General features: G+C 64.5%; 50 protein-coding genes, 2 tRNA genes and 1 pseudogene (1 of these 53 running past the window's edge). 16 read left to right on the top strand and 37 right to left on the bottom strand.

The genetic code is table 11. The features are described from left to right. From ACWKV7_RS22085 to ACWKV7_RS22050, 8 genes are all read right to left on the bottom strand, one after another. Positions 1-1,451, bottom strand: the 5' portion of a protein-coding gene (locus ACWKV7_RS22085; RefSeq protein WP_483859860.1) for a sodium:solute symporter family protein. Its footprint begins 496 nt before the window's first position; 1,451 of the gene's 1,947 nt are visible here — the first part of the coding sequence; the start codon lies at positions 1,449-1,451; its stop codon lies off the left edge, out of view. Positions 1,452-1,534: 83 nt separating this feature from the next. Next, complete coding sequence (locus tag ACWKV7_RS22080) at positions 1,535-1,975, bottom strand: YqaA family protein (RefSeq protein WP_483859859.1); 441 nt, start codon at positions 1,973-1,975, stop codon at positions 1,535-1,537. 10 nt (positions 1,976-1,985) lie between these two features. Then, complete coding sequence (locus ACWKV7_RS22075; RefSeq protein ID WP_483859858.1) at positions 1,986-2,321, bottom strand: copper-binding protein; 336 nt, start codon at positions 2,319-2,321, stop codon at positions 1,986-1,988. 41 nt (positions 2,322-2,362) lie between these two features. After that, the gene (locus ACWKV7_RS22070) at positions 2,363-2,896 is read right to left on the bottom strand and encodes a cupredoxin domain-containing protein (protein WP_483859857.1); all 534 of its coding nucleotides are present in this window, start codon (positions 2,894-2,896) and stop codon (positions 2,363-2,365) included. A 20-nt stretch (positions 2,897-2,916) separates the two neighbouring features. Then, entirely contained in the window at positions 2,917-4,326 is a 1,410-nt protein-coding gene (locus tag ACWKV7_RS22065; protein WP_483859856.1) for a multicopper oxidase family protein, read from the bottom strand. A 16-nt stretch (positions 4,327-4,342) separates the two neighbouring features. After that, positions 4,343-5,746, bottom strand: coding sequence for a TolC family protein (locus ACWKV7_RS22060; RefSeq protein WP_483859855.1), 1,404 nt, complete (start codon positions 5,744-5,746; stop codon positions 4,343-4,345). Between the two features lie 9 nt (positions 5,747-5,755). Beyond that, positions 5,756-6,043, bottom strand: coding sequence for a hypothetical protein (locus tag ACWKV7_RS22055; RefSeq protein WP_483859854.1), 288 nt, complete (start codon positions 6,041-6,043; stop codon positions 5,756-5,758). Positions 6,044-6,128: 85 nt separating this feature from the next. After that, entirely contained in the window at positions 6,129-6,554 is a 426-nt protein-coding gene (locus ACWKV7_RS22050) for a hypothetical protein (RefSeq protein WP_483859853.1), read from the bottom strand. A 185-nt stretch (positions 6,555-6,739) separates the two neighbouring features. Between ACWKV7_RS22050 and ACWKV7_RS22045 the strand changes: the two genes are divergently transcribed. The 4 genes from ACWKV7_RS22045 (at position 6,740) to ACWKV7_RS22030 (ending at position 12,957) form a co-directional block, all read left to right on the top strand. After that, positions 6,740-7,069 carry a hypothetical protein gene (locus ACWKV7_RS22045; RefSeq protein ID WP_483859852.1) on the top strand — a complete coding sequence of 110 codons (330 nt, stop codon included), beginning with the start codon at positions 6,740-6,742 and terminating at the stop codon, positions 7,067-7,069. An 88-nt stretch (positions 7,070-7,157) separates the two neighbouring features. Beyond that, entirely contained in the window at positions 7,158-8,396 is a 1,239-nt protein-coding gene (locus ACWKV7_RS22040) for a TolC family protein (protein ID WP_483859851.1), read from the top strand. Continuing rightward, the gene (locus tag ACWKV7_RS22035) at positions 8,393-9,829 is read left to right on the top strand and encodes an efflux RND transporter periplasmic adaptor subunit (protein WP_483859850.1); all 1,437 of its coding nucleotides are present in this window, start codon (positions 8,393-8,395) and stop codon (positions 9,827-9,829) included. Before ACWKV7_RS22040 ends, ACWKV7_RS22035 begins: the two co-directional genes overlap by 4 nt. Further along, complete coding sequence (locus ACWKV7_RS22030) at positions 9,826-12,957, top strand: efflux RND transporter permease subunit (protein ID WP_483859849.1); 3,132 nt, start codon at positions 9,826-9,828, stop codon at positions 12,955-12,957. Before ACWKV7_RS22035 ends, ACWKV7_RS22030 begins: the two co-directional genes overlap by 4 nt. A 986-nt stretch (positions 12,958-13,943) precedes the next feature. Here the strand turns inward: ACWKV7_RS22030 and pnp are convergent. The 15 genes from pnp to rlmE all read right to left on the bottom strand — a co-directional run bounded on the left by pnp (position 13,944) and on the right by rlmE (position 29,130). Beyond that, positions 13,944-16,049 (bottom strand): polyribonucleotide nucleotidyltransferase, encoded by a 2,106-nt coding sequence (pnp, locus tag ACWKV7_RS22025; protein WP_483859848.1) that lies wholly within the window; start codon positions 16,047-16,049, stop codon positions 13,944-13,946. Positions 16,050-16,216: 167 nt separating this feature from the next. Then, on the bottom strand, positions 16,217-16,486 hold the full coding sequence (gene rpsO / locus ACWKV7_RS22020; protein ID WP_483859847.1) for a 30S ribosomal protein S15: 270 nt from the start codon (positions 16,484-16,486) through the stop codon (positions 16,217-16,219). Between the two features lie 125 nt (positions 16,487-16,611). Next, on the bottom strand, positions 16,612-17,529 hold the full coding sequence (truB, locus tag ACWKV7_RS22015; protein ID WP_483859846.1) for a tRNA pseudouridine(55) synthase TruB: 918 nt from the start codon (positions 17,527-17,529) through the stop codon (positions 16,612-16,614). 2 nt (positions 17,530-17,531) lie between these two features. After that, positions 17,532-17,909: a 30S ribosome-binding factor RbfA gene (gene rbfA / locus ACWKV7_RS22010; protein ID WP_483859845.1), complete on the bottom strand. Its 378-nt coding sequence runs from the start codon at positions 17,907-17,909 to the stop codon at positions 17,532-17,534. A gap of 99 nt (positions 17,910-18,008) precedes the next feature. Then, the gene (gene infB, locus ACWKV7_RS22005; protein ID WP_483859844.1) at positions 18,009-20,507 is read right to left on the bottom strand and encodes a translation initiation factor IF-2; all 2,499 of its coding nucleotides are present in this window, start codon (positions 20,505-20,507) and stop codon (positions 18,009-18,011) included. A gap of 27 nt (positions 20,508-20,534) precedes the next feature. Continuing rightward, positions 20,535-22,016 (bottom strand): transcription termination factor NusA, encoded by a 1,482-nt coding sequence (gene nusA, locus ACWKV7_RS22000; protein ID WP_483859843.1) that lies wholly within the window; start codon positions 22,014-22,016, stop codon positions 20,535-20,537. 47 nt (positions 22,017-22,063) lie between these two features. Next, positions 22,064-22,522, bottom strand: coding sequence for a ribosome maturation factor RimP (gene rimP, locus ACWKV7_RS21995; protein ID WP_483859842.1), 459 nt, complete (start codon positions 22,520-22,522; stop codon positions 22,064-22,066). Between the two features lie 129 nt (positions 22,523-22,651). Next, positions 22,652-22,728: transfer RNA gene (locus tag ACWKV7_RS21990), tRNA-Met, on the bottom strand. Positions 22,729-22,827: 99 nt separating this feature from the next. After that, positions 22,828-22,913 (bottom strand) — tRNA-Leu (locus ACWKV7_RS21985). Between the two features lie 10 nt (positions 22,914-22,923). Next, the gene (gene secG, locus ACWKV7_RS21980) at positions 22,924-23,307 is read right to left on the bottom strand and encodes a preprotein translocase subunit SecG (RefSeq protein WP_483859841.1); all 384 of its coding nucleotides are present in this window, start codon (positions 23,305-23,307) and stop codon (positions 22,924-22,926) included. 4 nt (positions 23,308-23,311) lie between these two features. Further along, positions 23,312-24,067, bottom strand: a complete 756-nt coding sequence (tpiA, locus tag ACWKV7_RS21975) for a triose-phosphate isomerase (RefSeq protein ID WP_483859840.1) — start codon at positions 24,065-24,067, stop codon at positions 23,312-23,314. 146 nt (positions 24,068-24,213) lie between these two features. Beyond that, entirely contained in the window at positions 24,214-25,551 is a 1,338-nt protein-coding gene (glmM, locus tag ACWKV7_RS21970; RefSeq protein WP_483859839.1) for a phosphoglucosamine mutase, read from the bottom strand. A gap of 17 nt (positions 25,552-25,568) precedes the next feature. Beyond that, complete coding sequence (folP, locus tag ACWKV7_RS21965) at positions 25,569-26,420, bottom strand: dihydropteroate synthase (protein ID WP_483859838.1); 852 nt, start codon at positions 26,418-26,420, stop codon at positions 25,569-25,571. 9 nt (positions 26,421-26,429) lie between these two features. Then, positions 26,430-28,346: an ATP-dependent zinc metalloprotease FtsH gene (ftsH, locus tag ACWKV7_RS21960; RefSeq protein WP_483859837.1), complete on the bottom strand. Its 1,917-nt coding sequence runs from the start codon at positions 28,344-28,346 to the stop codon at positions 26,430-26,432. A gap of 160 nt (positions 28,347-28,506) precedes the next feature. Beyond that, positions 28,507-29,130 carry a 23S rRNA (uridine(2552)-2'-O)-methyltransferase RlmE gene (gene rlmE / locus ACWKV7_RS21955; RefSeq protein WP_483859836.1) on the bottom strand — a complete coding sequence of 208 codons (624 nt, stop codon included), beginning with the start codon at positions 29,128-29,130 and terminating at the stop codon, positions 28,507-28,509. Between the two features lie 60 nt (positions 29,131-29,190). On the opposite strand from rlmE, the gene yhbY reads away from it, so the two are divergent. Then, positions 29,191-29,502 (top strand): ribosome assembly RNA-binding protein YhbY, encoded by a 312-nt coding sequence (gene yhbY, locus ACWKV7_RS21950; RefSeq protein WP_483859835.1) that lies wholly within the window; start codon positions 29,191-29,193, stop codon positions 29,500-29,502. 33 nt (positions 29,503-29,535) lie between these two features. Here the strand turns inward: yhbY and ACWKV7_RS21945 are convergent, their stop codons facing one another. The 8 genes from ACWKV7_RS21945 to grpE form a co-directional block, all read right to left on the bottom strand. Continuing rightward, positions 29,536-29,973, bottom strand: coding sequence for a DUF4149 domain-containing protein (locus ACWKV7_RS21945; RefSeq protein WP_483859834.1), 438 nt, complete (start codon positions 29,971-29,973; stop codon positions 29,536-29,538). Next, a complete protein-coding gene (greA, locus tag ACWKV7_RS21940; protein WP_483859833.1) occupies positions 29,951-30,427 on the bottom strand; it encodes a transcription elongation factor GreA in 477 nt (158 codons plus the stop codon). The genes ACWKV7_RS21945 and greA overlap by 23 nt, the downstream gene beginning before the upstream one ends. After that, a complete protein-coding gene (gene carB, locus ACWKV7_RS21935) occupies positions 30,424-33,645 on the bottom strand; it encodes a carbamoyl-phosphate synthase large subunit (protein ID WP_483859832.1) in 3,222 nt (1,073 codons plus the stop codon). Before carB ends, greA begins: the two co-directional genes overlap by 4 nt. Positions 33,646-33,681: 36 nt before the next feature. Continuing rightward, a complete protein-coding gene (carA, locus tag ACWKV7_RS21930) occupies positions 33,682-34,818 on the bottom strand; it encodes a glutamine-hydrolyzing carbamoyl-phosphate synthase small subunit (RefSeq protein ID WP_483859831.1) in 1,137 nt (378 codons plus the stop codon). Between the two features lie 191 nt (positions 34,819-35,009). Continuing rightward, on the bottom strand, positions 35,010-35,813 hold the full coding sequence (gene dapB, locus ACWKV7_RS21925; RefSeq protein ID WP_483859830.1) for a 4-hydroxy-tetrahydrodipicolinate reductase: 804 nt from the start codon (positions 35,811-35,813) through the stop codon (positions 35,010-35,012). A 68-nt stretch (positions 35,814-35,881) separates the two neighbouring features. Beyond that, positions 35,882-37,006: a molecular chaperone DnaJ gene (gene dnaJ, locus ACWKV7_RS21920; protein WP_483859829.1), complete on the bottom strand. Its 1,125-nt coding sequence runs from the start codon at positions 37,004-37,006 to the stop codon at positions 35,882-35,884. 117 nt (positions 37,007-37,123) lie between these two features. Further along, the gene (dnaK, locus tag ACWKV7_RS21915; protein ID WP_483859828.1) at positions 37,124-39,040 is read right to left on the bottom strand and encodes a molecular chaperone DnaK; all 1,917 of its coding nucleotides are present in this window, start codon (positions 39,038-39,040) and stop codon (positions 37,124-37,126) included. A gap of 100 nt (positions 39,041-39,140) precedes the next feature. Beyond that, positions 39,141-39,707 carry a nucleotide exchange factor GrpE gene (gene grpE, locus ACWKV7_RS21910; RefSeq protein ID WP_483859827.1) on the bottom strand — a complete coding sequence of 189 codons (567 nt, stop codon included), beginning with the start codon at positions 39,705-39,707 and terminating at the stop codon, positions 39,141-39,143. Between the two features lie 194 nt (positions 39,708-39,901). Between grpE and recN the strand changes: the two genes are divergently transcribed. Then, complete coding sequence (gene recN / locus ACWKV7_RS21905) at positions 39,902-41,575, top strand: DNA repair protein RecN (protein ID WP_483859826.1); 1,674 nt, start codon at positions 39,902-39,904, stop codon at positions 41,573-41,575. Positions 41,576-41,644: 69 nt separating this feature from the next. Here the strand turns inward: recN and fur are convergent, their stop codons facing one another. Further along, positions 41,645-42,049 carry a ferric iron uptake transcriptional regulator gene (gene fur, locus ACWKV7_RS21900; protein ID WP_483859825.1) on the bottom strand — a complete coding sequence of 135 codons (405 nt, stop codon included), beginning with the start codon at positions 42,047-42,049 and terminating at the stop codon, positions 41,645-41,647. Between the two features lie 98 nt (positions 42,050-42,147). Between fur and ACWKV7_RS21895 the strand changes: the two genes are divergently transcribed. Next, a complete protein-coding gene (locus tag ACWKV7_RS21895) occupies positions 42,148-42,663 on the top strand; it encodes an outer membrane protein assembly factor BamE (protein ID WP_483859824.1) in 516 nt (171 codons plus the stop codon). 55 nt (positions 42,664-42,718) lie between these two features. On the opposite strand, the gene ACWKV7_RS21890 is transcribed toward ACWKV7_RS21895, so the two are convergent. From ACWKV7_RS21890 to ACWKV7_RS21880, 3 genes are read right to left on the bottom strand one after another with little or no spacing between them, the layout of a single operon-like run. Then, positions 42,719-43,039, bottom strand: coding sequence for an RnfH family protein (locus ACWKV7_RS21890; RefSeq protein WP_483859823.1), 321 nt, complete (start codon positions 43,037-43,039; stop codon positions 42,719-42,721). After that, entirely contained in the window at positions 43,032-43,466 is a 435-nt protein-coding gene (locus ACWKV7_RS21885; RefSeq protein ID WP_483859822.1) for a type II toxin-antitoxin system RatA family toxin, read from the bottom strand. Before ACWKV7_RS21885 ends, ACWKV7_RS21890 begins: the two co-directional genes overlap by 8 nt. A 15-nt stretch (positions 43,467-43,481) precedes the next feature. Next, the gene (locus ACWKV7_RS21880; RefSeq protein ID WP_483859821.1) at positions 43,482-44,885 is read right to left on the bottom strand and encodes a sodium-dependent transporter; all 1,404 of its coding nucleotides are present in this window, start codon (positions 44,883-44,885) and stop codon (positions 43,482-43,484) included. Between the two features lie 134 nt (positions 44,886-45,019). On the opposite strand from ACWKV7_RS21880, the gene smpB reads away from it, so the two are divergent. Beyond that, the gene (gene smpB / locus ACWKV7_RS21875) at positions 45,020-45,502 is read left to right on the top strand and encodes an SsrA-binding protein SmpB (protein ID WP_483859820.1); all 483 of its coding nucleotides are present in this window, start codon (positions 45,020-45,022) and stop codon (positions 45,500-45,502) included. Positions 45,503-45,658: 156 nt separating this feature from the next. Here the strand turns inward: smpB and ACWKV7_RS21870 are convergent, their stop codons facing one another. Further along, entirely contained in the window at positions 45,659-46,426 is a 768-nt protein-coding gene (locus tag ACWKV7_RS21870) for an FCD domain-containing protein (protein WP_483859819.1), read from the bottom strand. 300 nt (positions 46,427-46,726) lie between these two features. Here ACWKV7_RS21870 and ACWKV7_RS21865 point away from each other — a divergent pair, with 300 nt between their 5' ends. The 8 genes from ACWKV7_RS21865 to ACWKV7_RS21830 all read left to right on the top strand — a co-directional run bounded on the left by ACWKV7_RS21865 (position 46,727) and on the right by ACWKV7_RS21830 (position 55,538). After that, on the top strand, positions 46,727-48,424 hold the full coding sequence (locus ACWKV7_RS21865) for an L-lactate permease (protein ID WP_483859818.1): 1,698 nt from the start codon (positions 46,727-46,729) through the stop codon (positions 48,422-48,424). A gap of 72 nt (positions 48,425-48,496) precedes the next feature. Then, a complete protein-coding gene (locus tag ACWKV7_RS21860; protein WP_483859817.1) occupies positions 48,497-49,321 on the top strand; it encodes a (Fe-S)-binding protein in 825 nt (274 codons plus the stop codon). After that, entirely contained in the window at positions 49,318-50,760 is a 1,443-nt protein-coding gene (locus ACWKV7_RS21855) for a LutB/LldF family L-lactate oxidation iron-sulfur protein (protein ID WP_483859816.1), read from the top strand. Before ACWKV7_RS21860 ends, ACWKV7_RS21855 begins: the two co-directional genes overlap by 4 nt. An 85-nt stretch (positions 50,761-50,845) precedes the next feature. Continuing rightward, positions 50,846-51,517: a LutC/YkgG family protein gene (locus tag ACWKV7_RS21850; protein ID WP_483859815.1), complete on the top strand. Its 672-nt coding sequence runs from the start codon at positions 50,846-50,848 to the stop codon at positions 51,515-51,517. Then, entirely contained in the window at positions 51,514-54,357 is a 2,844-nt protein-coding gene (locus tag ACWKV7_RS21845; RefSeq protein ID WP_483859814.1) for an FAD-binding and (Fe-S)-binding domain-containing protein, read from the top strand. Before ACWKV7_RS21850 ends, ACWKV7_RS21845 begins: the two co-directional genes overlap by 4 nt. A 233-nt stretch (positions 54,358-54,590) precedes the next feature. Further along, on the top strand, positions 54,591-54,866 hold the full coding sequence (locus ACWKV7_RS21840) for a hypothetical protein (RefSeq protein WP_483859813.1): 276 nt from the start codon (positions 54,591-54,593) through the stop codon (positions 54,864-54,866). A 64-nt stretch (positions 54,867-54,930) separates the two neighbouring features. Then, positions 54,931-55,209 (top strand): hypothetical protein, encoded by a 279-nt coding sequence (locus ACWKV7_RS21835; RefSeq protein ID WP_483859812.1) that lies wholly within the window; start codon positions 54,931-54,933, stop codon positions 55,207-55,209. A gap of 83 nt (positions 55,210-55,292) precedes the next feature. Beyond that, on the top strand, positions 55,293-55,538 hold the full coding sequence (locus ACWKV7_RS21830; RefSeq protein WP_483859811.1) for a hypothetical protein: 246 nt from the start codon (positions 55,293-55,295) through the stop codon (positions 55,536-55,538). Between the two features lies 1 nt (position 55,539). On the opposite strand, the pseudogene ACWKV7_RS21825 reads toward ACWKV7_RS21830, so the two are convergent. After that, positions 55,540-57,597 (bottom strand): annotated as a pseudogene (locus ACWKV7_RS21825) (hybrid sensor histidine kinase/response regulator); the annotation flags it as partial. Positions 57,598-57,671: the final 74 nt, after the last annotated feature.

The raw sequence follows: 57,671 nt of genomic DNA, 5'->3' as shown, positions 1-57,671 counted from the left end.
ATGGCCGCCAGCTCAGACCACAGGTTGATGCGCTCCCACAGCCAGCGCAGCACCAGCACCGACCCCATGCCGGCGCCGAACAGCAGGGAGATGAACCAGGCGGTCTGGATCGAACCGAGGTTGGCCATGATGGCCATGGCGATCAGCAGGATCAGCACGTTGGACAGCCGCGCCACCAGCACCAGCTCGCGCCCCTTGGGCGTGCGCTTGAGCAGGTGCCGGCAGACCACGCCGTCGTAGACATCGTTGCTCCAGTAGGACGCGCCCCAGTTGAGGTGGGTGTCGACGGTAGAGGCCAGCGCCGCCAGCAGGCCCACCAGCATCAGCCCGCGAATGCCCGGTGGCAGCAGGTCGTCGATGCCCTGGACGAACAGGATTTCGCGGCTGGCGGCAAAGCCGGCGCCGCTCGCCTGCTCCGGCGTGAACGGATAGAGCACCAGCAGGCCGATGGCGATGGCCAGCCAGAACAGGCTGCGGAAGAAAATCTGCAGCCAGGCGAAAACCACGCCAGCGGTGCGCGCATCGCGGTCGTTGCGACAGGCCATCGAACGCTGCGCCAGGTAGCCGGTGCCGTCTGAGTTCATCTGGAAGAACCACTGCAGGCCGATGATCACCAGAAACGGCATCAGCACCTCGCCGGCCGTATCGGGCGGACTGAAGGACAGCATGCGCCCGGCCTGCTCCGCACCGTACAAGTCGACGATGCGCTCGGTCAGCCCGCCCAGGCCACCGGCGGCATCGATCACGAACCAGGCATAGGCGATGGTCCCCAGCATGGCCAGGGCAAATTGCAGCACGTCGGTCTGGATCACCGCGCGCAGGCCACCAGTGATCGAATAGGTGGCGGTGAAGAGCAAGATCAGCAGAATCGAGATCAGGTTGTTCGCCGTCATCACCGCCGCATCCAACCCGGTGACGCTCTCGCCCAGTTGCAGGCCGGTGGCGGTGACGAAGCCGAGAACCGGCTGGTACAGCGCATCCGGTAGCCAGGTGTGCCAGGGCAGGAACACTTCGGCGATGCGGATCGCCGCCACCAGCACCATCGCCAGCACCACGCAATTGATCACCGTGCCGTAGTAGATCGCCTTGAGCAGGCGCAGCGGCACGACCCCGGGCCCGCTGTAGCGCACCTTGGTCAGCTCGGCATCGGTGAGCACGCCGGCACGGCGCCAGCCGGCGGCGAAGACGAACGCCATGAGCAGGAAGGCCAGCCCGTAGATCCACAGGCGCCAGAGGGCGAAGACCCCGGCGGTGGCGACCAGGCCGGTGACCAGCAGCGGTGTGTCGGCGGCGAACTGGGTGGCCGCCATCGAGGTGCCGGCCTGCCAACCCTTGATACTGCGACCGGCGAGGAAGTACTGCTGCAAGCTCTGCGAGGCCTTGTTGCGGGCCCGCAAGCCGGCGAAGAGGCCATAGGCCACGAAGGCGAGCACGATCAGTAAGTCCAACATCCGTAGGTTCCTTATGGGGTTGGAGATCCTGATTCTGTGAGCGCAGCGCGCCGGAATAGTGCGCGAAAGATGACGAGCGGCTGCTAGCCCAGCCAGCCCAGGGTCAAGCCGGTCAGCAGCAGATAGCGCAAGCTCTTGGCCAGCGCGACGATCAGCAGAAAGCTCCACCAGGGTTCGCGCATCACCCCGGCGATCAGCGTCAGCGGGTCGCCGACCACCGGCAGCCAGCTGAGCAGCAGCGACCAGCGGCCGTAGCGGTGATACCACGCCTGGGCCCGTTCCAGGCGCTGCGGCGTGGCGGGGAACCAGCGCCGCTCGCGGAAGTGCTCGATGTAGCGACCGAGCAGCCAGTTGAGTGCCGAGCCCAGGGTGTTGCCGACGGAAGCCACCGCCAGCAATGCCCACGGGGGATAGCTGCCACTGAGTAGAAGCCCCACCAGCGCCGCCTCCGACTGCAACGGCAGCAGGCTGGCGGCGCCGAATGCCAGCAGGAACAGCCCGGCGTAGGCGGCGAGTTCCGCCATCAACACCGCGTCACTGCGGCTGGATGTCGGTGACGACGATGGCGCCGCCCTGCTGCTCGGCCTGGAACAGCACTTTGTCGCCCGGCTTGAGGTCTTTCAGCCGTGCGCTGTCGTCGACCCTGAACACCATGGTCATCGGTGGCATGCCGAGGTTCTCGATCGGGCCATGGCGCAGGGTGACCTTGCCGTTCTGCAGGTCGATCTTGCGCACTTCGCCCTGGGTCATGGCCGCCGTGCCCTGGGCCACCGGATGGTGGGCGTCGTGGCTTGCGGCGTTGTCTTCCTGGGCAAGGGCAGGCAGGGCCAGACCACTGGCAAGCAAAGCAACGATCAGCAGTTTTTTCATCGGTCAATCTCCTCAAGGGTGAAATATCAGTAACGCCTGGTTCATTGCTGGGCGCTGGGCAGTACCTTGATCTTGCCGACCATGCCCGCCTGGTAATGCCCGGGGATCAGGCAGGCGAAATCGAATTCGCCCACGCGGTTGAAGGTCCAGACGATCTCCTCGCGCTTGCCCGGCGCCACATGGGCCATATAGGGCTCGTCGTGCTCCATGCCGGGAAACTTCGTCATCAAGGCCGCATGTTCATCGAGCTCCTGCTTGGTGCCCAAGACGAATTCGTGCAGCACCTTGCCGTCGTTGTGGTGCACGAAGCGAATGGTCTCGCCTGCGCGCACTTCGATGTGTTCGGGAGTGAAACGCATGGCATCGCTCATGCGCACCTCGATGGTTCGGTCCACCTCCGCGGCATCGCCGGCGATGCCCCAGGGCTTTTGCTCCTTGAGCACCGCCGCCTCGGCAGGGGCGCCGTGCATCTTTTCGCTATGGGCAACGGCCTGATTCACGACGCCGAAACCAAACAGCACCAGCACGCCCATGGCATATCCGAACGCTCGCTGTTTTCCGCTTTTCGCTTGCATGTTTACCGTCCTCTCATGAATCAATGCCCGGCATGACCGCCGGGTTTGCGTACCTGTACTTCGACCTCGGGCACCTGCTGAACTCGCGGCATGCTCTGCCCGCCGGCATCGCCGCTACGCGGCGGCTCGGCCAGGGCACCGCGCCATTCGGAAGCCACAGTGCCGGGCGGATGCTTGAACCAGCCCGGGTCGCGGTAATCGCCGGGCTTCTGCTCAGCGCGCACTTTGAGCACGGTGAACATGCCGCCCATTTCCACCGAGCCGAACGGGCCGTCGCCGGTCATCATCGGCGCGGTGTTGTCCGGCAGCGGCATCTCCATCTCGGCCATGTCCGCCATGCCGCGCTCGCCCATCACCATGTAGTCGGGCACCAGCCCGGCGATCTTGCGGGTCAGGCCGCTGTGGTCGACGCCGATCAGGGTCGGCACGTCGTGTCCCATGGCGTTCATGGTGTGGTGGCTTTTGTGGCAGTGCAGCGCCCAGTCCCCCGGCTCGTCGGCGAGGAACTCGATCTGGCGCATCTGCCCCACCGCCACGTCGGTGGTCACTTCCGGCCAGCGCGCGCCCTTGGGCGTCGGCCCGCCATCGGTGCCGGTGACCTCGAATTCATGGCCGTGCAGGTGGATCGGGTGGTTGGTCATGGTCAGGTTGCCGACGCGCAGCCGCACCCGGTCGTTCTGCCGCACCACCAGCGGGTCGATGCCGGGAAAGATGCGGCTGTTGAAGGTCCACAGGTTGAAATCGAGCATGGTCATGATCTTCGGCGTGTAGCTGCCCGGCTCGATGTCGTAGGCGCTGAGCAGGAAGCAGAAATCGCGGTCGACCTCCTCGATCAACGGGTGCGGCTCCTTCGGATGGGTGACCCAGAAGCCCATCATGCCCATGGCCATCTGGGTCATCTCGTCGGCATGCGGGTGGTACATGAAAGTACCGGGACGGCGCGCAACGAACTCGTAGGCGAAGGTCTTGCCCACCGGAATCGCCTTCTGGGTCAGCCCGGCGACGCCGTCCATGCCATTCGGCAGGCGCTGCCCGTGCCAATGGATGCTGGTGTGCTCGGGCAGCTTGTTGGTGACGAAGATGCGTACCCGGTCGCCTTCCACCACCTCGATGGTCGGCCCCGGTGACTGGCCGTTATAGCCCCACAGGTGGGCCTTGAAACCGGGTGCCATCTCCCGCACCACCGGCTCGGCCACCAGGTGGAACTCCTTGACCCCGTCGTTCATTCGCCACGGCAGGGTCCAGCCGTTGAGCGTCACCACCGGGCGATAGGGCCTGCCATCGCTCGGCTCCAGCGGCGGCTGGGTATCTGCGCTGGATTGCATGACCGGCTCGGGCAGCCCAGCCAGGGAAACCCGGCTCACCGAGGAGGCGGCCACTGCCGCGGTAATGGCGCCGGCGCCGAGGAAGAAATCGCGTCGAGAAACCATGGTCGGTATTCCTCAGTTAGTGGCCGCCGCCGGCGGCTTCAGCCGGGCCAGCGATCTGCGGGGCGGAGGACAGGCTGGGAGTGCCGACCATGGCCATATCCAGGTCGGCGCGGGCCAGCCAGAAATCCCGCTGCGCCTCGATGGCGGCATTGACGGTGGTTACCTGCGCGCGGGCATCGGCGAGCAACTCGAACACGCCGATCAACATGCCGTTGTAACGCAGCAGGTTTTCCTCGGCGATGCGCTGGCGCAGCGGCAGGATGTGCTCGCGATAATGACGGGCGATGTCATAGGCGGCACGGTAGCCGAGGTAGGCTTCGCGCACCTCGGAGCGGGCGTTCACGGCAGTTTCGGCGGTGCGCAGCAGCGCCTGCCGATAGAGTGCCTCGGCCTTGGCCACGCGGGCGCCGCCCCAGTCGAACAGCGGCAGTTCCAGGCTGATCTCGTAGCCACGCTGGGTCGGCTCCTCATTGGAGGAATTGCGCATCACGCCCAGCTCCAGCACGTTGATCAGCCCGGTGGTCTTGCTCAGCCCGAGGTTTCTGGCCAGGCGCTCGGTGCCCTGGCGCGCGGCCTGGATGTCCAGACGCTGGGCCATGGCCGTGCGCTCCACGTCCGGCTGCTCCTCGACCTGCTCGGGCAGATCAGGCAAGCGCTCGGGCAGCTGGAAGGCGGTCTGCCCGCCCCACAGGCCGAGTAGACGGGTCAGCTGCTCGCGAGCCTGCACCCGCGCCTGTTCGGCACGCGCCCGGTTGAGCGCGGCGTCGGCATAGAAGCCCTGTTCGCGGGCCAGTTGCAGGCGGTTGAAGTTGCCGGCTGCTGCCATGCGCCGGGCCAACTCGGCACCGGATTCCGCCGCCTCCATGACTTGCCCCATGTAGCGCACGGTCTCCTCGGCGGCGACCGCTCGGTAATACGCCTTGCGGGTCGCGCTGGCCAGCTCGAACAGCGCCAGGCTGGCCTCCTGCTGTATCTGCTGCAAGCGTGCGGACTCCATGCGCCGGGTCAGCGGCATGGCGATCAGCCGGGCCAGGTTGAGGTGCACGCCGCGCTCGTATTCCACTTCCTCGCCACGGGTCAGGCGGCCGAAGGAGAACCCCGGGTTGGCCAGGCGCCCGGCCTGCACCAGATCGGCCTCGGCGATGCCAAGTTCATAGAACGAGGCCTGCAGGCCCGGATTGTTCAATAGCGCGACCTGCACTGCGTCTTCGACGGACAGCGGCTTGCTCAGCAATTCGCCGACGCGTTGCCCGATCAGCTCACGCTCGGCGTCCGAGCGCGCCCAAACCACCTCTTTGTCGAGCCGTTCGGTGGCTTGCTGCGCCACCGGGGTGAAGCCTCCATCCTCTGAAAAGCTCGCGCAGCCGGACAGCAAGGCGGCGCCCAAAGCCAGTGCGAACAGCGATTGCACGGTGTTCATGCGCGCACCTCAATGCATGTGTTGGTGGGATTGCCCGTCTTGCGGCTCGACCGGGGACTCTTCCCAGGCCTCACGGGCGTAGGTCCGCCAGCCGCCGATGCGGCCGACCCTGTCGTTGGCGTCGCGCCAGGACTCGACGGCTTGCTCTGCGGCACCGGGGTAGTCCGCCAACGGCGAGCGGTAGTCGAGTGGAGGCACGGTGGCGCTCGGGTCGGCCGGATCGGGCTCGGCCCAGGTCAGCCCGGCAGCGGCCAACAGGCCCAGGCAGGCAAGCGCCCGCAAAAGATGACAAGGCATGGCATTTTCTCTCGCTTGGGCCAGTGGATACCGGGAGGCATCCGCGGCCGGTTTCGGATTGCGCCACAAACGGGCGCGCTCGAATTCAGGCGAAAGAGTCGCGCGGTGGACGTTCGGGAGTGTCGGCGATGAAACCGTCGAAGCAGTAGGAACGGGACTGCAAGGGAACAACGCTGGGCGCCGGGCTCAGGGCCACCACACCGCCGACCAACGCGGCCGCGCCGCAGCAGGCCAGACAGGCACTACAGCGACCCTCGTCCATTGCGGCATTGCTATTGTGCTGGTGGTCGTGCTCTGCGCTGGCCTGGGCGTGATCGTGTTGCGCAGCAACCAACTCGATAGCCGGCGCAGCCTTCCCGTGATGGGCCGCTCCGCAGAAGGGCATCAGTACGCCGGCGATGGTCTGCAGTGGCAACGCCAGCATCAATGCCAGCATTAGCGCCAGACGCACTCTCCCCAGCAGTCGAGCGCGAAGGGCACGCTGAGCGGTAGGCGAGAAGGCAGGCGACATGCAGCTCGATTCCTTGATGCAGACCCACAGACGGGCACGCGGCGCAGTATGCAGCCTTCGCGATGGGCATGGAGGCAGCTGACAAAAATGTAATCTGCCGGAAACCCGCACCAGCCCTGGAGCGCGACGAACAGCCGCAGCGGGCCGATTGCCCCGCCCCCGCTGCCGCGACTAGACTCCGGCGCATGAACCCATTCCTGCGTCGCTGCCTGCTCCTGCTGCTCTGCCTGACGCTGCCCGTTAGCGGCATGGCGAGCCTGCAGCTGCCGGCGCAACCCTGCCCGATGCAAGCCGCCGGCATGCCGATGGCCGAGGACTGCTGCGAGGATGCGGACCAGCGATCCCTGGCCGGCAAGCCCTGCAAGAGCGGCCAGGAATGCAAGAGCGGGAACCTGTTGCAAGCCTCCCTGGGCAAGCCGACGCTGAGCCTGCCCCATCTGCCCAGCCTCACGCTCTATAGCGACATCCTACCCAACGGCGCCCCCGCCGACGTCTGGCGCCCTCCCCGCGCCTGATTCCTGTTTCGCCTTGAGTGCCGCCCCCTGTCGGGGCATGGCGTTTGCGCGTCCCTGAGGACGCGCGATTCATACAGGAATCCGCAACATGAGCGTTACCCGTTACCGGGCGATCCTCGCTGCGTGGCTGCTGGCCCTACCCGGCCTGGCGGCGGCGCTGACCCTTGACGAAGCCTTGCGCCTGGCCGAACACGAAGCTCCCTCCCTGGCTGCCCAATCGGCCAATCTGGAGGCGGCCCGCCATGAGGCCATTCCCGCCGGCGAACTGCCGGACCCGAAACTCGCCCTGGGCCTGCAGAACGTGCCGATCGAAGGCGCCGACCGCTGGCGACTGGACCGCGAGCCAATGACCATGCAGATGGTCGGCCTGATGCAGGAAGTGCCCAACCGCGCCAAGCGCCGTGCCCGGGTCGAGGTCGCCGCCGCCGCGGTGGATAGCGCCGGCGCGCAGCAGCAGGTCGAACGCCTGCGCGTGCGCCGGGAGACTGCCCAGGCGTGGATCGCCGCACTGGCCATCGAACGCAAGCTGCAAGCATTCCAGGCCCTCTACGACGAGAACCGTCTGCTGGACAAAGCCGTGCAAGCGCGACTGGCCGGTGGCCTCGGCCAGTCCGCCGACAGCCTGGTACCGAAGCAGGAAGCGGCGCTGCTCGCCGAGCAGGAAGACCTGCTGCTAAGCACCCGCAGGCAGACCCGCGCCGCGCTGCGCCGCTGGGTCGGCGCGGCGGCGGACGAGCCGGTCAACGGCAACTGGCCGAACTGGCCGGTGGATGAACAGCGCTACCGGCAGAGCCTGCACCATCACCCCGAACTCAGCAGCTTCGCCCCCATGACCCGCGAGGCACAGGCCCGGGTCAGCCTCGCCGAGGCCGACAAGCGTCCGGACTGGAGTTGGGAGCTCGCCTACCAACGGCGCGACCCGGCCTTCGGCGACATGGTCTCCGTACAGTTCAGCTTCGACCTGCCGCTGTTCGCCGGCAGCCGCCAGGACCCGAAGATCGCCGCGCGCCGCGCCGAGGTGTTGCGCCTGGAGGCCGAGCGCGAAGCGCTGACCCGCGAACACAACCAGCAACTGGAAGACGACCTGGCCGAGTACCAGCGGCTCGACCGGGCCGTGCAACGCAGCCGGGAAACGCTGGTGCCCTTGGCCGAAAAGCGGGTACGCCTGGCGCTGGCCGACTATCGCGCCGGCAGCGGCGAGCTGGGCAGCGTGATCGACGCCCGCCGCGCATTGATCGAAGCCCGTCTGAACCAGATCGACCTGGCCGAGCAGCGTGCGCTGGCCAGCGCACGCCTGCATTTCGCCTATGGGGAGAATGCGCAATGAGCCAGCGACGCAACACAACCACCCTGCTGATCGGCCCGCCGCTGCTGGCGCTGCTCATCACCCTCGGCTGGAGCGCTGCCCATGCCGAACCAAAAGCGGAACGCGAAGTGCTCTACTGGTACGACCCGATGTACCCGCAGCAGCGCTTCGACAAGCCCGGCAAGTCGCCCTTCATGGACATGGATCTGGTACCGCGTTATGCCGATGGAGGTGGCGACGGTGCCGCGGTCAGCATCGATGCCAGCATCGCCCAGAACCTCGGCGTGCGGCTGGCCAAGGTCAGCCGCGAAGCGCTGCATGGCGAGCTTGACGTCGTCGGCACCCTGCAGTTCAACGCCCGCGACGTGGCGGTGGTGCAGGCCCGTCGCGGCGGCTTCGTCGAGCGGGTCTACCCGCACGCACCGGAGGATCTGATCGATGCCGGCGCGCCGCTGGCCGACCTGCTGGTGCCCGAGTGGGCCGCGGCGCAGGAAGAGTTTCTCGCCCTGCGCGCCATCGGCGACGCCGATTTGGTCGCCGCCGCGCGGCAGCGTCTGCGCCTGGCCGGGATGCCGACCGATCTCATCGCCCGCATCGAGCGCAGCGGCAAGGCCCAGCCGGTATGGACGGTGGTCAGCCCCATCGCTGGCGTGATCACCGAACTCGACGTGCGCGAAGGCATGACCCTGGATGCCGGCGAGTCGCTGGCCACGATCAACGGCCTGGACAGCGTCTGGCTGGAAGTGGCGGTACCCGAGGCCGAAACCGCTGGCGTGCGCCTCGGCCAGACCGTCGAGGCCCGACTATCGGCCTTCCCTGGCGAAGTGCTGAGCGGCAGCGTCGACGCCTTTCTACCGCAAGCCAACCTGGATAGCCGAACCGTTCGCCTGCGGGCCGAGCTACCCAACCCGAACGGCCGCCTGCGACCGGGCATGAGCGCCCAGGTACGGCTGCATCGCGACAACGGGCAGACGGCATTGTTCGTACCCAACGAGGCGGTGATCCGCACTGGCCGCCGAGCACTGGTCATGCTCGCCGAAGCCGAGGGCCGCTACCGGCCGATCGAGGTCCGTCTGGGCCGGGAAACCCTGGACAAGGTGGAAGTGCTGGACGGCCTCGCCGAAGGCCAGCAAATAGTCGCCTCCGGACAGTTCCTGCTGGATTCCGAAGCCAGCCTGCGTGGCGTACTCGCCCAGGGGCTCGATCAGGCACAAGCGGAGCCGGCCCTGCATGATGCCGAAGGGCGCATCGACGAGGTCGAGGACAATGCCTTGACCCTCAGCCACGGTCCATTCAAGACCCTGGGCATGCCCGGCATGACCATGAGCTTCGAGTTGGCCGACCCGGCACTGGGCAAGGGATTGAAGGTGGGCGATCGCGTGCGCTTCGGTGTGCGTGAGACCGACGACGGTCTGCTGATAGAGCGCATCGAGAAGCTGGGGGTGCAGCCATGATCGCGGCCCTGATCCGCTGGTCGGTAGCCAACCGCTTCCTGGTGCTGCTCGCCACCCTGTTCGCCAGCGCCTGGGGTGTCTGGTCGATGCAGAGCACGGCGATCGACGCCCTGCCGGACCTCTCCGACGTGCAGGTGATCATCCGCACGCCCTTCCCCGGCCAGGCGCCACAGATCGTCGAGAACCAGGTCACCTACCCGCTGACCACTACCATGCTCTCGGTGCCGGGGGCGAAGACCGTGCGCGGCTATTCGTTCTTCGGTGACAGCTTCGTCTACGTGCTGTTCGAGGACGGCACCGACCTTTACTGGGCCCGCTCGCGGGTGCTGGAGTACCTCAGTCAGATCCAGAGCCGTCTGCCGGCCAGCGCCAAGCCGGCGCTGGGGCCGGACGCCACCGGGGTCGGCTGGATCTACCAGTACGCCCTGGTCGACCGCAGCGGCCGCCACGACCTGGCGCAACTGCGCGCCCTGCAGGACTGGTTCCTCAAGTTCGAGCTGAAGACCCTGGCCAACGTCGCCGAGGTAGCCACCATCGGCGGCATGGTCAAGCAGTACCAGGTACTGCTCGACCCGCTCAAGCTGGCCAGCCTCGGCATCACCCAAAGCGAAGTGCGCGAGGCCGTCGGCAGGGCCAACCAGGAGACCGGCGGCGCCGTGGTGGAACTGGCCGAAACCGAGTTCATAGTGCGCGCCTCCGGCTACCTGGCCAGCCTGGCGGATTTCCGTAGCATCCCGCTGCGCCTGGATGCCGGCGGCGTTCCGGTCACCCTTGGCGACGTGGCGCACATCCAGCTCGGTCCGGAGATGCGCCGGGGCATCGCCGAGCTGGATGGCGAAGGCGAAGTGGTCGGCGGCGTGGTGATCCTGCGCAGCGGCAAGAATGCCCGCGAGACCATCGGCGCACTGAAGAGCAAATTGGAGGCGCTGCAGAAGGGCCTGCCGGATGGGGTGGAAATCGTCACCACCTACGACCGCAGCAAGCTGATCGACCGCGCGGTACGCAACCTCAGCCACAAGCTGCTGGAAGAGTTCGTGGTGGTTGCGCTGGTCTGCCTGGTGTTCCTCTGGCACCTGCGCTCCTCGCTGGTGGCGATCATTTCGCTGCCTATCGGCATCCTGCTGGCCTTCATCGTCATGCGCCAGCAGGGTATCAACGCCAACATCATGTCCCTCGGAGGCATCGCCATCGCCATCGGCGCGATGATCGATGCCGCGGTGGTGATGATCGAGAACGCCCACAAGCGCATAGAGCACTGGCGCGAGCAGCACCCGGACGGCGAACTCAAGGGCGTCGAGCACTGGCGGGTAATCACCGCGGCAGCGGTGGAGGTCGGCCCGGCGCTGTTCTTCAGTCTGCTGATCATCACCCTGTCGTTCATCCCAGTGTTCACCCTGGAGGCCCAGGAAGGCCGGCTGTTCGGCCCGCTGGCCTTCACCAAGACCTACGCCATGGCCGCGGCCGCCGGTTTGTCGGTGACCCTGGTGCCGGTATTGATGGGCTATTGGATTCGCGGACGCATCCCGGATGAGCGGCGTAACCCGCTCAACCGCGGGTTGATTCGCCTCTACCAGCCGGCGCTGGAATGGGTGCTGCGCTGGCCGAAGGTCACTCTTGCGCTAGCGCTGCTGGTGTTCCTCACCACCCTCTGGCCGCTGTCGCGGCTCGGTGGGGAGTTCCTGCCGCCGCTGGACGAGGGCGACCTGCTGTACATGCCCACAGCCCTGCCGGGCCTGTCGGCGCAGAAGGCCGCGCAGCTGCTGCAGCAGACCGACCGCCTGATCAAGACCGTGCCCGAGGTCGCCCATGTGTTCGGCAAGGCCGGCCGCGCCGAGACGGCCACCGACCCGGCGCCGCTGGAGATGTTCGAGACCACCATCCAGTTCAAGCCGCGCGATCAGTGGCGCCCCGGCATGACCCCGGAGAAGCTGGTGGAAGAGCTGGATCGGGTAGTTCAGGTACCGGGCCTGGCCAACCTGTGGATTCCGCCGATCCGCAACCGCATCGATATGCTCGCCACCGGCATCAAGAGCCCCATCGGCGTGAAGGTGGCCGGCGTCGATCTGGCACAGATCGACGCCGTCACCCAGGCGGTGGAGCGGGTAGCGAAGACGGTGCCGGGGGTCAGTTCCGCCCTGGCCGAACGCCTGACCGGCGGGCGCTACATCGATGTCGACATCGACCGCCGCGCCGCCGCGCGCTACGGGTTGAACGTGGCCGACGTGCAGGCGATCGTCGCCGGCGCCATCGGCGGGGAGAACATCGGCGAAACCATCGAGGGGCTGGCACGCTTCCCCATCAGCCTGCGCTATCCACGGGAGTGGCGCGACTCGCTGGCGGGCCTGGCGCAACTGCCGATCTATACCCCGCAGGGTAGCCAGATCACCCTCGGCACCGTGGCCAGGATCAAGATCAGCGATGGGCCGCCCATGCTCAAGAGCGAGAATGCGCGGCCATCCGGCTGGGTCTACATCGATGTGCGCGGTCGCGACCTGGCCTCGGTGGTGGGCGACCTGCGCCAGGCCATCGCCGAGCAGGTCCAGTTGCAGCCGGGCATGAGCCTGAGCTACTCGGGCCAGTTCGAGTTTCTCGAGCGGGCCAACGCGCGGCTCAAGCTGGTGGTGCCGGCCACCCTGCTGATCATCTTCGTGCTGCTCTACCTGTGCTTCAGCCGCTTCGACGAGGCGCTGCTGATCATGGCCACGCTGCCTTTCGCCCTCACGGGTGGGGTGTGGTTCCTCTACTGGATGGACTTCAACCTGTCGGTGGCCACCGGCGTCGGCTTCATCGCCCTGGCCGGCGTGGCCGCCGAGTTCGGCGTGATCATGCTGCTGTACCTGAAAAACGCCTGGCAGGAGCGCCGCGACGAGGGTGACGAATCACCGCTGGGATTGTTGGAGAGCATTCGCGAAGGTGCGGTGCAACGCGTGCGGCCCAAGGCGATGACGGTGGCGGTGATCATCGCCGGCCTGCTGCCAATCCTCTGGGGCGGCGGCACCGGCAGCGAAGTGATGAGCCGCATCGCCGCGCCCATGGTCGGCGGCATGCTCAGCGCGCCGTTGCTGTCGTTGTTCGTGGTACCGGCGGCCTACCTACTGATGCGCCGACGGCAGTGCCGCACGCTTTGAGCCACGCGCGGGGAGCCTGGAAAGGCACAGGCTCTTCGCGCTTTCTCGGCAGATGCCGGGCGGCGCGACGAGGGAGGTCTACCGCCAGCGCAGCGGCTAACCGACCACGGCATCCCGTGCGCTCGCTATAGCCTTTGCCTGAACCAATACGCCTTTTCGGGAAAGGCGGCCTTGATACCGGACTGGCAAGGTTGTGTGGTTGTGCCGGCTGGTCAGTGCGCTGGCTGCTTATCGCGTTCTGCCGACACCTCTTGTTGCGCCTCCCGGCGCCTCACTTCTTCTTTGAAATGCGCAAAGAAAAGTAAGCAAAAGAAAGCGCACCCCGGCATCCGGGTCTCGCTGCGCTCGACTCCCCTCCTTCCGGCACTGCTCCGGGGGCCGGCGTACAAGGGCCATCCATGGCCCATTACGCGGGGCCGCCATCGGTATCTCGCGGCATCCTGCCGCTCGTCCCCCTGCGCAGCGCCTCCACTCGGCCTCCTGACGGGGACTTCTCTGGGCCTGACAGTTCTGCGGCAAAAGCCCAAAAGCCCAAAAGCTGAAAAGCTGAAAGCCAACTCGAGCCTGTTTGCTTCTGCGCAAGAGGCTGGGCCGGGACTCGGGTCCCTCAGGAGGCCGAGCGGAATCGTTGTGGAAGGGGTTGAGCGACATGGATGTCGCGAGAGCTGCGATGCAGCGAGGGAACCCCGGCGCAGCCGGGCGGGGAAGCCTAGTTCGGATGTGGGGTGCGCTTTCTTCTTGGTTACTTCTTCTTTGCGCCGGGCGGCGATCCGCACTTCAAAGAAGAAGTGACTCGCCGGGAGGCGAAACCAGATGCATCGCCAATACACAGAAATCGGCTGACGCACAGACCAATAGCCCAACAGGCTGCGACAACCTTGCCAGTCCAGTGCCAAGAAACCTGTCCCCCGGAATTATGCGGAGAACCATAAAAAAGCCCGTGCAGAGCACGGGCTTTTCCATGACGCGAGGGTCGTACCGACGTATTACACGCCAGACGCCTCGGCAGCCGGCACGTCCTTGATGGACAGCTTGATGCGGCCGCGGTTGTCCACGTCCAGTACCAGCACCTTCACTTCCTGGCCTTCCTTGAGCACGTCGGTGACCTTCTCCACGCGCTGATCGCTCAGCATCGAGATGTGCACCAGACCGTCCTTGCCCGGCAGGATGTTGACGAAGGCGCCGAAGTCGACGATGCGCTCGACCTTGCCGACATAGACCTTGCCGATCTCCGCTTCGGCGGTGATCGCCAGCACGCGCTGCTTGGCAGCCTCGGCGGCTTCCTTGGTCTCGCCGAAGATCTTGATCGAGCCGTCGTCTTCGATGTCGATGGAGGCCTTGGTCTCTTCGCAGATGCTGCGAATGGTGGCGCCGCCCTTGCCGATCACGTCGCGGATCTTGTCCTGGTCGATCTTCATCGCCAGCATGGTCGGGGCATTGGCCGACAGCTCGCTGCGCGACTGGGCAATGACCTGGTTCATCTGACCGAGGATGTTCTGGCGCGCTTCCAGGGCCTGGCCCAGGGCGATTTCCATGATCTCTTCGGTGATGCCCTTGATCTTGATGTCCATCTGCAGCGCGGTCACACCCTTGGTCGTACCGGCCACTTTGAAGTCCATATCGCCCAGGTGGTCTTCGTCACCGAGGATGTCGGTCAGCACGGCGAACTTCTCGCCTTCCTTGACCAGGCCCATGGCGATACCGGCCACCGGCGCCTTCATCGGCACACCGGCATCCATCAGCGCCAGGGACGCGCCGCAGACCGATGCCATGGAGCTGGAACCGTTGGACTCGGTGATCTCCGACACCACGCGAATGGTGTAGGGGAACTCGTCGTCCTTCGGCAGCATGGCAGCGACACCGCGACGGGCCAGGCGGCCGTGGCCGATCTCGCGACGACCGGCGCCGCCCATGCGGCCACACTCGCCGACCGAGAACGGCGGGAAGTTGTAGTGCAGCATGAAGGGATCTTTCTTCTCGCCTTCCAGGGTGTCCAGCAACTGGGCATCGCGGGCGGTGCCGAGGGTGGCGACCACCAGGGCCTGGGTTTCGCCACGGGTGAACAGGGCCGAGCCGTGGGTCTTCGGCAGCACGCCGACTTCGATCTTCAGCGGACGCACGGTGCGGGTGTCGCGACCGTCGATACGCGGCTGGCCGTTGACGATGTTCTCGCGCACGGTGCGGTATTCGATCTCGCCGAAGGCATCCTTCACTTCACTGGCGGAAGGCTGGCCTTCCTCGCCGGAGAACTTGGCCACCACCTGGTCGCGCAGCTCGCCGAGACGGTTGTAGCGATCCTGCTTGATGGTGATGGTGTAGGCCTTGGAGATCTCCGCGCCGAACTCGGCACGAATGGCGTCCAGCAGGGCCACGTTCTTGGCCGGCGGCTGCCAGTCCCAAGTCGGCTTGCCGGCTTCGGCGGCCAGTTCCTTGACCGCCTTGATCACGGCCTGGAATTCGTCGTGGGCGAACAGCACCGCGCCCAGCATCTGGTCTTCGGTCAGTTCCTTGGCTTCCGACTCGACCATCAGCACCGCGTCTTCGGTACCGGCCACGACCATGTCCAGGCTGGAGGCCTTGAGCTGTTCGTAGGTCGGGTTCAGCAGGTAGCCGGTGCTTTCATGGAAGGCCACGCGAGCGGCGCCGATCGGGCCGTCGAACGGAATGCCGGAAATGGCCAGAGCGGCCGAGGTGCCGATCATCGCTGCGATGTCCGGATCGGTCTTCTTGCTGGTGGACACCACGGTGCAGACGACCTGCACTTCGTTCATGAAGCCTTCCGGGAACAGCGGGCGGATCGGCCGGTCGATCAGGCGCGAGGTCAGGGTTTCCTTCTCGGAAGGACGGCCTTCGCGCTTGAAGAAGCCGCCGGGGATCTTGCCGGCTGCGTAGGTCTTTTCCTGGTAGTGCACGGACAGCGGGAAGAAGCCTTTGCTCGGGTCGGCGGTCTTGGCGCCGACCACGGTCACCAGCACGGTCACGTCGTCGTCGACGGTGACCAGCACGGCGCCGGAGGCCTGACGGGCGATGCGGCCAGTCTCGAGGGTGACGGTCGATTGACCGAACTGGAATTTCTTGATTACCGGGTTCACGGTGTTTTCCTTCTCTTTGTTGCCTTTGGGGGAAATCGGAATTCGTGGACAGCGCCGGGGAGTCGGCCCCGTACCTGCCCAAAACGCAGGAAGCTGAATGACAAAAAGCTGGAAGCAGGGACGCGCCCCACTTCCAGCTTCGACAATCAGCTTCGCGCAAGCATCGCTTAGCGACGCAGACCCAGGCGACCGATCAGGTTGCTGTAACGAGTGGTGTCCTTGGCCTTCAGGTAGTCCAGCAGCTTGCGACGCTGGTTAACCATGCGGATCAGACCACGACGGGAGTGGTGATCTTTACCGTTGGCCTTGAAGTGACCTTGCAGCTTGTTGATGTTGGCGGACAGCAGTGCAACCTGCACTTCCGGGGAACCGGTGTCGCCTTCAGCTTGCTTGTACTCGTTAACGATCTGGGCTTTTTCTTCAACGCTCAGTGCCATGATGGGCTCCTTGAGTGAACAGGCCGGGACGAATCCCGTGTTTTAAAAAGAGGCATGACCGTGCCTGCTGACAGCCACCCTCGTATGCGAGCCGCCACAACCGAAGCCGTTGGCGGCGCGCTCGGTCATTCAGACCGAATCAGTCGACGCGGCGCTATACGCCCGTCGTCGCTCACTTCACCGATACCGATGAAGCGACCATTGTGATCCTGCACCCGCACCATGCCGAATTTCGGCGCTTCCGGTGCGCGAACCGGCTGCCCATGCAGCCAATAGAAGGCGCTGTGCTCGGAAAACTGCAACAGCGGCCAATGCTCCAGGCCACTGTCGACTGGCAGCAGGAAGCGGTCCAGCGCCTCGGCGCCGCCTTGGGCATGGGCCTGTTCCAGCGTCTCCAGGCTTATTGCCTGTTGCAGCGAGAACGGTCCGGCCTGGGTCCGCCGCAGTTCGGCGACATGTGCGCCGCACCCCAGCAACTGGCCAAGATCCTCGACCAGCGTGCGAATATAGGTGCCCTTGCTGCAGGCCACGGACAATCGCAGGTGCGATTCTTCCAGGCCGAGCAAATCCAAGCGCGCAATAGTAACAGAACGCGCCTCGCGCTCCACTACTTCGCCGGCGCGGGCCAGTTTGTACAGCGGCTGACCATCCTTCTTCAGCGCCGAGTACATCGGCGGAACCTGCTGGATTTCGCCACGGAAACGCGGCAGCAGCGCCTCGATATCGGCCTGACCAACGGTCACCTCGCGACGTTCCAGCACCTCCCCCTCGGCATCGCCGGTGGTGGTGGTGACGCCCAGCTGGGCTGCGGTCTCATAGCCCTTGTCGGCGTCCAGCAGGTACTGGGAAAACTTGGTCGCCTCGCCGAAGCACAGCGGCAGCACACCAGTGGCCAGCGGGTCGAGACTGCCGGTATGGCCGGCCTTCTCCGCATTCAGCAACCAGCGGACTTTCTGCAATGCAGCGTTGGAGGACAAACCGCGGGGCTTGTCGAGAATCAGAACACCGCTGACAGCGCGGCGGATACGTTTGACTTGGGCCACGCCTACTCCTCGCCCTGCTTGCGATCTTCCGCCACCGCACGCTCGATCAGCGCCGATAGCTCGGCGCCACGACGAATGCTGGCGTCGTAGTGGAAGTGCAACTGCGGCACGCTGCGCAGCTTCATCGACTTGCCGAGCTGCATGCGCAGGAAGCCGGCCGCGCTTTTCAGCGCCTCCAGGTTCTCGGCGATGTCCTCCGGTGTGTCCTTGCCCATCACGGTGACGAACACCTTGGCGTGGGACAGGTCGCGACTCACGTCGACGGCGGTTACGGTCACCAGGCCGAGGCGTGGGTCCTTGACCTCGCGCTGGATCAGCTGCGACAGCTCGCGCTGCATCTGATCGCCGATGCGCTGGGTACGGCTATATTCTTTGGCCATCAATTCCTACCTCACCCGCCGTGCTATCCGGGGGCTCAAAAGCGGCAAACGCCCGGCCGCGCTGAAGCGGGGCCGGGCGTGCTGTCCTGCGTGGCGTCCTTACAGGGTACGAGCCACCTGGACCTTCTCGAACACTTCGATCTTGTCGCCGACCTTGACGTCGTTGTAGCTCTTCACGCCGATACCGCACTCCATGCCGGCACGCACCTCGGACATGTCGTCCTTGAAGCGGCGCAGGGATTCCAGTTCGCCTTCGAAGATCACCACGTCGTCACGCAGTACGCGGATCGGACGGTTACGGTAGACGACGCCCTCGAGCACCATGCAACCGGCGATGGCGCCGAACTTCGGCGAACGGAACACGTCGCGAACTTCGGCGATACCGAGGATGTTCTCGCGAACGTCGCTGCCGAGCATGCCGGAGAGCGCCTTCTTGACGTCTTCGATGATGTCGTAGATGACGTTGTAGTAGCGCAGGTCCAGGCCTTCCTGCTCGACGATCTTGCGCGCACCGGCATCGGCACGCACGTTGAAGCCGAACAGTACGGCGTTGGAAGCCAGCGCCAGGTTGGCGTCGCTCTCGGTGATACCACCGACACCGCCACCGACCACGCGAACCTGCACCTCCTCGTTGCCGAGGTCGGACAGCGCGCCCTGCAGAGCTTCCAGAGAACCGCGTACATCGGACTTGAGCACGATGTTGAGCGTCTTCTTCTCGTCCTGGCCCATGTTCTCGAAGATGTTCTCCAGCTTGCCGGCATGGGCACGAGCCAGTTTGACTTCGCGGAACTTGCCTTGACGGAACAGGGCCACTTCACGGGCCTTCTTCTCGTCGGAAACCACGGTCAGCTCGTCACCCGCATCCGGGGTGCCGTCGAGGCCGAGGATTTCCACCGGAATCGACGGACCAGCTTCCTTCACCGGCTTGCCGTTCTCGTCGAGCATGGCGCGCACGCGGCCATAGTTGACGCCGACCAGCACCATGTCGCCCTGACGCAAGGTACCGTCCTGAACCAGCACGGTAGCCACCGGGCCACGGCCCTTGTCCAGTCGCGACTCGACGACCACACCACGCCCCGGGGCGCTCGGCACAGCCTTGAGTTCGAGAACCTCAGCCTGCAGCAGCACGGCTTCCAGCAACTCGTCCACCCCGGTACCGACCTTCGCCGACACGGGCACGAACTGGGTATCGCCGCCCCACTCTTCCGGAATGACGTCCAGCGCGGCCAGGCCGTTCTTGATGTTGTCCGGATTGGCCTCAGGCTTGTCGATCTTGTTCACCGCGACCACGATCGGCACGCCAGCCGCCTTGGCGTGCTGCACGGCTTCCTGGGTCTGCGGCATCACGCCGTCGTCCGCCGCCACCACCAGGATGACGATGTCGGTCGCCTTGGCACCGCGTGCACGCATGGCGGTAAACGCCGCGTGGCCCGGGGTGTCGAGGAAGGTGACCATGCCGCGGTCGGTTTCCACGTGGTAGGCACCGATGTGCTGGGTGATGCCACCGGCTTCGCCGGCCGCGACCTTGGCGCGGCGAATGTAGTCGAGCAGCGAGGTCTTGCCGTGGTCGACGTGACCCATGACGGTCACCACCGGCGCACGGTGAATCGCCTCACCTTCGAATTTCAGCGAGGCGGCGAGTTGCTCTTCCAAGGCGTTCTCGCTGACCAGCTTGACCTTGTGGCCGAGCTCTTCGGCGACCAGCTGTGCGGTCTCCTGGTCGAGCACCTGGTTGATGGTCACCGGCGTGCCCATCTTGAACATGAACTTGACGACTTCTGCGCCCTTGACTGCCATCTGCGCGGCCAGTTCGGCCACGGTGATGGTTTCACCAATGCTTACTTCGCGCACAATGGGTCCTGTTGGGCTCTGGAACCCATGCTGGTTACGCTTCTTCAGCTTGGCCTTGCCACCACGTCCACCGCGGCGGAAACCATCGCTTTCGTCATCGGTCGTGCGCGGAGCGACGCGCGGTGCCGGAACCTTTTCCTTCTCCTTGAGGGAAGGACGGTGCTGGGCATGCTTGCGATCACGACGCTCGTCCTCGTCGCCACGAACCTTGTCCGGACGGCGCGGCTCTTCCTTCTTGCGCTCCTCGACCTTGCGTTCCTCGACCACCGGAGCGACCACCGGCTCGGCGACCACCTCGCCTTCCGGCGCGACCGCAGCCTTGGCACGGGCGTCAGCCTCGCGGCGCGCCTCTTCGGCGGCCTGGCGCTTGGCCTCTTCCTCGGCCTTCAGACGCGCAGCCTCTTCGACCGCGCGGCGCTCTTCCAGCTCGCGCTGCTTCTCGGCCTCGATCTCTGCCGGGCTGCGCTTGACGAAGGTCTTCTTCTTGCGAACCTCGACACTGATGGTCTTGCTGCCGGCAACCTTCAGGGTGCTGGTGGTCTTGCGCTGCAAGGTAATCTTGCGCGGCTCCTCCAGCTTCTCGCCGTGGCTGCTCTTGAGATGGGCCAACAGGGCCTGCTTCTCACTATCGGTCACTACCTGCTCGGCGCTGGTGTGCGCCAGACCGGCTTCACGCATCTGCAGTAGCAGGCGCTCGACCGGTGTATCGACCACCTTGGCCAGTTCTTTCACCGTGACTTGCGTCATGCATCTCTCTCCTCAGGCCGCGACTGCTTACTCGAACCAATGGGCTCGGGCGGCCATGATCAGCTTGCCGGCACGCTCTTCGTCGATGCCGTCGATGTCGAGCAGGTCGTCAATCGACTGCTCGGCCAGGTCTTCGCGGGTAACCACGCCGCGCACCGCCAGTTCCACCGCCAGCTCCTTGTCCATGCCCTCGAGGGAAAGCAGGTCTTCGGCCGGCTGGGCATCGGCCAGCTTCTCTTCGGTGGCGATTGCCTTGGTCAGCAGGCGATCTTTGGCGCGGGCACGCAGCTCGTTGACGATTTCCTCGTCGAAGCCGTCGATGCTGAGCATTTCCTCCATCGGAACGTAGGCAATTTCTTCCAGGCTGGTGAAGCCCTCCTCCACCAGCACCTGGGCCAACTCCTCGTCGACTTCCAACTCGTCGATGAAGCTCTGCATGATGTCGCCGGTTTCCGCCTGCTGCTTGGCCTGTATATCAGCCTCGGTCATGACGTTCAGGGTCCAGCCGGTCAGTTGGCTGGCCAGGCGCACGTTCTGCCCGCCACGGCCGATGGCCTGGGCCAGATTGTCTTCGGCAACCGCGATGTCCATGGCATGGGCGTCTTCGTCGACGATGATCGCCGCCACCTCGGCCGGGGACATGGCGTTGATCACGAACTGCGCCGCGTTGTCGTCCCACAACACGATATCCACCCGCTCGCCGCCCAGCTCACCGGATACCGCCTGCACGCGCGACCCGCGCATGCCGATACAGGCACCCTGCGGGTCGATGCGCTTGTCTTTGGAGCGCACGGCGATCTTGGCGCGCGAACCCGGATCGCGGGAAGCAGCCATCACCTCGATCAGCTCCTCGGCGATTTCCGGCACTTCGATGCGGAACAGCTCGATCAGCATCTGCGGGGCCGTGCGCGACAAGATCAGCTGCGGGCCGCGGTTCTCGGTGCGAATTTCCTTCAGCAAGGCACGCACGCGGGCACCGACGCGGAAGGTCTCGCGGGGAATGATGTCCTCGCGAGCCAGCAGCGCCTCGGCATTGTTGCCCAGGTCGACGATGACGCTGTCGCGGGTGACTTTCTTGACGGTGCCGGAAATGATCTCGCCGAGACGCTCGCGATACGCTTCCACCACCTGGGCGCGCTCGGCTTCGCGCACCTTCTGCACGATAACCTGCTTGGCGGTCTGCGCCGCGATGCGGCCGAACTCGATGGACTCGATCTTCTCTTCCAGCACGTCGCCGACCTTGGCGCCGGGCTCACGCTCCTGCGCTTCTTCCACGGTCAACTCGGCAGCCGGATTTTCCAGTGCCTCGTCCTCAACCACGGCCCAGCGACGGAAGGTTTCGTAGCTACCGTTGTGGCGGTTGATCGCCACCCGCAGGTCCACTTCGTCTTCAAAACGTTTCTTGGTGGCGGTGGCCAGGGCCAACTCCAGTGCCTCGAAAATTACACCGGCCGGTACACCTTTTTCGTTGGATACCGACTCAACAACCAGCAGTACTTCTTTGCTCATCGTACGCCTCGCCTTTCGCAATCCATTGGACCCGCGGGATCCGCGTCTCAGTCAAAACGGGGAATAATGTTGGCCTTGTCGATCAGATCGATCGGCAGGAGGAATTCGTGCTCTTCGACCAGCAGCACCACGTCCTGCTCCTCCACCCCGCGGAGAAGCCCCTGGAAATTGCGCCGCCCTTCGAAAGGCGAACGCAGCTTGACTTTCACTTGTTCGCCAGCGTGGGCGGCGAACTGCTCCAGCGTGAACAGCGGTCGGTCCATGCCCGGAGAAGAAACCTCGAGGGTATAGTCGCTGCTGATCGGGTCCTCGACATCGAGCACGCCGCTGATCTGGCGACTGACCTTTTCGCAATCATCGATCAGGATGCCGTCGGCATGATCGATATAGACCCGCAACAGCGAATGCCGCCCCTGGGACAGGAATTCGATGCCCCAGCACTGGTAACCAAGGGCCTCGACTACCGGGGCCAGCAAGGCCTGCAACTGTTCTAGCTTGCTCGACACCTGAACCCCTCGCGCATGCCGTACAAATAAAAAATGGGCGAAACGCCCATGCCTGTGAACCGCCTGCGAATGCCGGCGGCACTACCGCCCAGCTAGCAAAAAGCCCCTAAAAAGGGGCTCTGCAACGACTGGTTGCGGGGGCTGGATTTGAACCAACGACCTTCGGGTTATGAGCCCGACGAGCTACCAGACTGCTCCACCCCGCGCCAAAGCTGGGGCGGAAGTATACGACCGTTCCCCCATGAGGGTCAACCGAACACCTTCCGCCAACAAGAAAGCCCGCGAACGGCGGGCTTTCTTGTGTTTGGTACCGAGGAGGGGACTCGAACCCCTACAGCCTATGGCCACTACCACCTCAAGGTAGCGTGTCTACCAATTCCACCACCTCGGCAAAAACCCTTTTACTGCTGCTCGGGAGCCTCCGGCACGTCAGCCGAACCATTCTCCGGCTTTTGCGCTTCGAGCACCGGCACATCGTCAGCTGCCGGCTTACCCTGAGGCACTTCGAGAACCGCCGGATCAGGCAGCCCCGCACCGCTCAGATGATCAGCCTTTTCCTTAGCAAAGAAGCCTAAGCCCAAGCTGGTCAAGAAAAAACCGGTGGCGAGTATAGCAGTAACTCGACTCAAAAAGGTAGCAGAACCTTGGCTGCCGAAAACGGTAGCCGAAGCGCCGGAACCAAAGGAGGCCCCCGCATCCGCACCCTTGCCTTGCTGCAGCAGAACCAGCGCGACAACGCCGATCGCCACGAGCAGATGACCCACAATTACGACTGTTTCCAGCATCTCTTCAGCTTCCTGCGGCACGACAGATCGCGCCGAACTCATCAGCATTCAGGGAGGCCCCACCCACAAGCCCCCCATCGATATCCGGCATGCCGAACAACTCGGCCGCATTGGCCGCCTTCACGCTGCCGCCGTAGAGAATCCTCACAGCGCTCGCCACCGCAACATCAGCCGCTGCAAACTGCGCGCGAATTGCCGCGTGCACTTCCTGAGCCTGTTGCGGCGAAGCAGTCAGCCCGGTACCAATGGCCCAGACCGGCTCGTATGCCACCACCGCATCAGCGAAGGCAGACACACCCAATTCCTCGATTACCGCACCCAACTGGCGCCCAACCACATGGAGCGTCTCGCCAGCCTCGCGCTCAGCGAGGGTTTCACCGACACACAGCAGCGGACTCAAGCCTGCAACCTGTGCGGCGGCAAACTTTCGCACCACCACCTGGTCGCTCTCACCAAGAATGGCGCGACGCTCGGAATGGCCAACCAGCACATAGCGGCAACCCACATCCACCAACTGGCTCGCGGCGACTTCGCCGGTCAGCGCACCCTGCTCGGGCTGCACCGCGCAATCCTGCGCACCTACCGACACGGACACACCAGCCAACCCAGCAGCTACCTGCTGAATGTGCAGACTCGACGGCATGACGGCAACTTCGACACCAACCGACAGCTCCAGTCCACGCAACCGCTGGATCAGCTCTGCGACACTGGCGCGGGTACCGTGCATTTTCCAGTTACCGGCTACCAGGGGGCGACGCATGCCATACCTCGTCGATCAAAGTGGGCGCAGATGTTACCCAAGAGCTCATCCACTAGCAAGCGAATCAACAACATAGCAACGGGCAAGACAAGAGCCTGAAAGACGGGTCACGCAACCAGCCCTCGAGCAGCCACGCACACCGCCGCTCAGGCACAGACTTCGGCAACGACCTTGGCCAGCTCGTCGGCATAGCCACGCACCTGCGACTCGTCGTCACCCTCCACCATGACCCGCACCAACGGCTCGGTGCCGGACTTGCGCAACAGGACCCGACCCCGCCCGGCCATGCGCTCGGTGACCTGCGCGCATGCCTCTTTCACCACGGGATGCTCGACCGGATTCTCCCCGCCCGCGAAGCGCACGTTGACCAGAACCTGCGGGCACTTGCGCAAGCCCTGACGAGCCTCGGCCAGGCGCTGACCACGACGCTTGAGTGCCATCAATACCTGCAGGGCCGCGATGATCGCATCGCCGGTGGTGGTGTGCTGGCAGCAGACGATATGCCCAGAGTTCTCGCCACCCAGCAGCCAGTCGCGCGAAGCCAGTTCAGCCATGACATAGCGATCGCCGACACTGGCGCGAACGAAGGGAATGCCTTGCTCTGCCAGCGCCAGCTCCAGGCCCAGGTTGCTCATCAGGGTTCCCACCACGCCACCCTGCAGCTTGCCCCGCTCGTGCAGATCACGTGCGATGACGAACAGCAACTCATCGCCATCCACCAGCATGCCGGTGTGGTCGACCATCAATACCCGGTCGCCGTCTCCGTCGAAGGCGATGCCAAGATCAGCCTGCTGGGCCACCACAGCCGCCTGCAAGGCTTCCATGTGGGTGGAACCACACTGGTCGTTGATGTTGAGGCCGTTGGGCTGCGCCGACAGCACGGAGACGTCCGCCCCCAGCTCGCGAAATACGCTGGGCGCAACCTTGTAGGCAGCCCCATGGGCGCAGTCCAGCACCACCTTCAAGCCTTCGAAACTGGTGCTAGTGGGTACGCTGCTCTTGCAGAACTCGATGTAGCGGCCCGCCGCATCGTTGATACGCGAGACCTTGCCGAGCTGCGCCGACTCGACCACGGTCATCGGCTGATCGAGCAACTCCTCGATCATCAGCTCCACCTCGTCGGGCAGCTTGGTGCCTTGGCCGGAGAAGAACTTGATGCCGTTGTCATAATGCGGGTTGTGCGAGGCGCTGATGACGATGCCAGCCTCGGCATGGAAGGTACGGGTCAGGTAGGCAATGGCCGGGGTCGGCATAGGTCCGAGCAACATGACATCGGCACCTGCGGCGGACAGGCCGGCCTCCAGCGCCGACTCGAACATGTAGCCGGATATCCTCGTGTCCTTGCCGATCAGTACCCGACAGGCACCCTGCTTGCGGAATGCCATGCCGGCAGCCCAACCCAGCTTGAGCACGAAATCCGGGGTAATCGGGTGTTCGCCCACGCGCCCACGGATGCCGTCGGTGCCGAAATATTTTCTAGCCATAGCTGCTTGCGTCCTTCCTATTCCGCCGCGTCGACTGCGGCGATCATGCGAACCATATCGACCGTTTCGGCCACGTCATGCACCCTCAGGATGCGCGCCCCCTTGGCCACCGCGAGAGCGGCCAGCCCGAGGCTGCCGAACAGGCGCCGATCGACCTCGCAACCGAGCACCTGGCCGATCATGCTCTTGCGGGACACGCCGACGAGAAGCGGCCGGCCCAACACATGCAGTCTCTCCATATGCTTGAACAAGCTGAGGTTATGCTGGAGATTCTTGGCGAAGCCAAAACCAGGATCGAGCACCAGTCGCTCCGCGGCGATACCCGCCGCCGCGCAGGCGGCAAGCCGCTCGGCAAGAAAGGCGCTCACCTCCACGGTGACATCATGATAGTGCGGGCTCTGCTGCATGGTGCCCGGCTCGCCCTGCATATGCATCAGGCAAACCGGCAGGCCGGTGTCTGCCGCCGCGTCCATCGCACCATCGCGGCGCAAGGCCCGCACATCGTTAATCAGCCCGGCCCCCAAGCGCGCGCATTCGCGCATGACCGCGGGCGTCGAGGTATCCACCGAAATGATCACATCCAGCTCGGCGGCAATGGCCTCGACCACCGGAGCAACGCGCTCCAGCTCTTCGACAGGTGAAACCGGGCGCGCACCCGGCCGCGTGGATTCACCACCAATATCGATCAGCGCGGCGCCTGCACGCCACATGGCCTCGGCATGGCGCAATGCGGCATCGCGCTGACTGAAACGCCCTCCGTCGGAGAACGAATCGGGTGTCACATTGAGAATGCCCATGACCTGGGGCTGGGACAAATCAAGAACCCGGCTGCCGCAAGGCAACCGGGTCGGGTACTGCGCCGTTGTCATAGCCTGGCCTTAGTGCTCGCCAGCCGGCCCACCGATCGGTTTCTCCGATGCTTCCACCGGCTTCGCCGTCACCGGCGTACCGCTCGGACCGGAGGAGTCGTCCTGCCAGTCACGAGGTTCGCGCGGGGGACGCCCGGACATGATGTCGTCGATCTGATCGGCATCGATGGTCTCGTACTTCATCAAGGCCTCGGCCATGATGTCCAGCTTGTCGCGATTCTCCTCGAGCAGGCGCTTGGCCGTGCCATAGCACTCGTCGATGATGCTGCGAACTTCCAGATCGATCAGCTTGGCGGTATCGGCCGAGACATTGGTGTGCTGGCTACCGGCGCTGCGACCAAGGAAAACCTCGCCCTCCTCCTCGGCATACATCAGCGGGCCAAGCTTCTCGGACAGCCCCCACTTGGTAACCATGTTCCGCGCCAACTGGGAGGCACGCATGATGTCGTTGGATGCACCGGTCGTCACGCCATCGAAGCCCAAGGTCATTTCCTCGGCGATGCGGCCGCCATACAGCGAGCAGATCCGCCCGATCAGCTCCCGCTTGGAGGTGCTGTAGCGATCCTCTTCCGGTAGGTACATGGTCACACCCAGGGCCCGGCCTCGAGGAATGATCGATACTTTGTAGACAGGGTCGTGCTCAGGCACCAAGCGCCCGACGATTGCGTGTCCGGCCTCGTGATAGGCGGTATTGAGCTTTTCCTTTTCCGACATGACCATCGACTTGCGCTCGGCGCCCATCATGATCTTGTCCTTGGCCAGCTCGAACTCCTTCATCTCCACGATGCGCTTGTTGGCACGCGCCGCGAACAGCGAGGCTTCGTTGACGAGGTTCGCCAGGTCGGCGCCGGAGAAACCCGGCGTACCGCGGGCGATGACCGCCGGATTGACGTTGTCGCCCATCGGCACCTTGCGCATGTGAACTTTGAGAATCTGCTCCCTGCCGCGGATATCCGGCAGGCCGACCATGACCTGGCGATCAAAGCGACCGGGGCGCAACAGCGCCGGGTCGAGCACGTCGGGGCGGTTGGTAGCGGCGATCACGATGATGCCATCGTTCATCTCGAAGCCGTCCATCTCCACCAGCAACTGGTTGAGGGTCTGCTCGCGCTCGTCGTGACCACCACCGAGGCCGGCGCCACGATGGCGACCGACGGCGTCGATCTCGTCGATGAAGATGATGCAGGGCGCATGTTTCTTCGCCTGGTCGAACATGTCCCGCACGCGGCTGGCGCCGACGCCGACGAACATCTCCACGAAGTCGGAACCGGAAATGGTGAAGAACGGTACTTTCGCCTCGCCGGCGATGGCCTTGGCCAGCAACGTCTTACCGGTACCGGGCGGGCCGACCATCAGCACGCCGCGCGGGATGCGCCCGCCAAGGCGCTGGAACTTGCCTGGATCGCGCAGGAACTCCACCAGTTCGCTGACTTCTTCCTTGGCCTCGTCGCAACCGGCAACGTCGGCGAAGGTGGTCTTGACCTGGTCTTCCGAAAGCAGCCGCGCCTTGCTCTTGCCGAAGCTCATCGGCCCCCCGCGGCCACCGCCGCCGCCCTGCATCTGGCGCATGAAGAACATGAACACGGCGATGATCACCAGGATCGGGAAGCTGGCCACCAGCAACTGGGTCCAGATGCTCTGCTGCTCGGGCTGCTTGCCCTCGATGATGACATTGTTGTCGATCAGGTCGCCGATCAGCCCGCCGTCCTGAATCGCCGGACGGACGGTCTTGAAGGTATCGCCATCGGCACGCTTGCCGGTGATCACGTAGCCATCGACGGTGACCCGCTCGACCCTACCTTCCTTAACCTGCTGGATGAATTCCGAGTAATTCAGCGTCTGCGGTTCGCTCGGGCTGGAGAAGTTGTTCATCACCGTCACCAGCACGGCTGCGATGATCAGCCACAGGATCAGGTTCTTTGCCATATCGTTCAATTAGCTACCCTCTGAAGCAGGCCCGTCACCGGACGAGCCCCGCATGACGACTGGTTGTTCACTCGTCTAACTTACTACACAAGTGCCGCCCCTGGCAGGCACCGTCTGTAACCCTTTATGAGCACTGCCACGCAGCGCGTCCGAAAATCGCTCACTCACCGCGAAAGCCTCGGGCCAGCAGGTACTGCTCACGGGAGCGATCACGCGAGGACAGCGGCTTGCGCATCTGCACCTTTTCGAACATGGCCCGCACCTGCTTGTGGTACTGATCGAAGCCCTCGCCCTGGAAGATCTTGATCAGAAAATCACCACCCGGACGCAACACGCGCGCCGCCAGATCGAGCGCCAACTCGCACAGGTACATGGCGCGCGGCTGATCGGCGGCCCTTACCCCACTCATATTGGGGGCCATATCGGAAATCACAAGGTCTACCGGATATTCGCCGATGGCCTCGAGAATACGGGCAAACACCTGGTCGTCGGTAAAGTCGCCCTGGATGAAGGTAACATCCGGAATGCTGTCCATTTCCAGGATGTCCGAGGCGATCAGGCGGCCACGATCGCCGATTACTCGACTGGTCACCTGCGACCAGCCACCCGGCGCGGCGCCCAGATCGACGACGGTCATGCCCGGACGCAGGATGCGATCCTTTTCCTGGACCTCCAGCAGCTTGTAGCTGGCGCGGGAGCGATAGCCGTCTTTCTGCGCCATCTTCACATAGGGGTCGTCGAAGTGCTCTTTCAGCCAACGCTGACTAGTCTTGGAACGGGCCACGGAATACCTCAGGTGCGACGGCTCAGGTAAACTAGCCGACTTTTCATTAGGGGTCAGATTATGCCGCTCACTCAGGAGCAGAAGAAACAGTACAAATCTATCGGCCACCACCTGAAGCCGGTATTGACGGTGGCTGAAAACGGTTTGAGCGAAGGCGTGCTGGCCGAACTCGATCGCGCACTCAACGACCATGAACTGATCAAGGTCCAGTTCCGCGTCGCCGAGCGCGACGACCGCCGAGCCCTGATCGACGAGCTTTGCCAAGTCGGTAGCTGCGAACTGGTGCAGACCATCGGCAAGATGGCGCTGATCTATCGCAAGAATCCCAAGCCGAACCGGCAGTTGTCGAACATCTACCGGCACCAGGCCTGACTGGAAAAATCGGGGCTGGCAGCGCTGCTGCCCCTAGCCCCGAGCCGCCCTTCCCGGCAACGGCTGCAATACCAGCAACAAGCCGCAAAACGCCAGCAACAGGTAAGTGAACCGCAACGACCAGACCGCTTCGGGCTGCCAGTGGCGGATCGCAAAAAAGGCTGCCGCCAGCGCCAGCGCAGCCAGCAGGGCTTGGCCACGCAGATCGCGCCACAGGCTGGACAGGCCCTCGGCCTGCACCAGGATCAACGACTGCAAAACCACACAGAACGCCGCAAACCCCACCAGCAGGGGTTTCAGGATGCCGGCGGCATCCTCGACCAGCATCGGCGCAAAACCGACCTTGTCCAATGCGGGCAGCAGCACGAAGTGCAAGAGCCAGAGGCCGCCAACCCAGAACACCTGGGCCAGCTGCCAGCTGATACCGCCAGCCCGGAGTGGCTGTGGCTTAAATATGGCGAACCTCGACAATCTCGTACTCGACCACGCCGCTGGGCGTCTTCACCACTGCCACGTCACCCTCCTCCTTGCCCACCAGGGCTCGGGCGATGGGCGAACTCACCGATAGTTTGCCTTTCTTGATGTCCGCTTCGTCGTCGCCAACGATCTGGTAGGTCACCGTTTCGTCGGTTTCGACATTGGCGATCTCCACGGTGGTGCCGAAGATCACCTTGCCGGTATGCGGAATGCTGGCAATGTCGATGACCTGGGCATTCTGCAGGCGGCCTTCGATGTCACGGATACGCGCCTCGACCATGCCCTGCTGTTCGCGGGCAGCATGGTATTCGGCGTTTTCCTTCAGGTCGCCCAGCTCACGGGCTTCGGCGATGGCCTGGGTGATCTGCGGACGCAATTCGGTCTTCAGATGCTTGAGTTCTTCTTCCAGGGCGCGCGCGCCCTGGACGGTCATGGGAAATTTAGTCATGCCTTGATTCCTGCGTGGAGATCCTGCAAGCGACGCACGGTTTTCTCGGGACCGAACTTGAGCGCCTCACAGATCGCCTCACCACCGGCAATGGTGGTGGTGCAGCAGATCTTGTGCTGCAGGGCGTTGCGACGAATGGAATAGGAGTCAGCAATGGACTGACGCCCTTCAGTGGTATTGATGATGAGGGTGACTTCGTCGTTCTTGATCATATCGACCACATGGGGACGGCCTTCGGTCACCTTGTTGACCCGGCGAACCGGCAGGCCGGCCGCCTCGATCACCTTGGCGGTACCGGCAGTGGCCACCACCTCGAAACCGAGGTCGATCAGATCGCGGGCAACACGCTCGACGAACGGTTTGTCATCCTCGCGCACGCTGATGAAGGCGCAGCCGGAATTCGGCAGAATTTCGCTGGCGCCCAGCTGGGCCTTGGCGAAGGCTTCGGCAAAGCTGTCGCCGACGCCCATCACCTCGCCGGTGGACTTCATTTCCGGGCCGAGGATTGGGTCGACGCCAGGGAACTTGGCGAACGGGAACACCGCTTCCTTGACGCTGAAGAACGGCGGGATGATTTCCTTGGTGAAGCCGATTTCCTCGAGGGTCTTGCCGGCCATCACACGGGCAGCGATCTTCGCCAACGACTCGCCGATGCACTTGGAAACGAACGGCACGGTACGCGAAGCCCGCGGGTTCACTTCGATGACATAAATGTCCTCGCCCTGCACCGCCATCTGCACGTTCATCAGGCCGACCACACCGAGTTCCAGGGCCATTTTCTTGACCTGCTCGCGGATTTCGTCCTGGATGTGCGCCGGCAGCGAGTACGGCGGCAACGAGCACGCCGAGTCGCCGGAGTGCACGCCTGCTTGCTCGATGTGCTGCATGATCGCGCCGATCACCACCTGCTCGCCGTCGCAGACGGCATCCACGTCGACCTCGATGGCACAGTTGAGGAAGTGGTCGAGCAGCACCGGGCTGTCATTGGAAACCTGCACGGCTTCGCGCATGTAGCGCTTGAGCTCGTCTTCCTGATAGACGATTTCCATGGCACGACCGCCCAGCACGTAGGACGGACGCACCACCAGCGGGTAGCCGATGGCCTTGGAGGCGGCGATCGCCTCGTCTTCGCTGCGCGCAGTGGCGTTCGGCGGCTGGCGCAGGTTCAGTCGCTCGACCATCTGCTGGAAGCGCTCGCGGTCTTCGGCGCGGTCGATGGCGTCCGGACTGGTGCCGATGATCGGTACGCCGGCCTCTTCCAGGGCGCGACAGATCTTCAGCGGAGTCTGGCCGCCGTACTGCACGATCACGCCCTTGGGCTGCTCGACGCGCACGATTTCCAGCACGTCTTCCAAGGTCACCGGCTCGAAGTACAGGCGATCGGAGGTGTCGTAGTCGGTCGACACGGTTTCCGGGTTGCAGTTGACCATGATGGTCTCGTAGCCGTCTTCGCGCATGGCCAGCGCGGCATGCACGCAGCAGTAGTCGAACTCGATGCCCTGGCCGATGCGGTTCGGGCCGCCTCCGATGACCATGATCTTGTCGCGGCTGGACGGATTGGCCTCGCACTCTTCCTCGTAGGTCGAGTACATGTAGGCGGTATCGGTGGCGAACTCGGCGGCGCAGGTGTCGACGCGCTTGTAGACCGGCAGCACTTTCAGCTTGTGGCGATGGCTGCGCAGGTTCTTCTCGGTGACGCCGAGCAGCTTGGCCAGACGAGCGTCGGAGAAGCCCTTGCGCTTGAGCTTGAACATCAGGTCGCGGTCGATGTTCGACAAGCCGAGGGTCTTGATCTTTTCCTCCTCCTTGACGAGGTCTTCGATCTGCACCAGGAACCACTCGTCGATACGGGTCAGCTCGAACACCTCGGCGACCGTCTTGCCGGCACGGAAGGCATCGGCGACGTACCAGATGCGCTCTGCGCCCGGCACGGTCAGTTCGCGCTTGAGGATGCTTTCGCTCTCGGCGTCGCCCGGATCGAGCTTCGGATCGAAGCCGGACACGCCGACTTCCAGGCCACGCAGGGCCTTCTGCACGGACTCTTGGAAGGTGCGACCGATGGCCATCACCTCACCTACGGACTTCATCTGGGTGGTCAGGCGGGCATCGGCCTTGGGGAACTTCTCGAAGGCGAAGCGCGGGACCTTGGTCACCACGTAGTCGATGGCCGGCTCGAAGGACGCCGGCGTGCGACCACCGGTGATGTCGTTGGACAGCTCGTCGAGGGTGTAGCCGACGGCCAGCTTGGCGGCAATCTTGGCAATCGGGAAGCCGGTGGCCTTGGATGCCAGCGCCGAGGAACGCGACACCCGCGGGTTCATCTCGATGACGACCATGCGCCCGGTGTTCGGGCAGATGCCGAACTGCACGTTGGAACCGCCGGTTTCCACGCCGATCTCGCGCAGCACCGCCAGGGAGGCGTTGCGCAGGATCTGGTATTCCTTGTCGGTCAGGGTCTGGGCCGGGGCCACGGTGATGGAGTCACCGGTGTGCACGCCCATCGGGTCGAAGTTCTCGATGGAGCAGACGATGATGCAGTTGTCCTTCTTGTCGCGGACCACCTCCATCTCGTATTCCTTCCAGCCGATCAGCGACTCGTCGATCAGCAGCTCGTTGGTCGGCGACAGGTCCAGACCGCGGGCGCAGATCTCCTCGAACTCCTCGCGGTTGTAGGCGATGCCGCCGCCGGTGCCACCCATGGTGAAGGACGGACGGATGATGCAGGGGAAGCCGACCTTCTCCAGCACGCCGTAGGCTTCTTCCATGCTGTGAGCAATGCCGGAGACCGGGCAGGCCAGGCCGATGTCCTTCATCGCCTTGTCGAAGCGCGAGCGGTCTTCGGCCTTGTCGATGGTGTCGGCGTTGGCGCCGATCATCTCGACGCCGAATTTTTCCAGCACGCCGTGGCGCTCCAGATCCAGGGCGCAGTTCAGCGCGGTCTGCCCACCCATGGTCGGCAGCAGGGCGTCGGGGCGCTCCTTCTCGATGATCTTGGCCACGGTGGCCCACTTGATCGGTTCGATGTAGGTCGCGTCGGCCATGGCCGGATCGGTCATGATAGTGGCCGGGTTGGAGTTCACCAGAATGACGCGGAAACCCTCTTCCTTCAGCGCCTTGCAGGCCTGGGCGCCGGAGTAGTCGAACTCGCAGGCCTGGCCGATGACGATGGGGCCGGCGCCGAGGATCAGGATGCTTTTGATGTCTGTACGTTTTGGCATTTTCTTACTCTCGAATCCTGTGGTCAGTCGTCTGGCTTAGCGGCGCTGGGCCATGGCTTCGATGAATCGGTCGAACAGCGGGGCCACGTCGTGCGGACCCGGACTGGCTTCCGGGTGGCCCTGGAAGCTGAAGGCGACTTTGTCGGTGCGCTCGATGCCCTGCAGAGTGCCGTCGAACAGCGACTTGTGGGTAGCGCGCACATTGGCCGGCAGGCTCGCCTCGTCCACGGCGAAACCGTGGTTCTGGCTGGTGATCATCACCACGCCGGTCTTCAGGTCCTGCACCGGGTGGTTGGCACCATGATGGCCATTGGGCATCTTGACCGTCTTGGCGCCGGAGGCCAGGGCCAACAATTGATGGCCAAGGCAGATGCCGAATACCGGGATGTCGGTTTCCAGGACTTCCTGGATCGCCTTGATCGCGTAGTCGCAGGGCTCGGGGTCGCCTGGGCCGTTGGCCAGGAAGATGCCGTCCGGGTTCAGCGCCAGCGCTTCGCTGGCCGGGGTTTGCGCCGGCAGCACGGTGATGCGGCAACCGCGGGCGACCAGCATGCGCAGGATATTCAGTTTGACGCCGTAGTCGTAGGCGACCACGTGGTAGGGCAATTCGCTGGCGGGGATTTCCGGGTGACTGTCGTTCGCCAGATCCCACACGCTGGAGCGCCACTCGTAGCGCTCCTTGACGCTTACCACCTTGGCCAGGTCCATGCCCTTCAGGCCGGGGAAGCTGCGTGCCAGCTCCAGGGCCTTCTCCTCGGTGGCGTCGTCGCCGGCGAGAATGCAGCCATTCTGAGCACCTTTCTCGCGCAGAATACGGGTCAGGCGACGGGTATCGATACCGGCGATGGCGACAGTGCCGTTCTCTTTCAGGTACTCGTCCAGCGCTTGCTTGCTGCGCCAGTTGCTGGCGATCAGCGGGAGGTCGCGGATGATCAGGCCCGCCGCCCATACCTGGCGCGCCTCGGCATCTTCCGGCGTGGTGCCGGTGTTGCCGATGTGCGGATACGTCAGGGTCACGAGTTGTTGCGCATAGGAAGGATCGGTGAGGATTTCCTGATAGCCGGTCATGGCGGTGTTGAACACCACTTCACCGATGGTCTGACCATCGGCGCCGATGGATTCGCCGCGAAAGATGCTGCCGTCAGCAAGGGCGAGTATGGCTGGCTTAGTCAAGAAGACCTCCCGTAAATCAAGCCGTTTCACGCAAACGCAGGTTGCAAAAAAGCGGAATGACGTGTGAACACATCATCCCGCTTCTTCTCGAATTGTCTGCATGCTTTTAGTGGACACACTAAAGCTGTAGCTTACAGAAATTCGCCTTTTGGGTCCACCGCCCAATGGGCGTTTCGTCACCCTGCACGGACTTAGTGCAGACCCAGCACGTCCTGCATGTCGTACAGGCCGGCGGGCTTGCCATCCAGCCAGAGCGCCGCACGCACCGCGCCACGGGCGAAGGTCATGCGACTGGAAGCCTTGTGGGTGATTTCCACCCGCTCGCCATCCGCGGCGAACAGCACCGTATGGTCGCCCACCACATCGCCGGCACGCACCGTGGCGAAGCCGATGGTTTCGCGCTCCCGCGCGCCGGTCTGGCCTTCGCGTCCGTAGACCGCCACCTGCTGCAGGTCGCGCCCCAAGGCACCAGCCACCACCTCGCCCATGCGCAGCGCAGTCCCGGAAGGCGCGTCCACCTTGTGTCGGTGATGCGCCTCGATGATCTCGATGTCCACATCATCGCCCAGCACCCGCGCCGCGGTGTCCAGCAGCTTCAGGCAGAGGTTGACGCCGACGCTGAAGTTGGCGGCGAAGACGATGGGAATCTCCTTGGCGGCCTCGCTCAGCTGGCGTTTTTCTTCCACAGAAAAACCCGTGGTCCCGATGACCATGGCCTTGCCCGCCTGACGACATATGGCCAGATTGCGCAGGGTCACGCTGGGGTGGGTGAAGTCAATCAGCACGTCGAACTCGTCAAGCACCTTGACCAGCTCATCGGCCAGCGGCACGCCGATCCGCCCGATACCCGCCAGCTCGCCCGCATCGGCACCGATCAGGCTACTGTCGGGACGATCGATTGCCGCGGTCAGCCCGGCGCCCTGCGCCTGCTGCACGGCCTCGACCAGGGTCTTGCCCATGCGCCCGGCGGCGCCCATCACTGCTATACGTCGCATAAAGTCAGCTCCAAGCTGCAAGTCTGAAGCTGCAAGCGGCACCTGATGCCCGCCGCTCGCACCCTGGATCACATGTCGCCGAAGAAACGCTTCACACCCTCGAACCAGCTACTGGCCTTGGGCGAGTGGGAACCGTCGTCCTGCAGGCTCTTGCGAAACTCGTCGAGCAGGTCCCGCTGACGCTTGCTGAGGTTGACCGGGGTTTCCACCACCACCCGGCACATGAGGTCGCCCGCGCCACCGCCCCGCACCGGCGCCACGCCCTTGCCACGCAGGCGGAACAGCTTGCCGGTCTGGGTACCCTCGGGAATCTTCAACTTGACGCGCCCGTCCAGGGTCGGTACCTCCAGCTCGCCGCCCAGCGCCGCATCGGCGAAGCTGATCGGCACCTCGCAGTAAAGATGCTTGCCGTCGCGCTGGAAGATCGCATGCTCGCGCACGCTGACCACGACATAGAGATCACCCGGCGGACCGCCCATGACGCCCGCCTCGCCCTCGCCGGACAAGCGGATGCGATCGCCGGTATCGACACCGGCCGGCACCTTCACCGACAGGGTCTTGTGTTCTTCCACTCGCCCCTGGCCATGACAGGTGCCACAGGGCTCGACGATCATCTTGCCGCTGCCATGGCAGCGCGGACAGGTCTGCTGCACCGAGAAGAAGCCCTGCTGCATGCGCACCTGGCCGATGCCGCCGCAGGTGGTACAGGTCACCGGTGAGGTCCCCTTCTTCGCCCCGGAGCCGTCGCAGGTCTTGCAGTTGACCAGGGTCGGCACGCGAATGGTCACGCTGGTGCCGCGCACCGCCTCTTCCAGGTCAAGCTCCAAGGTATAGCGCAGGTCGCTGCCGCGCTGGGCACCGCCACGCTGGCCACCGCGGGCCCCGCCGAAGAAGTCGCTGAACACGTCGCCGAAGATGTCGGAGAAGCTGGCCCCGCCAAAACCAGCACCAGCGGCGCCCATCTGCGGATCGACGCCAGCATGGCCGTACTGATCGTAGGCCGCGCGCTTGCCGGCATCGGAAAGCACCTCGTAGGCCTCGTTGGCCTCCTTGAACTTTTCCTCGGCCGCCTTATCGCCGGGGTTGCGGTCCGGGTGGTGCTTCATCGCCAGACGCCGATAGGCCTTTTTCAGCTCAGCTTCGCTGGCGCCCCGCTCGACACCCAGAATTTCGTAATAGTCTCGCTTTGCCATAATCCTCGAATTCCTCTGTCGCCCCTCCAGACATGCCAACGCGGGAGCAAGCTCCCGCGTGGCGGATCAGGCGCGCGCCATTGAACGACGCGCACAGGACGGAAGCAAACGTGACGCTTACTTGTTTTCCTTGACCTCTTCGAACTCGGCGTCGACCACGTCGTCACCGGCCGGCTTGGCCTCCTCGGCACCCGGCGCCGCGGCGCCCTGCTCCGCCTGCTCGGCATACATCTTCTGCGCCAGCGGCGTGGTGGCCTGGGACAGGGCGTTCATCTTGGCCTCGATCTCGTCCTTGCTGTCGCCCTTGAGCGCGACCTCGAGGTCGCCGATGGCTTTCTCGATGGCGCCCTTCTCATCGGCACTGACCTTGTCGCCAGCATCGGCCACCATCTTGCGGGTCGCATGCACCAGCTGGTCGCCCTGGTTGCGCGCGGTTGCCAGCTCCTCGAACTTGCGATCCTCCTCGGCGTTGGCCTCGGCATCGCGCACCATTTGCTCGATTTCTTCCTCGGACAGGCCGGAGTTAGCCTTGATCACGATGGACTGCTGCTTGCCGGTGGCCTTGTCCTTCGCCCCCACATGCAGGATGCCATTGGCGTCGATATCGAAGGTCACCTCGATCTGCGGCACGCCACGCGGTGCCGGCGGAATCTCGGCCAGGTCGAACTTGCCGAGCGACTTGTTCTGCGCAGCCTGCTTGCGCTCGCCCTGCAGCACATGAATGGTCACCGCACTCTGGTTGTCGTCGGCAGTGGAGAACACCTGCGACTTCTTGGTCGGGATAGTAGTGTTCTTCTCGATCAGCGGGGTCATGACCCCGCCCAGGGTTTCGATGCCCAGGGTCAGCGGGGAAACGTCGAGCAGCAGCACGTCCTTGACATCGCCGGCCAGCACCGCGCCCTGGATGGCAGCACCGATGGCCACGGCCTCGTCCGGGTTGACGTCCTTGCGCGCTTCCTTGCCGAAGAATTCGGCCACCTTCTTCTGCACCAGCGGCATGCGGGTCTGACCACCGACCAGGATCACGTCGTCGATCTTGCCCACATCGATACCGGCATCCTTGAGAGCGATGCGGCACGGCTCGATGGTGCGCTCCACCAGGTCTTCCACCAGCGACTCCAGCTTGGCGCGGGAGATCTTCACGTTCAGGTGCTTCGGCCCGGAGGCATCGGCGGTGATGTACGGCAGGTTGACATCGGTCTGCTGGCTGGAGGACAGCTCGATCTTGGCTTTCTCGGCGGCTTCCTTCAGGCGCTGCATGGCCAGCGGGTCGCCCTTGAGGTTCATGCCGGTTTCTTTCTTGAATTCGTCGACGAGGTAGTCGATCAGGCGGATGTCGAAGTCCTCGCCACCGAGGAAGGTGTCACCGTTGGTGGCCAGCACTTCGAACTGGTGCTCGCCGTCGACTTCGGCGATCTCGATCACCGACACGTCGAAGGTACCGCCCCCCAGGTCGTAGACGATCACGGTGTGGTCGCCCTTGGCCTTGTCCATGCCGTAGGCCAGCGCGGCGGCGGTCGGCTCGTTGATGATGCGCTTGACGTCCAGGCCCGCGATGCGCCCGGCGTCCTTGGTGGCCTGGCGCTGGCTGTCGTTGAAGTAGGCCGGCACGGTGATCACCGCTTCGGTCACGGCCTCGCCGAGGTAGTCTTCGGCGGTCTTCTTCATCTTCTTCAGCACTTCGGCGGAAATCTGCGGCGGCGCCATTTTCTGGCCCTTCACTTCCACCCAGGCGTCGCCGTTGTCGGCCTTGACGATCTTGTACGGCACCATCTGGATGTCTTTCTGCACCACGCCCTCTTCGAAGCGGCGGCCGATCAGGCGCTTCACCGCATACAGGGTGTTATGCGGGTTGGTCACCGCCTGGCGCTTGGCGGACTGGCCGACCAGGGTTTCACCGTCGTTGGTGTAGGCGATGATCGACGGCGTGGTACGCGCACCCTCGGCGTTCTCGATCACTTTGACGCTGCCGTTTTCCATGATGGCGACGCAGGAGTTGGTGGTCCCCAGGTCAATACCGATGATTTTGCCCATGTTTCATTCTCCCGAAATTTGGCTTTTGCAGCGGCTCACGATGCAAGCCGCGGTAGTAGGTAAACGCTTGACTCAACAGATGGGGGCCTGACGGCGAATTTCAAGCCTGCTCGTCGATCGACGGTGGCGCCTGCTCCGGCGCCTTGCTGACCACGACCATCGCCGGGCGCAGCAGGCGCCCGTTGAGCAGATAGCCCTTCTGGAACACCTTAAGCACGCTGCCCGGTTCGGCATGGGTGCTTTCCTCCATCGCCATCGCCTGATGGTGCTCGGCATTGAACGGCGCACCATGGGGGTCGACCGGCTCGACCTGATAACGGCGCAGCGTGTCGTGGAACATCTTCAGGGTCAGCTCCATGCCCTCGCGCATCGGCCGCAGCGACTCGTCATCGGCGCTCGACAGTTCGAGGCCGCGCTCCAGGCTGTCGACGACCGGCAGCAGGTCGTTGGCGAATCGCTCCAGCGCGAACTTGTGCGCCTTCTCGACATCCTGCTCGGCGCGGCGACGCACGTTCTGCAAATCGGCCGCCACGCGCAGAGCCTGATCCTGAGCGGCCGCGAGCTGCTCTTCCAGTGCCTGCACGCGGGCAGCAAGGTCGTCGCTCGGGGTAGCCTCCGCGGCGTTCGCCTCGGCGGATTGCGTATCCAGGGTCTGTTCGTCAGCCATGCCTCTCTCCTCTCGAAAACGGGTTGCAGGCCGTAGCCCGCCGGTGTCGCCTATATGGGGACAGAAAACGCCGATTCAAGGCCGTCACAGCGAAGGCGCGACAGACTTTTCTCGACCACCGGTAGCCAGACACTTGAACACGCCTCTCATTGTACTGTACAAATACACAGTCATCGCACCTCGGGAGCCGCGCCATGCTGGTCCACCTGTCCGTTCATAATTACGCCATCGTCGAGCACCTCGATCTCGAACTGGATGGCGGCATGTCGGTGATCACCGGCGAAACCGGCGCCGGCAAATCGATCATGCTCGACGCCCTCGGATTGTGCCTCGGCGACCGCGCCGACAGTGGCGTGGTGCGCCCCGGCGCGGACAAGGCGGACATCCTCGCCAGCTTCGATCTGACGGACATTCCCGAAGCCCGCGCCTGGCTGGACGAGCGCGACCTGGACAACGACGGGCCCTGCATCCTGCGCCGGGTGATTACTGCCGAAGGGCGTTCCCGGGGCTACATCAATGGCGCCCCCTGCCCACAAGGCGATCTCAAAAGCCTGGGCGAGCTGCTGATCGATATCCATAGCCAGCATGAACACCAGTCGCTGTTGAAAACCGACACCCACCGACGCCTGCTCGACGCCTACGCCGGCGCCGGCGAACTGGCCCGCCAGGTGCAGCTTGCCGCGCAGCGCTGGCGACAAACCCGCCAGGAGCTGGAGCGGCTATCCAGCAGCGGGGATGAGCAGCGCGCGCGCCAGCAATTGCTCAGCTACCAGTTGGAGGAACTGGAGAATCTCGCCCTGGGCGAAGGCGAACTGGACCATCTGGAGCAAGAGCACAAGGCCTTGAGCAATGCCGAGCAATTGCTTGGCGCCTGCCGCCAGGTATTGGAACTCTGCAGTGAAAGCGATGCCGGCAATGTGCTCTCCGCCCTGACCGCCAGCCTGAATCGACTCAATGCGTTCCACAGCCAACCGGGCGCACTCGGCGAAGCCGCCAATCTGCTGAGCAGTGCGCAGATCCAAGTCGAAGAAGCAGTCGGCGAGCTCAATCGCTTTCTTGACCACTTCGATGCCGACCCCGAGCGCCAGCAGCAACTGGAGGAGCGTCTCGATGCTATTTATACGCTGGCGCGCAAGCATCGCATCCAACCCACCGAACTGCACGAACTGCAACAACGTCTGCTGGAAGAGCTGGAAAGCCTGAGTGCCGATGACGAGGCGGTTGAGCGGTTGAACGAGGAATTGGCCTCCTACGCGCGCCACTTCCAGGAGAAGGCCGGCGAACTCAGTGGACTGCGTCGCGAGGCGGCTGGACGACTGGCCGCCGCTGTGGAAGCGGAAATGCAGCGCCTGGGCATGCCCGGCGGGCGCTTCAGCATCGAGCTGCGTGACAACGTCGCCGAAGAGCCGCTGCCGAACGGCCTGGAACAGGTAGAGTTCCTGGTCAGCGCCAACCCCGGCCAACCATTGAAGGCGCTGGCTAAGGTCGCCTCCGGAGGCGAGCTGTCGCGCATCAGCCTGGCGATACAGGTCATCACCGCGCAAACCTCACGGGTGCCGACCCTGGTATTCGATGAAGTGGACGTCGGCATTGGCGGCCCCACCGCCGAAGTAGTGGGTCAGTTGCTGCGCCGCCTTGGCGAGCGCGGCCAGGTGCTCACCGTTACTCACCTGCCGCAAGTCGCTGCGCAGGGACATCAGCACCTGTTCGTGCACAAGCTGCGCGGCAGCGACGAGACCCGCACGGCGGTAGCCAAACTCGACGGTTCGCAGCGTATCGAAGAGATTGCCCGCATGCTCGGCGGCCTGGATCTGACCGAAGAATCACTGGCGCACGCCCGCAAGATGGTCGATACCGCGCAGGCGTGACCCCTTCACCGCCCCCGGAAACGAGAAGGCGGCCCTGAGGCCGCCTGTTCAATCATTCACACCGAGCCATCAGCTCTTCTTGCGCACATAGAGCACCAGGTTGTGATCGACCAACTCGAAACCGTGCTCACGGACGATTTCCTTCTGCCGCTTCTCGATCTCGGGATCGATGAATTCGATCACCTCGCCGGTATCGACGCAGACCATGTGGTCGTGATGGCCACTGTCGGCCAATTCGAATACCGCATGGCCGCCATCGAAATTGTGGCGAACCACCAGGCCGGCTGCTTCGAACTGGGTCAGCACGCGGTATACGGTAGCCAGGCCGACGTCCTCACCCGCTTCCATCAACGCCTTGTAGACATCCTCAGCGCTCATGTGGCGCTGCTCGGCGGCATCGAGCATCTGCAGGATCTTGACCCGCGGCAGGGTCACCTTGAGGCCGGCTTTGCGTAATTCGCTATTTTCAACCATGGTCAGCTTTCTCTTGGATGCTGCTTCGCAGCTTCCTTTAATGCGGGTATGATCAGGGACTTAAGTTGCCCAGCCAAGATAGTGGAAGTCACCCACCGATGCAAAAAACCAAGCTCTTGCTGACCAGCCTCAGCCTCGCAGGACTGTTCGCACTCGCCGGTTGTTCATTCCCCGGGGTTTATAAAATCGACATTCAGCAGGGCAATGTCGTGACGCAGGACATGATAGACCAGTTGCGCCCGGGAATGACCCGACGCCAAGTGCGGTTTATCATGGGCAACCCATTGATTACCGACACCTTCCACGCCAATCGCTGGGATTACCTCTACAGCATCCAACCCGGCGGCCGCCAGCGCCTGCAAGAACGCGTCAGCCTGGTGTTCGGCGAGAACGACCAACTGATCGGCCTCGCAGGGGACTTCCTGCCGGGCGTGAGCCGTGACGAGGCGATTCTCGGCCAGGACGGCAGCAGCCAGGTGGTCACGCCCAAGGCACCCCACACCGAGCAACCTGCCAAGCCGGGTTCGCTGCTGGAACAGATCCAGCGCGAGGTGGACGAGGTGCAGACGGTACCGGTTCCGATCCCCGAACCGCTGGACACCGACCCGCAGTAAGCACCGAACAAAAAAGCCCGGCAATCGCCGGGCTTTTTATTGAATTCGATCCAGTCTACTCCGCGGCATCGCCCGCCTTGGCCCTCGCCGCCTTGGCTGCGCGCTGCTTGCGCACCTCCTTCGGGTCGGCGATCAACGGCCGGTAGATTTCTACCCGTTCACCGTCCTCCAGCACACGCTCATCCGGCTTAGGCACAGCCTTGCCGAAGATACCGAGCGGACTGCCGGCCAAGTCCAGCCCTGGGAAATAGGCCTCCATGCCGGAACGCAGCGCCGCCTCCCGCACTGTAGTTCCCTGGGGCACGGTCAGGCGCAGCAGTTTCTGCTTGTCGGCCAGGGCGTAGACCACCTCAATGGCGATGCTGGACTTATCCATACAGGTCTTTGGCTTTTTGGCAGAAGGCGTCGACCAAGGTATTGGCCGCCTGATTGAACAAAGGCCCAAGGGTCGCCTTGACCAATGGCCCGGCATAGTCGAAGGACAGATCGAGGCTGATCTTGCAGGCTTTCTCGCCAAGCGCCTTGAATTCCCAGATGCCATGCAGATGGCTGAAGGGGCCTTCCTCCAGCGTCATCTCGATACGCTCGCCCGGTTGCAGGGCGTTGCGGGTGAGGAAGCTTTGGCTCAAACCGGCCTTGGCGACCACCAGACGCGCACGCATGTGGGTTTCGCTGACATCCAGCACTTCGCTGTCCGTGCACCAGGGAAGGAACTGCGGATAGCCGGCCACGTCATTGACCAGATCGTAGAGCGCGCGCGCTGGGTAGGGCAGCAGCGCGGAACGATGGATACGAGTCGTCATGATCGAATTCTGCGCCTACTTGCTCAGTTCCGCGACAAAAACCACCAGCACGCCAATCGGCGCCACCAGGCGCATCAGCCAGTAGACCACCCCGAACAGGACAGGGCTCCTCATCGCCAATTCGTCGCGTACCGCCTCGCGGCCCAGCACCCAGCCGGCGAAGAGCACGAAGGCCAGACCACCGAGCGGCAGCAGGATGCGGCTGGTCAGGTAGTCGATGCTATCGAAGAAGGTCTTGCCACCCTCTACGCCCCACTGGAACAGGTGGAAACCGTCCTCGGCGAAGACGAAGAACTTGGCCTCGGCACCGATATTGAAGGAGAACACCGTGCCCAGTCCAACCAGCCAGCAGAGCAGCGCCAGCACCACGGTAATCTGCGTGCGGCTGCGCTGGGTGCGCTCAACCAGATAAGCCACTGCCGGCTCGAGCATGGAGATCGACGAACTCCAGGCCGCCACCAGCACCAGAACGAAGAACACCGTGCCCATGACCTGGCCGAAGGCAATGTTGCCGAAAGCCACCGGCAGGGTGACGAACATCAGTCCGGGACCGGCCGCCGGCTCCATTCCCCCGGCGAACACGATGGGGAACAGCGCGAGGCCGGCGGTCAGCGCCACCAGGGTGTCGAGGATACCGACGGTGAGCACGGTGCCGCCGATCGAGGCCTGCTTCGGCATGTACGAGCCGTACACCATGATCGAACCGACACCGACGCTGAGGGTGAAGAAGGCATGACCCATAGCCGCCAGCACGCCTTCGGCGACCTTGTCCGGCTGGAAATTGAAGAGAAAGTGGAAACCTTCCATGAAGTGCCCGGTGGTGACGCTGTAGCCCAGCAGCACCAACAGCAAGACGAAAAGCAGCGGCATCATCACCCGCAGACTGCGCTCCAGGCCGGCAACCACACCCCTGGCAATGACGAAGGCAGTGAGCGCCATGAACAGCGTGTGCCACAGGGTCAGCCGCCAGGGATCGCTGGTCAGCCCGCCGAAGGCTGCGCCCGCGCCTGCCGGATCGACACCCTGGAACCTGCCGCGCCCCATGTCGAGGATGTATTCCAGCGACCAGCCGGCGACCACGCTATAGAAGGAGAGGATCAGCAGGGCGGCGATCATGCCCATCAGTGCCGCCCAGGACCAGCGCGGCGAGGCGCCGGCATCGACGGCCAGGCTGCGCAGCGAGTTCACCGGACTCTGCCGACCGCGTCGACCGATCAGGGTTTCCGCCAGCATGATCGGCATGCCGACCAGCGCGATACACACCAGGTACATGACGACGAACGCCCCGCCACCGTACATGCCGGTCATGTAGGGGAATTTCCAGATATTGCCGAGTCCCACCGCCGAGCCGGTGGCCGCCATGATGAAGACCCAGCGACTGGCCCAGTGGCCGTGGATCGAAACCTTCTCGTTCGCCATGATGCGTCCGTAATGCGTGCAAAGGAGCGCATTGTCCGGCATTAACCGAAGCCCCTCAAGTTCGGCGACCCAACGCATATGCGATGCGTCTGCGTATCGCCAGCGGCCCGGCGACTGCCTATAATGCGCGCCCTATGGCTAAACAGAAGAAACATCCCTCCGGGACCATCGCGCTGAACAAAAAGGCGCTGCACGATTATTTCGTCGAACAGAAGTTCGAGGCCGGCCTCGTCCTCGCCGGCTGGGAAGTGAAGAGCCTGCGTGCCGGCAAAGCCCAATTGGTGGACAGCTACGTGCTGCTCAAGGATGGCGAGGCCTGGCTGATGGGTTGCCACATTACCCCGCTGACCACCGCCAGCACCCACGTCATCGCCGACCCGACCCGTACCCGCAAGCTGCTGTTGAACCAGCGCGAACTGGGCAAGCTGTTCGGGGCCGTGCAACAGAAGGGCTATGCCTGCGTGGCGCTGTCGCTGTACTGGAAGAAGCACCTGATCAAGTGCGAAATCGCCCTCGGCAAAGGCAAGAAGGAATACGACAAGCGCCATACCGAGAAGGAGCGCGACTCCGACCGCGAGATCCAGCGGGTCATGCGCAGCAAGGGCAAGGAAGACTAGAGCGCCTGCAAGCAAGAGCTAGGCGCCGCCGCTTGCAACCCTCCCCCACCTCGTCACCTTTCGTAGCCCGGGGCTTCAGCCCGGCGACCCAGTGCAGCCCTGGGCTGAAATCAGGGCTACTGGCCCTGCTTGCAGCTTGTGGCCTGCGGCTATTGACTAATGCCCCTGTCGACGTTGCGCCCGCGCCAGGCGCTGCGCCTCCTGCTGCACCTCCGCCAGCACTTCCTGCACATAGTGGATGTGCCGATTGGACACCTCGCGCGCTTCTTCCGCACGCCCCGCCATGATCGCTTCGTACAGCTCGCGATGCTGGCGCATCAGCATGTCGCGGGTCTCGCCACGCTGTGCGTACATGCCGCCGATATTGGTCACCACGTTGCGCTTGAGCAGGTCGAACAGGCCGCGGATGGTGTGCAGCAGCACCGCGTTATGACTGGCCTCCGCGATGGCCAGGTGGAAGCGCGCGTCGGCGGCGCCCTCCTCGGCGCGACTGACCTTGCCCTCGCGCCGGTAACAGTCCTGCAACGCCTCGAATGCCTCGGTCAGGCGTCGATGATCGGGTTCGGTGGCACGCTGCGCCGCGTAGTAGGCACAGGAACCTTCCAGGGTATGGCGGAACTCCAGCAGATCGCGCTGCGCGTCGGGGTTGCTTTCCAGCAGATGCAGCAGAGGATCGCTGAAGGTGGAGCCGAGGGACTCCGCGACGTAAGTACCACCACCCTGCCGGCTGAGCAGCAGGCCCTTGGCCGCCAATTTCTGGATCGCCTCGCGCAGGGATGGCCGCGACACGCCGAAGCGCTCGGCCAGGACCCGCTCCGCCGGTAGCCGCTCGCCAGCCTTGAGGGTGCCTTCGAGAATCATGGCCTCCAGCTGCGCGACGATGTCGTCCGACAAACGGCGCTGACGCACCTGCCCCACTTCCATACTCACCCTCACTGGTTTGACCACTGCCGGGCGCTCTGCCACAGCCATTACCGGCAAGCCTATCGACCCAGCCACACGCCGACAAGCCAACGGACTCAGACCAAAGTCGCAGCTCAGCGGATTGACAGGGCCAGCGCCACGCTTCTACCCTGAGCAGGCTGTTTTGTAAATTGGTATTACCAATTTATACATACCAACAAAAACAAGAGAGGTACTCCATGTCGCCCCTGCCAGCCGTCAGCGTCGCCCTGTTCCGCCCACTCCCCACGCGCATCGCGCGCGCCTGACGGAGGAATTGCCATGCAACCGGGCCTGCTCGCTTTATTCGCCTTTTCTCCCATCCTGCTCGCCGCGGTGCTGCTGATTGGCCTGCGCTGGCCGGCCCGACGTGCCATGCCGCTGGTCTACCTGCTGACCGCCGGCATCGCCCTGTACGTCTGGGACATGAGTTTCAATCGCGTACTCGCTTCCACCGTGCAGGGGCTGGTGATCACCGCCGGCGTGCTATGGATCATCTTCGGCGCCATCCTGCTGCTGAACACGCTCAAGCACTCCGGCGCGATCACCGCGATCCGCGCCGGCTTCACCACCATCAGCCCGGACCGGCGCGTGCAGGCGATCATCATCGCCTGGCTGTTCGGCTGTTTCATCGAGGGTGCGTCCGGCTTCGGCACCCCGGCGGCGATCGCCGCGCCGTTGCTGGTGGCGGTCGGTTTTCCGGCGCTGGCGGCGGTGATGCTCGGCATGCTGGTGCAGAGCACCCCGGTATCCTTCGGCGCCGTGGGCACGCCGATCATCATCGGTCTGAACAGCGGCATGGACACCGCCACCCTGGGTGGCCAGCTCACGGCACAGGGTTCGAGCTGGGAGGTCTTCCTGCAGCTGATCACCAGCAACGTGGCGATCATCCATGCCATCGTCGGTACCGCGATGCCGCTGCTCATGGTGCTGATGCTGACCCGCTTCTTCGGTAAGGAGAAAAGCTGGAGGGCCGGCTTCGAGGTGCTGCCCTTCGCCATCTTCGCCGGCTTGGCGTTCACCCTGCCGTATGCCGCCACCGGCGTGTTCCTCGGGCCCGAGTTCCCCTCGCTGGGGGGTGGGCTGATTGGTCTGGCCATTGTCACCGCCGCCGCCCGCTTCGGCTTCCTGATGCCGAAGTCCATATGGGACTTCGCGCCGGCCCAGGACTGGCCCAGCGAATGGTTTGGCAGCATCGAGATGAAGCTGGACGAGCTGACCGCCAAGCCGATGAGCGCGCTGCGCGCCTGGCTGCCCTACGTGCTGGTCGGCGCCCTGCTGGTGGTCAGCCGAGTCCTCCCGGAAGTCGGCGCGGCGCTGAAGTCCGTGGTAATGGTGTTCCCCGACATTCTCGGCGAGACCGGCATCAAGGCCGACTTCATGCCGCTGTACCTGCCGGGCGGCATCCTGGTGGCGGTGGTGCTGGCCACCTTCTTCATCCACCGCATGCAGCTGCGTGACCTCGGCAAGGCAGTGAAGGAATCTTCCAGCGTGCTGCTGGGTGCCGGGTTCGTGTTGCTGTTCACCGTGCCGATGGTGCGCATCCTGATCAACTCCGGAATCAACGCCGCCGACCTGCCAAGCATGCCCATCGCCATGGCGCGCTATGTGGCCGACAGCGTCGGCGGCGTCTACCCGCTGCTGGCCCCGAGCATCGGCGCGCTGGGTGCCTTCATCGCCGGCTCGAATACCGTCAGCAACATGATGCTCAGCCAATTCCAGTACGGCGTGGCCAGCAGCCTGGGCATCTCCGGCGCGCTGGTCGTCGCCGTGCAGGCCATTGGCGCCGCCGCCGGCAACATGGTGGCGATCCATAACGTGGTGGCCGCCTCGGCGACCGTCGGCCTGCTCGGCCGCGAAGGCGCGACCCTGCGCAAGACCGTCTGGCCGACGCTGTACTACCTGCTGGCCACCGGCCTGATCGCGCTGATCGCGATCTACGTGCTGGGCGTGAGCGACCCGCTGGTCGCCGCGCTATAAGAAAGAACTGAACCCGGCTGCGATGGATCACCCCCGCCGCCAGCCGGGTCAACGCGTCCGGAGCGAGAATCCATGAGCGAGCTGTTCTACAACGCCGCACCCAACGCCACCCGCGTTGCGCCGCCGCTGCCCGAGCCGCGCCGCTATCCGGCGCAGAAGCCGGCGCAGGTCTACCTGTTCGGCACCTGCGTGCTCGACCTGTTCTACCCCGAGGCCGGCATGGATGCGATCCGCCTGCTGCAGCGCGAAGGCCTTCGCGTGCACTTCCCCCAGGGGCAGAGCTGCTGCGGACAACCTGCCTACACCTCCGGCTACACCGAGGAGGCACGGGCGGTGGCGCGAGCGCAGCTGGCACTGTTCGGCGAAGACTGGCCGCTGGTGGTGCCGTCCGGCTCATGTGCGGGCATGATCCGCCATCACTACGGCGAGCTGTTCAAGGACGAGCCGGACATCCTGGCCCAGGTGCAGGCCCTGGCCGAGCGCACCTACGAGCTGGCCGAGTTCCTGCTCAACGTCTGTCGTGTCGAGTTGCGCGACCAGGGCGAGCCGATCACGGTGGCGCTGCATACCTCATGCAGCGCGCGGCGGGAGATGAACACCCATCTGCACGGCCGCGCCCTGCTGGCGCAGCTGGCCGGCGTGAAGCGGGTCGAGCATGACCACGAAAGCGAGTGCTGCGGCTTCGGCGGCACCTTCAGCGTGCGCATGCCGGACATCTCCGGCGCCATGGTCGCGGACAAGACCCGCGCGCTGCGCGAATCCGGCGCGCAACAGGTGGTCAGCGCCGACTGCGGCTGTTTGATGAACATAAATGGCGCCCTGGAGAAACAACACCAGGCGCTGCGCGGGCAACATCTGGCCAGCTTCCTGTGGCAACGCAGCGGAGGCGCGGCATGAACGGCCAGGTGCGCATTCCCGCCGTCGAGTTGCAGGACGATTTCAAGGCACGGGCCCACCAGGCCCTGGCCGATGGACAACTGCGGCGCAACTTCCGCAGCGCCATGGACTCGCTGATGGCCAAGCGGGCCGCGGCCTTCAGCGATGCCGACGAACGCGAGCGGCTGCGCGCCCTGGGCAACCGGGTCCGTGCCCGCGCACTGTCCAAGCTGCCCGAGCTGCTCGAGCGGCTGGAAACCAACCTGACCCGCAACGGTGTGACCGTGCACTGGGCGGAGACGGTGGACGAGGCCAACGCCATCGTCCTGTCGATCATCCGCGCCCACGAAGCACGGCAAGTGATCAAGGGCAAATCCATGGTCAGCGAAGAGATGGAGATGAACCATTTCCTCGAAGGCCGGGGCATCGAATGCCTGGAATCGGACATGGGCGAGTACATCGTCCAGCTCGACGAGGAGAAGCCCTCCCATATCATCATGCCGGCCATCCACAAGAACGCCGGCCAGGTCGCCGAGCTGTTCCACGACAAGCTCGGCGAGCCTTATACCAAGGACGTCGACCAGCTGATCCAGACCGGCCGGCGAGTGCTGCGCAAGAAATTCTTCGAGGCCGACATCGGCGTCTCCGGGGTCAACTTCGCGGTGGCCGAGACCGGCAGCCTGTTGCTGGTGGAAAACGAAGGCAACGGCCGCATGACCACCACGGTGCCGCCGGTGCACATCGCCGTGACCGGCATCGAGAAGGTGGTGGAGAACCTGCGCGATGTGGTGCCGCTGCTATCCCTGTTGACCCGTTCCGCCCTCGGCCAGCCGATTACCACCTACGTGAACCTGATCTCGGGCCCGCGCCAGCCCCATGAACTCGACGGCCCGCGGGAAGTCCATCTGGTGCTGCTGGACAACGGCCGCAGCCAGGCCTTTGCCGACGGCGAGCTGCGCCAGACGCTGAACTGCATCCGCTGCGGGGCCTGCATGAACCACTGCCCGGTCTACACGCGCATCGGCGGACACGCCTACGGCGAGGTCTATCCGGGGCCGATCGGCAAGATCATCACGCCGCACCTGGTCGGCCTGGACAAGGTCCCGGACCACCCCAGCGCCTCCTCGTTGTGCGGCGCCTGCGGCGAGGTGTGCCCGGTGAAGATTCCGATTCCGTCGCTGCTGCGCCGCCTGCGCGAGGAAAACGTGAAGAAGCCGGATGCCGCGCCAGCCGTGATGCGCGGCCAGGGCAGCAAGTATTCACCAGGCGAGCGGCTGCTGTGGAAAGGCTGGGCGCTGCTCAACCGCTCACCCCTGCTGTACCGTGCCTTCGGCTTCCTCGCCACCCGCCTGCGCGGACTGACGCCGGGCAAGCTGGGCCCCTGGACCGAACACCACAGCGCGCCCAAGCCGGCCCCGCGCACCCTGCACGAACTGGCCCGCGAGCACCTCGACGCATGAACTACCCAGTAGGAGCGGGCCATGCCCGCGATTGGAACCACCCGCACCGCAGGTTCGCGGGCATGGCCCGTCGCCCGGAGGCAACATGAGCGCCAAAGCCAAGATTCTCAGCAAGCTGCGCCACAGCCTGGCCGGCACCACTCCGCTGGTCGACGACTTCGACGAAGCCTTGGTGACCGAGCCCTGGCGCTACGCCCCCGAGCAGCGCATCGCCCGCTTGCGTCAGTTGATGGAGGCGGTGCACACGGAAATCCACCTGACCACCTCGGCCGGCTGGCCTGCCCTGTTGGAGCAGTTGCTGCTTGATCGCCAGCTGCCCAGCCTGCTGGTCGCCCCAACCACGCCTCACGGCCGCCAGCTCGGCGAGCACTGGGCCGGGCGCGACGGGCTGCCTGCACTGAAGGCCTACGACCGCCCCATCGAGGATTGGAAAACCGAGCTGTTTGAAGACACCCCGGCGAGCCTCACCGGCACCCTCGGCGCCATCGCCGCCACCGGCAGCCTGATTCTCTGGCCGAGCCGCGAGGAGCCGCGCAGCATGAGTCTCGTGCCGCCGACGCACTTTGCCCTGCTGCGCGCCAGCACCGTCTTCGACAATTTCTACGAAGCAATGCGTGCGCAGAACTGGGCCGGCGGCCTGCCCACCAACGCCCTGCTGGTTTCCGGGCCGTCGAAGACCGCCGATATCGAACAGGTGCTGGCCTATGGCGCCCACGGGCCGAAGGACCTGGTGGTGCTGATCCTGGAGGATGCATGAACGCAGCCCTACCCGCCGCAGCCAACGCGCTGCCCGCGAACTTTCTCGCCGAGGTCGGGCAGCTCATACCGCGCGAGCGGCGCTTCGACGACCCGCTGTCGACCCTGGCCTTCGGCACCGACGCCAGCTTCTATCGCCTGATTCCCAAGCTGGTGCTGCGCGTCGAATCGGAGCAGGAAGTGGTCGCGCTGCTCAAGCTGGCCAGCGCCGAGCGCGTACCGGTGACCTTCCGCGCCGCCGGCACCAGCCTCTCCGGCCAGGCCATCAGCGACTCGGTGCTGATCGTGCTCGGCGACAACTGGGCCGGCCGCGAAGTCCGCCTGGAGGGCGAGCAGATCCGCCTGCAACCGGGCGTCATCGGCGCTGCCGCCAACAGTGTATTGGCGCCCTACCAGCGCAAGATCGGCCCTGACCCGGCGTCGATCAACGCCTGCAAGATCGGCGGCATCGTCGCCAACAACTCCAGCGGCATGTGCTGCGGCACCGCCCACAACAGCTACCACACCCTGGCCGGCATGCGCCTGGTGCTGGCCGACGGCACCGTGCTCGATAGCGAAGACCCGGTGAGTGTCGCCGCCTTCCATGCCACCCATGGCGAACTGCTCGAACGCCTCGCCGAGCTCGGCCGGCAGACCCGTGCCAACAGCGAGCTGGCGGCGCGCATCCGCCACAAATACCGGCTGAAGAACACCACCGGCCTGTCGCTCAACGCACTGGTGGACTACGAGCTACCGCTGGACATTCTCACCCACCTGCTGGTCGGCTCCGAAGGCACCCTCGGCTTCATCAGCGCGGTGACCTACCACACGGTACCGGAGCACCCGCACAAGGCCAGTGCCTTCATTGTGTTTCCCGACGTGGAGAGCTGCTGCCAGGCAGTCACCGTGCTCAAGCAACAGCCGGTGTCCGCCGTGGAACTGCTGGATCGGCGCAGCCTGCGCTCGGTGGAAGACCAGACGGGCATGCCGGACTGGGTAAAGAGCCTATCGGCCGGAGCCTGCGCCCTGCTGATCGAGTCCCGTGCTGCCAGCCAGGGCCTGCTGCATGCGCAACTGGCGCAGATCATGGCGGCGCTGCGGGCGTTCACGGTGGAAAAGCGCATCGACTTCACCGAAGACCCGGCCGAGTACGGCCGCCTGTGGGCGATCCGCAAGGGCACCTTCCCGGCGGTCGGCGCGGTGCGTGCCGCCGGCACCACGGTGATCATCGAGGACGTCACCTTCCCGGTGGAGCGCCTGGCCGAGGGCGTCAACCGCCTGATCGAACTGTTCGACCGCCATGGCTACGACGAGGCGATCCTGTTCGGCCACGCACTGGAGGGCAACCTGCACTTCGTCTTCACCCAGGGTTTCGACGAGGCCGAACAGGTCGCCCGCTACGAAGCCTTCATGCAGGACGTGGCGCAACTGGTGGCGGTGGAATTCGGCGGCTCGCTGAAGGCCGAGCACGGCACCGGGCGCAACATGGCGCCCTTCGTCGAGCTGGAGTGGGGCCATGATGCCTACCAGTTGATGTGGCAGATCAAGCGCCTGCTCGACCCCAAGGGCATTCTCAACCCCGACGTGGTACTCAGCGATGACCCGCAGATCCACCTCAAGCACCTCAAGCCGCTGCCGGCCGTCGACGCGATCGTCGATAAATGCATCGAATGCGGCTTCTGCGAACCGGTATGCCCCTCCCGCGGGCTGACCCTGACCCCGCGCCAGCGCATCGTGGTCTGGCGCGACATCCAGGCCAAGCGGCGTGCCGGCATCGATACCGGCGCGCTGGAGCGCGACTACCGCTACCACGGCATCGACACCTGCGCCGCCACCGGCCTGTGCGCCCAGCGCTGCCCGGTGGGCATCAACACCGGCGACCTGGTGCGCAAGCTGCGTGGCCAGGACGCCAGGCAGGCCAAGACCGCCGGCTGGCTGGCGGATCACTTTGCCACGGCCGTACAGGGCACACGCGTCATACTGCACGTGGCCAATGGTGCGCGGATGCTCCTGGGTACACCGCGCCTGGCGAAGACCTCCGCCGCCCTGCGCCGGGCCAGCGGCGGCAAGCTGCCGCAATGGACCCCGGCCATGCCGCAGCCGTTGCAGCGCCTGCGGCTGCCCAAGCCAAACCAGGACGAACGCCCGCGGGTGGTCTACCTTGCCGCCTGTGTCTCCCGCGCCATGGGCCCCGCCGCCAGCGATGCGGAGCAGGTGCCGCTGCTCGACAAGACCCGCGCCCTGCTGGAAAAGGCTGGCTACCAGGTGGTTTTCCCGGACAACCTGAACAACCTCTGCTGCGGTCAACCATTCGCCTCAAAGGGCTATGCCGAGCAGGCCGAGCGCAAGCGCCAGGAAACCCTCGACGCCCTGCTCGACGCCAGCCGCGGCGGCCTTGACCCGATCTACTGCGATACCAGCCCCTGCACCCTGCGCCTGGTGCAGGCGCTGGCGGAGACGCGCCTGGACATCTACGACCCGGTGCGTTTCATCCGCAGCCATCTGCTCGACCGCCTGGAATTCGCGCCCCAGGACGCGCCGGTGGCCGTGCATGTCACCTGCAGCACCCAGCACCTGGGAGAAGCCCAGGCGCTGGTCGAGATCGCCCAGCGCTGCGCCAAGACCGTCGTGGTGCCGGAAGGCATCCACTGCTGCGGCTTCGCCGGCGACAAGGGCTTCACCACACCGGAACTGAACGGCCATGCCTTGCGCAACCTGAAGAACGCGGTGCAGCAGTGCGAAGAAGGCATCTCCACCAGCCGCACCTGCGAAATCGGACTGAGCCAGTATGGCGGCATCGACTACCACGGCCTGGTCTACCTGCTCGACCGCGTCACCCGACGTAAAGCCGTCCCCTCCTGAGCACGCGCCCGGCGGGCAGGCCGCCGGGGCCGCCCACGCCGACACGCTCCGCCATGGGCCCAGCGCAGCGGCAAGCCCCGGCCTACCTGGCGTACAGGCGCCCGATCGCGAAAAAGATGAAACCCCTCCCTGCGCTTGAAGTCCCATTTTCTGTGAGCCCTCCAGCAGCGGGCTCCTAACCTCGGCCGTGCAGCATCGAGCGCGCGGCCGAATGAGACTGCGGGAGACCGACGATGCAACGACAAGCTAGCACCCTGCTTATCGCCACCGTTCTGCTGGCCAGCCCTACCGTTTTTGCCGCCGACATGGCCGACGAAGAAAGCTGCGAACGCAAGCTGGAGCAACTGGAAGACATGCGTGAGGAGCGCGACCTGGATGGCGTCATCGAAGAACAGGTCGAACGCCTGAAAGCCCAGGCCGAAAACCACAATGACGAAGAGCGTTATCAGGAATGCGTCTCCACCGTCGACCAAGCGATGCAGCTAGTGGTTGGCCCCGCCAGCCAGTAGCCGCACACGCCGTTCACCGGCCTGCGCGGCCGGCGTCCGAACAGTCAACAAGACCGAGGTAACCATGATGAAACGCACGATCCTGCTATTGAGCGCAGCCGTTCTGGCCGCACCGGCATTCGCCGACGACAAGACGCTGTGCGACACCAACCTGCAACAGCTCGACAACAAGCTGATCGAGATCAAGCAAGGCGAGCCGCTGGAAAGCCGGGTCCAGGAATACATCGACGAAGCCAAGAAAGCCCGCGACCAAGGCGATACCAAGGCCTGTATCAGCCACAGCGAGAAAGCCCTGCAAGCATTGCAGCGGCCCGGCGGCGAAAACGCCGGCGGCACCCAGTAGGCATCACCGCGAGCCGGTCGTCCGGCCGGCTCGGCATTCTCTCCTATACTCGGATTTCCAACCCTGCATCGGGGAGAATCGCCATGCGCCGCTTACCCGCCTTCCTCGCCGCCTGCCTCTTCAGCGCGCCGCTATGGGCCATGCACTGCCCGGCCGACATGGCCAAGATCGATGAGATGCTGCGCACCAACCCACCCAGCGACCCTGCCACCCTGGCCCAGGTGCAGAAGCTGCGCGCCGAAGGCGAGCAGTTGCACAAGGCCGGCGATCATAGCCGCTCGGTCCAGGTCCTCGGCCAGGCGCTGGACCTGCTGCGCGCCGCGCCCTGACTCAGCGCGCCGTATCGCGGGTCAGCAGGCTGGTAGCCTGGCGTCGCAGTTGCTGCAAATCCACCGGCTTGCCCAGACAACAGTGAGCGCCGCGCCGTCGCGCCTCGGCAAATAGTGCCGGGTCCGCGGTCGCACTGACCACCAGCACCGGCACCCCGGCCAGGTGCGAACGCCGGCTCACCGCGTCGAGCACCTCCAGGCCGCTGCCATCGGGCAAGTCCAGATCCAGCAATACCAGGTCCGGGCGGCTTTCGGCCAGCAGCGCCAGGGCCCGCTTCAGGGTGCCCACCCCTTGCAGTTCGGCGATGCCACGCAGGGCCTCCTGCAGCACCTTGAGGCTGGCCGGGTGGTCCTCGATGCACAGCACCTTCGCCAGCTGTGGCGTGGCCTCTGTCGTAGCCTCCTCGACATCGGCCAGGGGGTTCGGCGGAGCGGCGCCCGGCAGGTCGATCCAGAACCGACTACCGATACCAGGTTCGCTGCTGAAGCCGATCTCGCCATTCATCATGGTCGCCAGCTCGCGGCACAACACCAAGCCGATACCGGTGCCGGGAATATTGGAGTTCTCCCGCCCGAGGCGTTGGAATGGCTGGAACAACTGGGCCTTCTGCTGCTCGCTGAGGCCCGGCCCGCTGTCCTCCACCCACAGCCGCACGCAATCCGAACGCAGCTCGTAGCCGAGGCTGATCAGTCCCTGCGGGCTGTTGTACTTGATGGCATTGGAAAGGAAATTCAGCAGTACCTGGCGCACTCGACGGGCATCGGCCTGCACGTACAGCGGCGTGCTCACCGACATCACCTGCAACTGCTGCTGGCGCTGCTGGGCCTCCGGCTGCACCAGCTCGGCACAGCCGGCCAGCAGCCCACCGATTTCCACCGGTTTGAGCTGCAACTGCTGACGACGGCTCTCGATGCTGGACAGGTCGAGAATGTCGTCCACCAGCGAGGTGAGATGGCGGCTGGCGTTGACGATCTCCCTGGCGTAGTCCACCTGCTGCTGGGCGCCGGGCTTTTCCGCGGCCTCCAGCTCGATCAGCTGGGCAAAGCCATGGATGGCGTTGAGCGGCGTGCGCAGCTCGTGGCTCATGCTGGAGAGGAAGCGGCTCTTCGCCTGGCTGGCGGCCTGCGCCTCCAGGCTGGTACGGCGCAACTCCTCCTGCACCTGCTTCAGGCGGGTGATGTCGACATGGGTACCGGCGGCACGCAGCGCGCGCCCCTCGATGTCCCGTTCCAGCACCTTGCCGCGGCTGAGCAGCCAGGCGTACCGCCCATGGGCATCGGCGAAGCGGTATTCTGCGTCGAACGTATCCTCGCTGCTGATCATGAAACTCATGCGCAGGTGCCGTAGCCGCTCCAGGTCGTCCGGATGCACGCGCAGGTTGAATTCTTCGAAGGTCATGCGCTCGGCGCGCAGGCCGAAACGGCTGATGAAGCGCTCGCTGAGCTTGATGGTGCGGCTTTGGGCTTCCACCTCCCAGAGGCTTTCGGTGGTGCTCTCCAACACCAGCTCCAACAGCCGCTGGGCCTCCACCCGCTCTTCCTCGCTGGCCTGCAGCTGCATGCCGGTGTGCTGCACTGCCGCGGCCATATCGCTCAGCTCGGTGATGCGACTGCTGGGGGCCGCCGGAGCCCAATCGCCCTCGCCGATGCGCTGCATCATGCCGACGATGCCGGCGATCGGACGCGCCAACTGGTCGCTCAGGCGCCGCGAGCGCAGCCACATCCAGGCGAAGAACACCGAGTAGAAGAACACCAGCCCGGCGATCAGCAGGTAGCCGATCTGCTGGTAGCGCTCGGCCAGGCGATTGGTTTCGCGAAACAGGTTGGCCTCGTCCACCACCAACATCAGCCGCCAACCGGTCTGCGGAATCTCGCTCCAGGCCACCAGTTGTCGCCGCCCGCCGAGCATCAGTTCCTGCACGTTGCTCTTGCCTTTGGCCATGGCCTCCAGCAGCGGCAGCATCTCGCTGCGCTTGTTCAGGCTGAAATCCTCGGGCTTGAGCACCTCGCGGCGTACCGCCTCGTCATAGGAATACTGCGTCAGCTCACGCAGGCCGAAGTGTCCTGGTCTAATTCTCGTGGACACCTCGTTAGGGGATGATTAGCCCCCCATGAGGACGAGAGAAGCATGAC

The organism is Zestomonas ipomoeae (assembly GCF_057128665.1).
Note: the sequence above shows the minus strand (reverse complement) of the source record. Positions and strands in the feature narration are given on the sequence as shown.

Excerpts from the sequence above, each read along its gene's own strand:
- ACWKV7_RS22080 (WP_483859859.1), bottom strand. The coding sequence starts at position 1,975 with ATGGCGGAACTCGCCGCCTACGCCGGGCTGTTCCTGCTGGCATTCGGC.
- ACWKV7_RS22075 (WP_483859858.1), bottom strand. The coding sequence starts at position 2,321 with ATGAAAAAACTGCTGATCGTTGCTTTGCTTGCCAGTGGTCTGGCCCTG.
- ACWKV7_RS22070 (WP_483859857.1), bottom strand. The coding sequence starts at position 2,896 with ATGCAAGCGAAAAGCGGAAAACAGCGAGCGTTCGGATATGCCATGGGC.
- ACWKV7_RS22065 (WP_483859856.1), bottom strand. The coding sequence starts at position 4,326 with ATGGTTTCTCGACGCGATTTCTTCCTCGGCGCCGGCGCCATTACCGCG.
- ACWKV7_RS22060 (WP_483859855.1), bottom strand. The coding sequence starts at position 5,746 with ATGAACACCGTGCAATCGCTGTTCGCACTGGCTTTGGGCGCCGCCTTG.
- ACWKV7_RS22055 (WP_483859854.1), bottom strand. The coding sequence starts at position 6,043 with ATGCCTTGTCATCTTTTGCGGGCGCTTGCCTGCCTGGGCCTGTTGGCC.
- ACWKV7_RS22050 (WP_483859853.1), bottom strand. The coding sequence starts at position 6,554 with ATGTCGCCTGCCTTCTCGCCTACCGCTCAGCGTGCCCTTCGCGCTCGA.
- ACWKV7_RS22045 (WP_483859852.1), top strand. The coding sequence starts at position 6,740 with ATGAACCCATTCCTGCGTCGCTGCCTGCTCCTGCTGCTCTGCCTGACG.
- ACWKV7_RS22040 (WP_483859851.1), top strand. The coding sequence starts at position 7,158 with ATGAGCGTTACCCGTTACCGGGCGATCCTCGCTGCGTGGCTGCTGGCC.
- ACWKV7_RS22035 (WP_483859850.1), top strand. The coding sequence starts at position 8,393 with ATGAGCCAGCGACGCAACACAACCACCCTGCTGATCGGCCCGCCGCTG.
- ACWKV7_RS22030 (WP_483859849.1), top strand. The coding sequence starts at position 9,826 with ATGATCGCGGCCCTGATCCGCTGGTCGGTAGCCAACCGCTTCCTGGTG.
- rpsO (WP_483859847.1), bottom strand. The coding sequence starts at position 16,486 with ATGGCACTGAGCGTTGAAGAAAAAGCCCAGATCGTTAACGAGTACAAG.
- rbfA (WP_483859845.1), bottom strand. The coding sequence starts at position 17,909 with ATGGCCAAAGAATATAGCCGTACCCAGCGCATCGGCGATCAGATGCAG.
- infB (WP_483859844.1), bottom strand. The coding sequence starts at position 20,507 with ATGACGCAAGTCACGGTGAAAGAACTGGCCAAGGTGGTCGATACACCG.
- nusA (WP_483859843.1), bottom strand. The coding sequence starts at position 22,016 with ATGAGCAAAGAAGTACTGCTGGTTGTTGAGTCGGTATCCAACGAAAAA.
- secG (WP_483859841.1), bottom strand. The coding sequence starts at position 23,307 with ATGCTGGAAACAGTCGTAATTGTGGGTCATCTGCTCGTGGCGATCGGC.
- tpiA (WP_483859840.1), bottom strand. The coding sequence starts at position 24,067 with ATGCGTCGCCCCCTGGTAGCCGGTAACTGGAAAATGCACGGTACCCGC.
- glmM (WP_483859839.1), bottom strand. The coding sequence starts at position 25,551 with ATGGCTAGAAAATATTTCGGCACCGACGGCATCCGTGGGCGCGTGGGC.
- folP (WP_483859838.1), bottom strand. The coding sequence starts at position 26,420 with ATGACAACGGCGCAGTACCCGACCCGGTTGCCTTGCGGCAGCCGGGTT.
- ftsH (WP_483859837.1), bottom strand. The coding sequence starts at position 28,346 with ATGGCAAAGAACCTGATCCTGTGGCTGATCATCGCAGCCGTGCTGGTG.
- yhbY (WP_483859835.1), top strand. The coding sequence starts at position 29,191 with ATGCCGCTCACTCAGGAGCAGAAGAAACAGTACAAATCTATCGGCCAC.
- greA (WP_483859833.1), bottom strand. The coding sequence starts at position 30,427 with ATGACTAAATTTCCCATGACCGTCCAGGGCGCGCGCGCCCTGGAAGAA.
- carB (WP_483859832.1), bottom strand. The coding sequence starts at position 33,645 with ATGCCAAAACGTACAGACATCAAAAGCATCCTGATCCTCGGCGCCGGC.
- dapB (WP_483859830.1), bottom strand. The coding sequence starts at position 35,813 with ATGCGACGTATAGCAGTGATGGGCGCCGCCGGGCGCATGGGCAAGACC.
- dnaJ (WP_483859829.1), bottom strand. The coding sequence starts at position 37,006 with ATGGCAAAGCGAGACTATTACGAAATTCTGGGTGTCGAGCGGGGCGCC.
- dnaK (WP_483859828.1), bottom strand. The coding sequence starts at position 39,040 with ATGGGCAAAATCATCGGTATTGACCTGGGGACCACCAACTCCTGCGTC.
- grpE (WP_483859827.1), bottom strand. The coding sequence starts at position 39,707 with ATGGCTGACGAACAGACCCTGGATACGCAATCCGCCGAGGCGAACGCC.
- recN (WP_483859826.1), top strand. The coding sequence starts at position 39,902 with ATGCTGGTCCACCTGTCCGTTCATAATTACGCCATCGTCGAGCACCTC.
- fur (WP_483859825.1), bottom strand. The coding sequence starts at position 42,049 with ATGGTTGAAAATAGCGAATTACGCAAAGCCGGCCTCAAGGTGACCCTG.
- ACWKV7_RS21895 (WP_483859824.1), top strand. The coding sequence starts at position 42,148 with ATGCAAAAAACCAAGCTCTTGCTGACCAGCCTCAGCCTCGCAGGACTG.
- ACWKV7_RS21890 (WP_483859823.1), bottom strand. The coding sequence starts at position 43,039 with ATGGATAAGTCCAGCATCGCCATTGAGGTGGTCTACGCCCTGGCCGAC.
- ACWKV7_RS21885 (WP_483859822.1), bottom strand. The coding sequence starts at position 43,466 with ATGACGACTCGTATCCATCGTTCCGCGCTGCTGCCCTACCCAGCGCGC.
- ACWKV7_RS21880 (WP_483859821.1), bottom strand. The coding sequence starts at position 44,885 with ATGGCGAACGAGAAGGTTTCGATCCACGGCCACTGGGCCAGTCGCTGG.
- smpB (WP_483859820.1), top strand. The coding sequence starts at position 45,020 with ATGGCTAAACAGAAGAAACATCCCTCCGGGACCATCGCGCTGAACAAA.
- ACWKV7_RS21870 (WP_483859819.1), bottom strand. The coding sequence starts at position 46,426 with ATGGAAGTGGGGCAGGTGCGTCAGCGCCGTTTGTCGGACGACATCGTC.
- ACWKV7_RS21865 (WP_483859818.1), top strand. The coding sequence starts at position 46,727 with ATGCAACCGGGCCTGCTCGCTTTATTCGCCTTTTCTCCCATCCTGCTC.
- ACWKV7_RS21860 (WP_483859817.1), top strand. The coding sequence starts at position 48,497 with ATGAGCGAGCTGTTCTACAACGCCGCACCCAACGCCACCCGCGTTGCG.
- ACWKV7_RS21855 (WP_483859816.1), top strand. The coding sequence starts at position 49,318 with ATGAACGGCCAGGTGCGCATTCCCGCCGTCGAGTTGCAGGACGATTTC.
- ACWKV7_RS21850 (WP_483859815.1), top strand. The coding sequence starts at position 50,846 with ATGAGCGCCAAAGCCAAGATTCTCAGCAAGCTGCGCCACAGCCTGGCC.
- ACWKV7_RS21845 (WP_483859814.1), top strand. The coding sequence starts at position 51,514 with ATGAACGCAGCCCTACCCGCCGCAGCCAACGCGCTGCCCGCGAACTTT.
- ACWKV7_RS21840 (WP_483859813.1), top strand. The coding sequence starts at position 54,591 with ATGCAACGACAAGCTAGCACCCTGCTTATCGCCACCGTTCTGCTGGCC.
- ACWKV7_RS21835 (WP_483859812.1), top strand. The coding sequence starts at position 54,931 with ATGATGAAACGCACGATCCTGCTATTGAGCGCAGCCGTTCTGGCCGCA.
- ACWKV7_RS21830 (WP_483859811.1), top strand. The coding sequence starts at position 55,293 with ATGCGCCGCTTACCCGCCTTCCTCGCCGCCTGCCTCTTCAGCGCGCCG.